Genomic DNA, 57,671 nt, shown 5'->3' on the forward strand with positions numbered 1-57,671 from the left:
CGGCGCCCTCGTCATCATCCGGCCCGGCACCGGCGTCTTCGGCATCGGCTCGGTGATCGCGCTCGCGACGTGCTTTTCCTGGGCGCTCTACAATCTGCTGACGCGTCTCACCATGCGCACCGACGGCATGGAGACGGGGCTGCTCTATACCGGCGTCATCGCGGCGCTCGCCGTCACGCCCTTCGGCATCGGCGACTGGCGGCCCATGACCGGGGACGCCTGGACGCTGCTGATCGCCCTCTCGCTGACGGCGATCGGCGGCCATGGCCTGCTGATGCTGGCCCTGCGCCATGCCGACGCCTCGGTCATCCAGCCACTGCTCTATATGATGCTGGTCTGGGCCACGCTGTTCGGCTTTGTCATCTTCAGCGAATTGCCGGACCTCTGGACCGTGGTCGGCGCGGTCATCGTCGTGGCAAGCGGACTGTTCGTCATCTGGCGTGAGCACCAGCTCGCCCGCCGGCAAGCGCGCCAGCCAACGCCAGCGACGGCGGACTGATCACCCGCCGCCTCGTCTGGTCGGCTCGCCGCCGGATCGGAGCCGGCCCCTCAGAGTTGGCCGTTCGCCTCGATGACGTCCTCGAAAGTCCGCAACCCCGACCGAGGCGCATTGACCAGCACCGCCATGTTGCCCGGCAGATGCTGGTTCTTCCACATCCGGGTGTGCGCCTTCGGGATATCGCCCCAGGGGAACACCTCCGACATGCATGGGTCGATACGCCGTTCGAGGACCAGCTTGTTGGCCGCGGCCGCCTGCTTGAGGTTGGCGAAATGCGAGCCCTGCACGCGCTTCTGGTGCATCCAGAGATAGCGCGCGTCCATGGTCAGGTTGTAGCCGGTCGTGCCGGCGCAAATGACCACCATACCGCCGCGTTTGACGACCTGGACCGAGACCGGGAACGTCGATTCTCCTGGATGTTCGAACACGATGTCCGGGTTCACGCCCTTGCCGGTGATGTCCCAGATGGCCTTGCCGAACTTGCGCATCTCCGCGAGCCAGGATTGATACTCCGGCGTTCCCACCTTCGGCAGCTGGCCCCAGCAATCGAATTTCTTGCGGTTGATGACGCCACGGGCGCCGAGCTGCCTGACGAAATCGAACTTGTCGTCCTCCGAGACGACTCCGATCGCGTTGGCGCCCGAGGTGGCGCAAAGCTGGATCGCGAACGAGCCGAGGCCGCCCGACGCGCCCCACACCAATACGTTGTCGCCCGGTTGCAGCTCGTGCCCCTTGTGTCCGAACAGCATTCGATAGGCGGTTGCGAGTGTGAGGGTGTAGCAGGCCGCCTCCTCCCAGGTGAGGTGCTTGGGCCGTTCCATGAGCTGACGGTCCTGAGCGCGGCAAAACTGGGCGAACGAGCCGTCCGGCGTCTCGTAGCCCCAGATGCGCTGCGAGGGCGAGAACATCGGGTCGCCGCCGTTGCACTCCTCGTCGTCGCCGTCGTCCTGGTTGCAGTGGATGACGACCTCGTCGCCGACCTTCCAGCGCTTCACCTTGGAGCCGACCGCCCAGACGATACCGGAGGCATCGGAACCGGCGATGTGATAGGCGTTCTTGTGCACGTCGAACATCGACACCGGCGTGCCGAGACCGGCCCAGATGCCGTTGTAGTTCACACCACCGGCCATCACGAGAACGAGCACGTCGTGGCTGTCGAGCGCCCAGGTCGGCACGACCTCGACCTGCATGGCCTGCTCGGGCGGCCCCTGTCGTTCCTTGCGGATGGCCCAGGCATACATCCTGGATGGCACGTGCCCGAGCGGCGGGATCTCGCCGAACTCGTAGAGGTCCTTCTGCTCCGAACGGTATGCCAGCCTGCCTGGCGCCGCTTGCCCGGCGTCATCCTTGCTCATCGTGTTCGCCCTTGTCCCATTCCGTCATCCGGCCCGCAATTCACCGGTTGCGGGTCGAATGACAGGTTTTCGCATTGCAATAACGATTTCAAGAGAATTCCGCAGTGCAGCATGCCACCCGAAGGAGGGGGGAGCCCCTTGGATAGGGCCATGTTCGCGGCAGGCACATCCGCGCCCACCCTCGAAACGTGGGACGTCTAGAAACAACCGGCCAGCGTCGCCATGAGCCGCTTGAAGAACAGCACTTCGGCGTAGCGCACCTGCAGGATGGCCGCGACCAGGGCCAGCGCGACCGCACCGACAACAGCAACACCCACAACTAGCTTGTCGCCTCGGCTCATGCTCTCGTTCCATGGCCTGCGGGGCCGCCCACCGGCAGAGCCCTTCGGCAAGGCGCCTGCCCGGTGGATATTGCCCACCCGGCGCCGCACCCGCAATCGTCCCATCGGACCGCCTCACGATCCCCCGTGGAGGAGGCGTCGCAATTTTGCGAGCGCCCCTTCGGCCGACTCGCCGAGCCCGATGATGGCGTGGTATCGGCCCGTCGCATCGAGCAGATAGACTCCGGCGGAATGGTCGATGGTGTAGTCGGCCGCCGAACCTTCCAGAACGACCTTGCGATATGTCACGCGAAAGCTCCGCGCGGCCGCTTCGGTGACCTCGGGGCCGGCGTGGAGTCCGACGATCCGCTCGTCGAAAGCAGCAAGGTAGTCCCGAAAGCCGCTGGCATCGCCCTGCGGCACATCGCGTTGGGGATCGAGCGTCACCGCATACCAATCGATCCGTCCGGCGTCCGAACCGAGTGCCGCCATCCATCCCGCCATGTCGGCGAGCGTCGTCGGGCAGACGTCCGGGCAATGCGTGAAGACGAATGTGACGACCGAAGCCCGCCCACGGAGCGCCGCCTCGTCGACCCGCCTGCCGTCCGTGGTCAGATGGTCGAGTTTGGGCCGGATGGCTGGCTCGCGGGCCGTCAGGTCGGCGATCCGATTGCCGAGAGCAGCAACGAGACCAGGCTGGTGGAACGAGACGAGCGCGAGCCCGACGGCCACCCCGACCGCGCTGCCGACGCCCAAAGCGCGCACGCGCGCCCACCTCGGCACGGCCACCTCCCCTCGCACCTACGTCCGCTGCGACCCCGATATCCGGCGACCCGCATTCGATGGCACGCAAGGCCGCTTTCGGCAACTCGCGACGCACGCGAGCCGCCGGCTCAGGCCTCGACCATCAACGGCTCGGCCGGTGCCCGCGCATCCAGCAACGACATGTCGATGTCCGCCTCGAGCAGGAAGACGCCGACCCGGGCACCCGACTGGTGGCGGATTTCGACCGGACCGCGGAATTCCAGCACTTCGATCTCGAGTTCGAAGAAGTAGGGCAGCCGCACCACGCGATCGAGAACCAGCAAGGCCCCCTTTTGGGAAACGTTGCGCACCATGCAGGCGATTGCCGGAAGCCCCCGCACCCTCACCCAGCCGTGCAGGCTGGTGGTGCGACGGCCGAAGCGGCGGCGGTCCCTGCGCGCGCGAGCTGTGCTCATCGCTTCATCCTCATGACAGATGCAGCTCCGGCACCTCTTCCACCGGACAAGAACCTTACACTACACGGAACAACTGACTGGCCCGTTAACCGGTTCGGTACGATCGTCGCGATCACCCCACCCCGCACGATCACGGCTTTTGCATTGCAGCAAGATCTGGCTAGAGTCGCCCGACGGCCAATCAGCAGAACAGGCAAGACCATGGCGGACGACAGGCGCGCGAACACGAAGGATCGATCCGAGGGCAGCTTGTCATCGCCCCGGCGTGACGAGCCATGGCTCATCCGCACCTACTCCGGCCACTCGACGGCCGCGGCATCCAATGCCCTCTATCGCTCAAATCTGGCCAAGGGCCAGACCGGCCTCTCTGTGGCCTTCGATCTGCCGACCCAGACCGGCTACGACGCCGACCACGCGCTCGCGCGTGGCGAGGTCGGCAAGGTCGGCGTGCCCATCGGCCATCTCGGCGACATGCGCACGCTGTTCGAGGGCATCCCACTCGCGCGCATGAACACCTCGATGACCATCAACGCGACGGCCCCCTGGCTGCTCGCCCTCTACATCGCTGCCGCCGACGACCAGGGCGCCGACCGCAAGGCGCTCTCCGGCACCGTCCAGAACGACATCATCAAGGAATATCTCTCTCGCGGCACCTACGTCTTCCCGCCGGCTCCCTCGCTGCGGCTGATCAAGGACGTGATCTGCTACACCTGCCGGGAGGTGCCGAGCTGGAACCCGACGAACGTCTGCTCCTATCACCTCCAGGAGGCGGGTGCGACGCCGGAGCAGGAATTGGCCTACGCACTCGCCACCGCGATCGCCGTGCTCGACACCGTGCGCGCCTCGGGTGAGGTGACACAGGCGGAATTCCCCGCCGTGGTCGGCCGCATTTCTTTCTTCGTCAACGCGGGCCTGAGATTCGTCACCGAGACCTGCAAGATGCGCGCCTTCACCGAACTCTGGGACGAGATCACCCGTGAGCGCTACGGTGTCGCGGATGAAAAGCATCGTCGCTTCCGCTACGGCGTGCAGGTCAACTCCCTCGGCCTCACCGAGCAGCAGCCGGAGAACAACGTCTACCGCATCCTCCTCGAGATGCTGGCCGTGACGCTCTCCAAGGGCGCCCGCGCCCGCGCCGTCCAGCTCCCCGCCTGGAACGAGGCGCTCGGACTGCCGCGCCCCTGGGACCAGCAGTGGTCCATCCGCATGCAGCAGGTCCTCGCCTACGAGACCGACCTCCTCGAATGCGGCGATATCCTCGAAGGCTCGACCGTCATCGCCGCGCGCGTCGCCGAACTGAAGGCCGAGGCACGGCGCGAACTCGCCGTCATCGAGGAGATGGGCGGCGCGGTCGCCGCCATCGACTATATGAAGCGCCGCCTCGTCGAGTCGAACAGCGCCCGCCTCGCGCGGATCGAAAGCGGCGAGCAGATCGTGGTCGGCGTCAACCGCTGGACCGAGACCGAGCCCTCACCGCTCGCCGGTGGCACCGACGCCGCGATCCTCACCGTCCCGGACCACGTCGAGCCCGGACAGATCGCCCGCCTCGAGGCCTGGCGCGCCGCGCGTGATGCCGCCGCCGTCGCCAGTGCCCTCGCCGACCTCGAGAGCGCCGCGCGCGAGGGGCGAAATATCATGGAGCCCTCGATCGCCGCCGCCAAGGCCGGAGTGACGACCGGCGAGTGGGGCGCCTGCCTCAGGTCCGTCTTCGGCGAATACCGCGCCCCGACCGGCGTCGGCCAGGCCCGATCGGCACCGACGGACGGTCTGGAAGGCGTGCGCACCGCCGTCGAGGCGGCCTCCGCCCGGCTCGGGCGCAGGATCAAATTCTTGGTCGGAAAGCCCGGTCTCGACGGTCACTCCAACGGCGCCGAGCAGATCGCGGTGCGCGCCCGGGACGCCGGCATGGAGGTCGTCTACGAAGGCATCCGCCTGACGCCCGCCCAGATCGTCAACGCCGCCCTCGAAGAGAGCGTCCACGTCGTCGGACTTTCCATCCTCTCCGGCAGCCACGTCGCGCTCGCGAGCGAGGTGGTTGACCTCATGCGCCGGGAGGGCCTCGGCGACGTGCCGGTCATCGTCGGTGGCATCATCCCGCCAGAGGATGCCTCGAGGCTGCGGAGCGCCGGCATCGCGGCGGTCTTCACACCGAAGGACTACCAGCTGAACGAGATCATGGCCGAGATCGTCCGCCTCGTGGATGGAACGGCCGCCGCGGCGTGAGCCGCCATGACGCAACCCCGGCGTTGCCGGCGGGCGATGTCCGTCTGCTTGCCAGGCAAGGAGTTGAAAGCATGTCGAGGTTGCTCGTCGCCGCAGGTGGAAAATGGGATCCGGCCCTGCGTGATCTGGCCCCGGAGATCGAACTGCGGCGCACTGACGACATGGGCGACCCCTCGGCGATCGACTATGCGCTCGTCTGGATGCCGCCGGAGGGGCTCCTCGCCTCGCTGCCCAACCTCAAGGTGATCTTTTCCGCCGCGGCCGGCGTCGACCACATCCTGCGCGATCCGAGCCTGCCGCGCCATCTGCCCATCGTGCGCATGTCGGACCCCTACCAGGGCGCCATGATGGCCGAATACGCGATCTACGCCGTCCTGCATTTTCACCGCTTCTTCGACGTCGTCGCGCGCAGCGAGGCCGAGCACCGCTGGGACGAGCAGCCGGTCATTTATACGCCTTCCAAGACCGTCGGCGTCCTCGGGCTCGGCGCCATCGGCCAGGAGGTTGCGCGCAGGTTCGCCCTGCTCGGATTTTCCGTGCGCGGCTGGGGTCGCACGCCGCGAATGATCGAAGGTCTGGCGACGCACCATGGCCCGGCCGGCCTCGCCGAGATGCTGCCGCTCTGCGACTACGTCGTCTGCGCGCTGCCGCTGACGCCCGAGACGAAAGGTCTGATCGGCGCCGATTTCCTCTCCCGGATGCGGGCGGGCAGCGCGCTCGTCAACATCGGTCGCGGCGGCCACGTTGTCGACGACGACCTCATTGCCGCGATCGACAGCGGCCACCTGCGTGGCGCGTTCCTCGATGTCACTTCGCCCGAACCGCTGCCGGCCGCTCACCCTTTCTGGTCCCATCCGCGAATCCGCATCACGCCCCACATGGCTGGCGAGTTGCATCCGCCGACGGCGGCCCGCTCCGTCATCGCCAATATCCGACGGTTCGAAGCGGGCGAGCCGCTGTCGAATGTCTACGACGGCGATCGCGGCTATTGACGAGGCGCCTTCATTCGCCGAGTTCGGCGCGCACCCAGTCCTGGAAGCGCTTGACGAAGTATTCCTCCGGCATCAGCACGCCCTGCTCGAACGGCGCGGCGTGCAGACCGCGCTGATTGAGTTCGCTCACCGCCGCGTCCTGCTCCATGACGAGCTTTGCGAAATCGACCACGTTCGTCGTGTCATAGTCCGGATCGGCGAGTGTCTCGGGCGGGAAAAGCCATTCGGCGACGAGTTCGGTCTGCTCCGGCCCTTTCGGCAGCATGTGCACGATCCGCATGTGGTCGGGATATCCGGCGATGAACATGGAGGGCCAGATCGTCGCATAATGGTGTCCGCGCGCGAGATCCGCCGCCGAGAGGGATGGAATGACGCGGCCCTGCGCGCGTCCATCCATCGACCAGGTCTCGGCGCCCTCGCGCATCCCGCCCTTGTAGCGTGGGTCCGCGTCGTCCTGATGCTCGACCCAGTCCGGCAGGTCACGTGCGAGCATGATGCGCCGGGAATACATGGGCACGAGATCGACCAACTCGGGATGCACATTCGGGCAGTGCAGGCACTCGTTGAAATTCTCCCAGAACGTCTTCCAGTTGCAGTTCATCACCGTGCGCCAGGTGTGCCCGACCACGAGATCCTCGAGCGGGAAATTGGCGAGGTTTTCGGCATCGCGCTGGAAAACGGTGCGCGCATCGAACGTGGCGTTCGCGTCGAGATTGATGAAGACCGAACCGCGCCACTCCCCGAGCGCCACGGGAAACAGGGAATAATCGCCCTTGGAGAATCCCTCCGGCTCGCTGAACGAGGTCGTGCGCACCAGCCGCCCGTCGTCGGCCGCGAACGACCACTGATGATAAGGGCAGACGAGGAGCTTCGACTTGAGCCGGCCCTCGTGCTGTGTGCAGAGGAGCGAGCCGCGGTGCCGGCAACTGTTGTAGAAGGCCTTGAGCACCCCTTGCCCGTCGCGCAAGACGACGATGTTCTGGTCCCCGACCGTGAGCGTGCGATAGCAGAGCGGCTCGGCGAGCGCGGTGCTCCGGCACACGTACAACCAGCCGCGCCGCCAGATCGTGGCGAGTTCGCGGGCGTGGTGGGCCGGATCATGATACCAGCTCGCCGGCAACGACGGCTCGGCCCGCTTCAGGGCATTGTATTCGACATCCTTTTCCTGGATGCGGCGCTCGGACATCACGGCCCTCCAAAATGCTTGCCCGCCCATTCGTCCCGACGTGCGGCCGGCCGTTCCGGCCGGCCGCGCCTAGCAGCGCGCGAGCACTCCGTTCAGCTGCCTGCCCGAACAGAATATTCCGCCCCAGTGGTATCCAATGCGACCGCCCTGGAAGCGGATCCGGTACCAGTAGTAGCCATTCATCTCCACGCCCGAGTTCAGCAGGACGGTGATCGGCTCGCCTTCGCGCAGCGAGGCAACACGCGGGCGCTCGATATATGGCCCCTCGCGCACGATGCCACCATAGGAGCGGCCCGGCATCGGCATGAGGTTGTTCTCGTCCACCACGACCTGGGCGATGCAGCCGTCTGTTTCGGGCACCTGTACGAAGCCCGGTCCGCAGGGATCCTCGCCATCGACGTTCGCGTTGCGCTGGCAGCGCCCGTTGACCAGTTCGAAGCCGACCGGGCACTGGTCGCCCTGCCCGCCGTTCTGGTTGCCGGCATAGCCGCCACCGCCGCCCGCATAACCGCCGCTGCCTCCGCCGCCGCCGGCGTAGCCTCCTCCGTTGCCCCAACCGCCCGCCGAGCCACCCGACGAACCACCGTTGTCGTATGAACCACCCGCCGACCCGCTGTTGTCGTAAGAACCGCCATCGGCCTGTGTGTCGCCGCTCGAGCCGTCTCCGCCCTCGAGCTGCGCGATGCGCTCGTCATAGGCGTTCGCGATGCAGATCACATCGTTGCGGCAGGCGTTGCGCGAGATCAGCCAGCCACGCTGCTCGTTTCTGAGATTGCGTAGCGCGGCGCCATGGAATTGTGCCCCGAACTGCTCGTAGACCACGTTGAGGATACGATCCAGGCGGATCAGAAATCCATGCCGGCAGATGGTTCGCTCCGCCGCACCCTGCGGATTATCGCAGAAGTCGGCGGCGCGCGCCGGAGCGGGCGCCAATCCGAGCAGCACGAGCACGAAGAACGCACCGGCTGGTGCAGCCCACGGTCTGCGCACAATACCCATTTGCCTTCTCCCTGCGGGGGTGGCGATTGCTTCGGCGCTCCGCCGGTCGCCGTCCCGAGACGACTTCGCCGCCAGTTGACCACCACGCCGCACGGCGCGCAATCCCCCTGCCCGGCCCAGCGCTCGGACCCGGTGCGCAGCGAAAAAAAAGGCACCCCCGGCGGGGGTGCCCCGTCATGCCCGACCTATGCGACCCGCTTCAGCGCTTGTCGCCCTTCTCGGCGTCGTCGTCGTCGTCATCCTCGTCGTCGTACTCGTCGTCGTCGAAGTCGTCGTCGTCGATGTGCTCCGAAGTCATCAATCCGATCGCCGCGCCGGTTGCGTCCGACACGACGGCCATCCGACCGACCCCGTCGACATCGAAAGCCTCCCGAAGCACGGTGCCACCGGCTGCCTTGACGCTCTCGATGCGGCTGTCGACGTCGTCCACCTCGAGGTAGCTGAACCAGTGCGAGGGCGTTCCAGCCGGCAGATTGGCCGGCATCTGCATGATGCCCGCCACGGCCTCGTCGCCCATCACCGCGACCCAATAGCTGCCGCCGTCGGGCATCAGCATGCGATCGTATTCCCAGCCCACGGCCTCGGCGTAAAAGGCCTTGGCCCGCTCGACGTCGTGGGTGATCAGTTCATTCCAGCTGAATGTCGCATGAATCATGGACACGCTCCTCGTTGAAATCGTTAGGCGGCCTCGCCCGTGACGGCGCGCCGCGGCGCGCGCGACCCTACGCCTCCGGGCAGCGACACCCAAGGGAATTCTAGCGATACCCGGCACCGCCGGCGCGCGCGCCCTCTCGCACCTCGGGCAAGGGGTGCGCACCCGGCACGGCTCGGCTATGGAGGGGCGCCGTAGGGAGCACCATGCCCTCCACGCCCCGCGCTTTTGGATCTCTCCGCGATGCTCGCCGAAACGCTGTCCGAGGTTCTTTCGACGGTGACACCGGTCTTCGGTCTCATCGCGCTCGGCTATGCGAGCGCGCGCACCGGTCTCCTCGCGGCCTCCGCCGGCGCCGGCCTTTCCGCCTTCGTCTTCACCATCGCGATGCCGGCCCTGCTGTTCCGCACCCTCGCGACGGTCGAGGCGCCGCCTGCCGATCAGGTCCTTCTGCTCGTCGGCTACATGAGCGCGGTGGCGGCGACCTGGCTCATCGCCAGCCTCGTATCGCTCTTCGTCCTGCGGCGGCCGCCGTCCGACAGCGCCGCCATCTCCATGGCCGCGGCCTTCGGCAACACCGTGATGCTCGGCATTCCGCTGGTTCTCGGCCATTTCGGCGAAGCCGCCCTGGCCCCGCTCGCGGCCATCATCGCCATCCACGCGCCGTTGCTCTGGCTCGCCGCGACGCTGCAGATCACTTGGACGACACCGCGCGCGGCGACCTCGACGATGGAGACGCTGCTCGCGCTCACGCGCGATCTCGCCCGCAACCCGATCATCCTCGGCATTGTCCTCGGCTCGCTCTATGGCCAGACCGGCCTGCCGATCCCCGGCGTCGCCGACAAGCTTCTCGCGCTCCTGGCCGCAGCCGGCGTGCCCGGCGCGCTATTTGCCCTCGGTATGAGTCTGGCGCAGTATTCCCTCACGGCGCAACCGGCGAGCCTACTGGCCACGACCGCGATCAAGCTCGTCATGATGCCCGCCCTCGCCTGGCTGATCGCCGGTCCGCTGCTCGGCCTCGCGCCCCTCTGGATCGGCGTCATCGTGCTGCTCGCGGCGGTCCCGACCGGCGCCAATGCCTACCTATTTGCGAGCAAGCACGAGTGCGCGGTAGGCACCGTCTCGGGTGCCATCGCATTGGGCACTCTGATCTCGTTCGCCACCATCTCGGCACTTCTCGTGCTGCTGTCGCCCTGACGTCGAGGGCCTCAGGCGGCGACGGGCTCTTCCACGTCGCAGCCGGCAGCGAACGGCCCGTCGCGGACCACCGCACGGGCGGAGCCACCCACTCGGATGCGCTCCATCTCCGAGCGGATATCTCCGATGGCGAGTTCGACGTAGTCGAGCTTGGCCGCCGCCTCGATATGGCAGCGACCGGCGGTGCGCGAGCGCTCGGCCGCGCGCGCGACGTGCTGCTCCAGCTTGCCCAGTTGCGCGCGCGGCGTCAGGACCGGCGGCTCGCCATGAGGCACGACCATCGGCACGCTCACGGCCTGGCCGTCCTTGCGGCGCCGCAGCCCGGCGCCCGCCTCCATGATCCGCCGCCGGGCCGCATCCCAGAACGCCGCGATCGCCCGCGATGCCCGAACCAAGCGCACCCGGATGGGATCGCCGACAAGCAGGCCGACCAGCGCCGCCGCGATCAGGAGGGAAAAGCATGACCAGAGCCCGGCCGGAGCGGCGTTCGATCTGAGGCGTTCGGACATGCGATGGTATTCCAGTTCACTCGTCGATCGGGATGGCGCCGGATGGATTCGGCTACCGCTTCGAGAGAACTTCGTCCGGAATTGTTAAAATACTGTTGTTCAATGTTTTTCGTGATAACTCTCCGGCGTCGGCCAACCGACCGCACCGTCACCCGCGCCAGCGGCGAGGTGCATGCCAATCGCGGCCTCACAGAGCGCGCGAATTTCCTCCACCGTGACGCCGGCCCGCCGGAGGCTCGCGAGACTCCGGTCGCCCGCGCTCTTCGATAGTTTTCGTCCACTATCGTCCCTGAGGAGACCATGATGATGATAGATCGGCGGCGTGATCCCGAGCAGCGCCTGCAGCAGTCGGTGGAGATCGGTCGCCCGCTCGAGGTCGGCGCCGCGCGTGACGTGCGTGATCCCTTGCGCCGCATCGTCGACGACCACGGCGAGATGATAGCTCGTTGGAGTGTCACGGCGCACGATGATCGCATCTCCCCAGATGGCGGGATCGGCCGGCCGTTGCCATGACTTTCCTTCCGCATCGAAGCTTTCGATCATCAGCGGCCACGACCCGCGCTGACGCGCCGCCGCGATCGCCTTCCCCATGTCGATACGCCAGGCCGGACGATCACCGCGCGCGAGTCGCTCTTCGATCTCGCCGGGTGTCAGCTGGCGGTCGCCCCCCGGGTAGTGCGGCTGGCCATCGGGGTCCACCGGCCAGCTCTCGGCGCGCAACGAGGCCTGCGCGGTTGCCTCGTCCACCGCGGACCGAACCTCACCGCGGCTCTGGAAGCTCGCATAGAGGAGGCCCGCCCCCTCGAGCCGTCCCGCCGCCTCGCCATAGAGCGCAAAGCGCTCCGACTGGCGCACCACCTCGCCCGACCAGGCGAGCCCGAGCCAGGTGAGGTCATCCATGATGCCGCGAACATAGGCCTCGCGCGTGCGCACAGTATCGATGTCCTCGATCCGCAGCAGAACCTCGCCGCCGAGCCGATCGGCGAAGGTCCAGGTAACGAGCGCGGAAAGAGCATGGCCGGCGTGCAATGGGCCGTTCGGGCTCGGCGCGAACCGGAGGCGAGGGCGCCGCGCTCCATCCGGCGAGCCTTGCGCTGGCCTCGCGTTCTTGGGAACAGTCTCCCGGCCCTTCGTCACGTCACGCCTCCGGATCGCCGTCCGGGCGTTGCATCGATCGAGCCCTCATCGGAACCGGAGCCCATCGCTTGCAGCCGCCCGCAACCATCGAGACCATGGCCGACATCGAGGTCGGCGTGAAGGCGCTGGCGGCGCACTGCCCTGCCATGGCACGCGCGTGGCGCGTCGCCGGACTGCCACCGCTGCGCCGTGACGCCGGCGGTTTCGAGGGGCTCGTTCGGATCGTCATCGGCCAGCAGGTCTCGACCGCGAGCGCGCGGGCGATCCATGCGCGGTTCGCGAATGCCCTCCAACCCCTGACGCCTGGGACGGTACGATCCGCGACCGACGACGAACTGCGCGCCGTCGGACTGAGCCGTCCCAAGATCGCGACCATCCGCGCCGTGGCTGAGGCTTTCGCGACGGGCGCTATTGCGGCGGACGATCTGGCTGGGCTCGGGGAGGACGAATTGCGCCGCCGCCTGCTGGCGATCCATGGCATCGGGCCGTGGAGTTGCGACATCTACCTCCTGTTCGGGCTCGGGCGTGTCGACGCATTCGCGCCGGGCGACCTCGCGCTGCAGGTGGCGGCGGGCGAACTGTTCGATCTCGAAACCCGCCCGGACGCGCGGGCCCTCGCTCTGTTGTCCGAACGCTGGCGCCCGTGGCGCGGAGTCGCCGCGCGGTTGCTCTGGGCTTACTATGGCAAACGGCGAGAGGGTGCGGCCACCGCCACCGAGGCGCAGGAGATCGCCCCGGGCATGCCGATCTAGAACGACCAGCGCGAGGGGAGGCGCGGCGAGCCGATGACCAAGGCAACTCTGGACGGGCCGCGCTTCGGGCCCTCGAACGGCGGCCCGCCGCGCCACCTCGTCGTGCTCCTTCACGGCTACGGCGCGAACGGCGACGATCTGATCGCGCTCGCTCCCCCGCTCGCCGAGGCACTGCCGGACACTGTGTTCGTTGCGCCAGACGCGCCGGAGCGCCTGCCGTTCGAGGTGTTCGGCGGGCGCCAGTGGTTCGCTCTCTCGGACCTTTCGCCGCGTGAGATCGCGGCCGGTTCCGCCGCTGCCACTCCACCGCTCGAGGCGTTCCTTTCTGCCGAGTTGGCCCGCTGGAGCCTGCCGCCCGGAGCGCTCGCCCTCGTCGGATTTTCCCAGGGCACCATCATGGCCCTGCACGCCGGGTTACGCCGCACCGTCGCCCCGGCCGCCATCGTCGGCTTTTCGGGCGCCCTCGCCGCTCCCGACCGGCTTGCCGGCGAAATCCGTGCCCGTCCGCCGGTTCTCCTCGTTCACGGCGCCCTCGACGATGTGATCCCGGCGGCCGCGAGCGGGCTCGCCGCCCGCGTTCTCGAAGGCCTCGGCGTCGCAGTCGAAACGCGCATCCGCCCGTCGCTCGGCCACGGCATCGACCCCGAGGGCCTAGAGCTGGCGCGCGCCTTCCTCGCCCGCGCGCTCGGCAGGGCTCCCGAGGGACCGGAGCAAGCCGAATGACCACACCCACCGGCGCCTCGGTGCTCCCCGACCGTGAGCGGATTTTGCCGGCGGGTCTGCGCCCCGGCGCCGAATTGTTGGCGGAGGGCCGTGAGCAGGCGGGCAGGACGCTCCTCGGCTCCTGCCCATTCCTCACGGCCAACGGGGTCGTATGCGAGCACGACTTCAAACGCCGGATGGCCGCCGATGGCCGCATCATGCAACACGCACAGATCGGTTTTCGCAGCCTCGAGCGCACCGTCACCGCGGCCCGCGAGGTACATGCCCGTGCCGGAGAGAGAGGCGCCCGCGTCGACCGCTACGGCATCTGCCTCGATTGGACGATGGGGCTTCCGGTCGGCGAACGCCGCGCCGTCCCGGCCGGCACCGGCCTCGTCCTCGACGACCTCGATCAGTTCTATGCCATCAGCCATGCCGCCCCGGTCGCCCCGCACTTCGGCGACTTCGTGCTCGGCTTTCCGGCGGCCCTCGAGAACACCCGCGCGGCCCTCGCCGCCGGCTCGACGGCCATCGGCAACCTCGGCCAGTATTTCGCGTTCCGCCTGCCGGGCCGTGACGATGACCGCGCCGCCACCGAGGCGACCGTGATCGCACTCGGCCTCATCGCCGCCACGCCGGCCCCCATCCTCGTGCACTCGAACCTCGACGATGGATTTGCCGCGCTCTTCACCGATCTCGCCTGCAGCCTCGGCGCCGTCCTCCTCGAGCAGCATGCCATCGAGCATTTGATCGGCGCGCGCCTCGCCCACTGCTATGGCCACCATTTTTCCGACCCGGTGCGCCGTGCCGCCTTCCAGATCGCCCTTTCCCGCGTGACCAATGCCCCCGGAACCATGGTCTACGGCAACACCACCGCCTATCGCGGCACCCCATCGGAGAATTTCGCGAGCCTGGCGAGCTATCTCGTCGTCGATCTGGCGGGCCAGCGCCGGTTCGCCACCGGTCACGCCATCAATCCGGTTCCGGTCACCGAGAACGAGCGCATTCCCGAGATCGCCGAGATCGTGGAGGCTCAGTGCTTCGCCCACCGCCTCGCCGAGCGCACCGCCGACCTCGCACCGCTCATCGACCTTTCGGCGGCCGTGCGCCTCGCCGATGGCATCGTGGCGGGCGGCGAACGCTTTCGCGACAACGTGCTCGCCGGCCTTTCGGCGATCGGCATCGACACCACGGACCCTGCCCAATTGCTCGCTGCATTACGCCGTCTCGGGGGACGCCGGCTGGAAGCAGCCTTCGGCCCGGGACCCGCGCCGGACGCGGGTAACCCTCTGCCCCGCCAGCCTCTGGTCCGCTCCAGCATCGTCGACGAGATCGCCGAGATGGCCGCAACGCACCTCGAACGCTGCGATGCGCCGACCCGCGCGGCGATCGCACGAGCCGCGCCACTGGTTCTGTCGGCGACGACCGACATCCACGAGCACGGCAAGATGCTGTTGGACACCGTGCTCGCGCGGCTCGGCGTGCGCGTGCACGACGCCGGCGTCACGGTCACCCCCGACGAACTCGCCGAACTCGCCAGCGCCACCATGCCCGATGCCATCGCGGTCAGCACGTACAACGGCATTGCCCTCGACTTCCTTTCGGCCTTGAATGCGGCCCTCGAAGAACGGGGCCTCTCCATCCCGGTCATGATCGGTGGTCGCCTCAACCAGGTTCCGCCCGGTTCCAACACCAGCCTGCCGGTTGACGTCGGCAGCGAACTCTCGGGCCTCGGAGCCCACGTCTGTCGCTCGATCGAGGACAGCTACAGCGTTCTGGCGGGGCTTGGGCTCGAGAAGCGCTCGGGGTCCATTGCGCGGTCCGGACAGTCGAAGGAGTGAGGTGGTATGCAGTCGCGCGAGCTGACCGTCGGGATCATCGGTGTCGGCCACCTGATGCGCCATCTGGTGCCGGGAATGTTGCGCACGGCCTCGCCGCCCCGCCTGCTGCTTGGACCACGCAGCCGGGCCGATGCCGAAGCACTCGCCAGCGCACACGGCCTCGAGATCGCTGCCGACAACGCCGACGTGGTTTGCCGCTCCGACCTCGTCGTCGTCGCCGTGCGCCCACCCCAGACTGAGGAGGCGATGACCGGACTGCCCTGGCGCGCCGGCCAGACGGTGCTCTCGCTGATGGCGGGTGTCACGCTCGAACGGCTGGCCCGCATCGCCCGGCCGGCAACCGTGGTGCGCGCCATGCCGGTCGTCGCCGGCCTATATGGCGAGAGCGCCACCAGCCTCCACCCCGAGAATGCGGCCGCCCGCACCGTGCTGACGCCCCTCGGCGCCGTGGTCGCGCTCGAGACCGAGGAGCTGTTTGAGAAGGCCTCGATCCTCGGCGCCGGCTATGGCTGGCTGCAGGTCCTCGCGAACGACATGATCGCTTGGCTCGAATCGGAGGGGATCGAACCGGCCGCCGCCCGAACCCTGGTTGCCCAGACCATGCGGGCGAGCGCCACCACGCTGCTCGAGCGCCGCGAAACGACGCCCGGTGAGCTCGTCGCTGAACTGATCTCGCCGGGCAGCCTCACCGGCCAGGGCCGCGACATCCTGATGGACGACGACTACTTTCGAGGCTGGCGCCACGCCCTGGACGCGATCCGCGACCGCCTTCTCGCCACCGGCTGAGGCGCGATTTCCCCGCTTCTTGGCGATCTCCGGGACGTACCGGACCCCCGGCTTCACAGAGTTGACACGCGGCTCTAGTATCCGGCCCGTGAGTAGGCCTCGAATCAGCGACGTGCTCGCATGAGAGAGGGTGACCGATGATCGCAGCGGCGATGCAATCGCCGGAAAGGTTCCCGGCACTGGTGCTGAATGCCGACTATCGGCCTCTCAGCTACTACCCGCTGTCGCTCTGGAGCTGGCAGGACACGGTGAAGGCGGTCTTCCTCGACCGTGTCAACATTGTTTCGGAGTATGAGCGTCGAGTATCGAGCCCGACCTTCGGGATGCGTCTTCCGAGCGTCGTGGCCCTCAAGAGCTACGTGAAACCGGCGCTTTACCCGGCCTTCACCCGCTTCAACGTGTTCCTTCGCGACCGCTTCCAGTGCCAGTATTGCGGCGACCGCGACGAACTGACCTTCGACCACGTCATTCCGCGCTCACGCGGCGGCCTCACTCGTTGGGACAACGTCACGACGGCGTGCGCTCCGTGCAATCTCGCCAAGGGCGGCACCATGCCGCACGTCGGGGGCATGATACCGCGCCAGATGCCCTATCGCCCGACGGTCTATGAACTGCATGCCAACGGCCGTCTCTTCCCGCCGAACTACCTGCACGAAAGCTGGCTCGACTATCTCTACTGGGACAGCGAACTCGAACCGTAGAGCCTTGCGGTGTCGGACGGGCGGGCCGTCGTCGTTCAAGCCGCGCGAGCGGGCCGGCAGAGCGCCGCGGCGATGTCATCGACCGCCGCGCTCCAGTCGGTGCGCGCCTTCTGGCGACCGCGTACGCCGAACGCGGCGAGTGCGTCGGCCGGGCTGCCCCCATCGCGGAAGATGCGCGCGCACATGAGGCGTGCATAGCCGACCGCCTGATTCCACTGTGCGGGATCGTGATTGTCGCGTTCCATGCTCGTGCTCCTTGGCCGGGCCCCGCGCGCGTCGCTCGGGCCGTGTTCGATGGATGGGCGATGGCGGATGCGACCAGGGGAGCCAACCCCACAACGCAAAACCTGTTCAGGCGAGGTTCGCAGCAATCGATAGGACTCGACCGATCCCATCCGCCAACTCGATGGACCAGCGAGCCGCCAGCCCGAATTCTGTGCTGCGACCGAGCAAGGCTCGGCCGCAGCAGCTTCGGCTCCCGTATGAACGCGGAACGACGGGACCGATCGTTGGACGGACCGCGGGATCGGCGTCGAAAGGGTTGGGGGGCAACCGCTCTGGGGACGCCCGATCGGGTGGGGCCCGTCGGAACGCGGTACGCAACGGTTACGCTACTGGAACACGGTTACGCGGTACTGGGTGACGGTCGGGGCATGGAACGCGCCGACGATGACCGGACCCGATCCGCCCGGCTTGCGGCCGGCGGTACGCTTTACGCGGTACTCTCTACGCTCCCCGGGGCACCCCGTTCGGAGCACGCCCTGGAGTTCGCGCGGACCCGGAGCGACCCGCCCCGGCCCGAAACCTTCGCCACGATGCTCAGTGCACCGCGACGGAAACCATTGCGGCATCCGAGTGGAGCAGCGAGACCTGCCCCGGTCCGACCGGCGCGACTTCCACCAGACCGGACCGTGACACCGCCCGCGCACCCGGCACAGCGCCGCGAACGCCACGCAAAACCCGCGCCTCGAGGCCAACCGAGAGCTTTTCGGCCCTCTGCCTCGCCCTCCGGCTCCTGAGTTGCTCGATCGAGCAACTCAGGCGCAGCCGGGGCTTCAAGTCCTGGTTCGACGGCATGGGGGACACCGACGAACCATCCTCCGCTCTTTTCTGCTCCGATCCCGGAACGGTCTTGGGCGAATGACGCGACGCGACGAACTCGACACCACACCGACGAGACAGGAACACCACGGCGGAGCAGCCCTTGGCTTTGCCAACCGGCGACGGGCTCTGGGGGAAAGCCTGGCACCGCAACTCGGCAACGATGGATTGATCTGATGTCGTTCGCATCGGGCCGCTCCTTACCGAACGCGTCGCCAGCGACTTGGGGGGGGTGTCGTCGGCGACGGTTGGAATTAACCGTAGCACTGGGGCCACAATTGGCAGGGAATGCGACCGAGATGGGGTATTTCGCTTGACAAACGTTCATCTTCGCTGGGCTGATTTGCCCGGCGCCCGCGCCAACCTGATGAATCTATTCGAGCTTTAGGAAAGGGCCTCGTAAGGTCCGCGTATCGGGTCCGCCGCGGGCGCGGCACCCTTCGTCAGACGGCTCGGGCCACCCGGGCGGCCGCAACGGCCGCAAGACCCACCGCAACGAGGCTGATCACCGCGTTCCAGCCGGCGAATGAGAGGCCGAATATCCGCAACGGCGCCTCATCGCAGCGCACCACCGATTCGCTGGCCATCCCGTCGAGCAGGCTGCCGACGGATCCCGAGACGGCCGCCTCGCCCCCGCAGGTGGTCGGGCCCGCCCAGAATTTCCACTCGACGCCCGCGTGATAGATGCCGAGCCCCGTGTTGATCGCAAAGCCGATGGCGACCGCCACGAGGAGCCCGATCGCAGCGTGGCGCCAGCCGCGAGACGCCGCCAGGATCGCCACCAGCGTCGCCGGTACCGCGAAATAGTAGGCATAGCGCTCTTGCAGGCAGAGCGGGCAGGGCCGGTAGCCGCCGATGTGCTCGAAGCCCAGCGCCGCGAGAATGGACGCGAGCGCGACGACGAAGAGCACCAGCGCTGGCGCCAATGCGCCCGAATCTGCCCTGCCGACAGCCATCGTCGCCACCCTTCGACGGTGCGGCCCACGCCGCGCCACACCTCTTTCACCTCGTGCGTCAGTGCATATAGCGCAAGACGAGGAAGCCGCCGATCAGGAAGATGAAGAAGATCGCGGTCATGAGCCCGAGCCGCTTTTCGATGAACGCGCGCACGGGCGGCCCGAAGAGGTAGAGGAGCGCGGCAACGAGGAAGAACCGACCGCCCCGCGAGATCAGGCTCGCCGCGACGAACACCGGCAGGCTGAGGCCGACCGCACCGCTCGCGATCGTGAAGACCTTGTAGGGAAGCGGCGTGAATCCGGCGGCAAAGACGATCCAGAACCCCCATTCCGCGTAGAGTTGGCGAAAGCGCCCCCAGGCGCTCTGCGGGTTCGCGGCATCATAGGTCGCCGGATCGAAGGCCGGATGGCCGGGCTCGTCGAGACGCCACTTCGGATCGAAGACGTCGAGCAGCACATCGCCGACGACGTAGAGGAGGCTCGCGCCGATGAGATAGCCGAGCAGCCCGCCGGCCACCGAGGCCACCGTGCAGATCGCCGCGTAGAACCAGGCCTTCGCACGCTGGGCCACCACCATCGGAATGAGCATGACGTCGGGCGGGATGGGAAAGAACGAGCTTTCGGCGAACGAGACCACCGCCAGCCAGAGACCGGCGAGGCGATGGGCGGCAAGGGCCATGCAGCGATCGTAGAGGGCTCTGAGCATGCCGCCCAAGTAGCTGCGCCGGTCGCCCCTGTCCATGCCCGCAGCACCCCACGTCAGCGGCAATGGAACACCGTCCCCATGGCAATCGCGTGTAATGCTCTGTTAACCGAAGCACCGTCACCTGATCGGCACCCGGAAAGACAATGATCGCTCGCGTCGGCGGCAACGGTTGACGACGCGGCCCGCCAAGATATCTTCGCGGCACTGCCCCTGTGGCGGAATTGGTAGACGCGACGGACTCAAAATCCGTTTCCTTCACCGGAGTGCCCGTTCGAGTCGGGCCAGGGGCACCATCCGCAGCCACCGCCGGGAGCCCCGGCCCGTATGGGCCGAGAAATCCGGCTGGCGGCCCGAGGCACCGGGAATGCGACCGTCCGCGGTGGGCGGATGACGACGAGCGTGGGGGCCGCGAAACGATGCAAGATGCGAATTCCCCTCGGACCTGGGCACGGCGGCTCGCTGGGCCCCTCCTGGCACTGGCACTGAGCCAACTCGCCGCAGGCGCCGCCCTCGCCGGGCCGATGCTGCTCTATGAAGTCGGCAGCGATCGCGTTCTCTATGCCGATGAGCCGGACCGGCCGTGGCATCCCGCCTCGCTGACCAAACTGATGACGGCCTACATCGCCTTCGAGGAATTGCGTGCCGGCCGCCTGACGCTCGACACCGCCCTCGTTCAGTCCGCCAACGCCCACAAGGAGCCCCCGAGCAAGATCGGCCTGCCGGTCGGCGCCACCATGTCGCTCGACCTCGGCCTGCGCGCGCTCATCATCAAGTCGGCCAACGACGTCGCGGTGATGATCGGCGAGCGCATTTCCGGCAGCGAGGGCGCCTTCGTTCAGCGCATGAACCAGACCGCCTCACGCCTCGGCATGCTGCGCACGCGGTTTCGCAACCCCAACGGGCTGCCCGACCCGGCTCAGGTGACGACCGCGCGGGACATGGCGCTGCTGACGCGCGCCATCATCCACGACTTCCCAGAGCGTGCCGACCTCTTTGCCCAATCCCGGATGCGGATCGGCGACATTCCGCTACGGTCGCACAATGCGCTGCTGGAACGCTTCGAGGGCGCCGATGGCATGAAGACCGGCTTCATCTGCGCCTCGGGCTTCAACATCGTCGCCAGCGCCTCGCGCAATGGCCGCCGGCTCGTTGCCGTCGTGCTCGGCGCTTTGACGGCACCCGAGCGGACCGAACGCACCGGTAAGCTACTCGAATACGGCTTTCGTGCCGCCGGCTGGCGCGGCGTGTTGGGCGCGAACTCGCTCGACGCCCTGCCCCGTGACCCCGCCCGCGCCGTGGCACCTCGCAACGTACGCGGTGAGGTGCGGGTCGGCACCTGTGGTTACCGCGCCCCGGCAACCGCCGCCGCCACCAAGCCCAAAGCCAAGGCCAGGGCCGCGAGCGCCACCGGCAACGAGAACGCCCCCGCCCGGCGGCGATCCGGCGCAAGCGGCAGTGCCAACCGGCGCTAGCGTGGCGCCCCTTCGAACGAAGGCACGCGCTTGTCCGGCGGACACCCTCAGACGATGAGATCGAGATCCGTGCCCTGGTCCTGGCACCCAGGCCCACTCGGCCCCTGGTGCGGCCGCCTCTGCGACGGCTCGCTGGGCGTCTCCTGTCCCTTGCGCCCCTCGATGGACGGAGTTGGATCGGCTGGCGGCTGCGCCCCCGGGTTGGCCCCGTCAGCGGCCTTCGGCTGCGTGCCCTGAACGGGCAGCATCATCGCGGCTCCCTCGCCGACCGCGAGCACGAGGGCAATGCCCGCCACCACCACGAAACGAGTGAAGATCGAGGCCCTCGGCCTCGCCCTCCCCCCGGAACTGCCAAAGGCACCTTTAGCCTCGGTCATGGCCGCTCGCTCCTTGCCAGGTCGGCTCGACTGTCCAGCAACCTTAGCAGGATTGTCCGCCCGGGTCGAAAGCGCCAGCGCTCGGACTGGCATCGGGCTTGCTCTTGTCCGCTGCAATGATGATCCGGAGCCAGCACATGCCACTCTCGCAGAGCAATATCAGACAGCAAGTCAAGCGCGATGCCTCGTTCGACCACCTGGCACTGGTGCTGGAGGCGCGCCACGGCGTCCATGCCGCCGAGGTCGCGGATTTCTTCGCCTCGGTGCACGGCCAGCTCGGTGACCACACGCGCTCCCTCGCCTGGGACGCGGTCGCCGATACGGTGCGCCAGCGCGAGGCCGAGCGCATGGCCGAGGGCCCCGAGCGCTACTGAAAAGCGGGGTGGGGAGCGGCGCACCCGCCCGACGGCCTGCCCGGCCGGGTCCCGCGTCAAAGCGTTGCGCCGAGCACCAGCGTCCAGAAGGTCTTGAACTCGGTGCGCTCGTCACGAACCAGTGCGATGCCAGCGTGATGGGCATCTTTGAGCAGCAGGTTGCGGTTGTGCGCCTCGCTCTCCTTCCAGCCCTCGAACACCTCCGCGATGGTCGCCTGCCCGGTGCCCACATTCTCGGCCGCAACGCGCGCCGGATAACCCGTCCGCCGGATCCGATCCCACGGATTGGAGCCGTCCGAACCGTAATGCGAGATGCGATCGAAGCGGGCGAGGTCGGCCGAATGGTCCTTGGCCGCGCGCACGAGTTGCGGATGCAGCTTGAGCGGCCCGAGCCCGTGTGCCTTGCGATAGCCGTTGATGAGAGCGAGCGCTTCCTCGGCATCGAGCCTGGTATCGGTATAGCTGCGATCGGCGAGCGCACCACGCGGCGCCCGTTTCCAGGAGCCCTGCGGCGCGGCATCACGCGCTGCGACACGCGTCTCGTCGGCGTCGCGGCTCTTGCCCGATGAAAAGAAACCGAAGAGCCCGCCGCCGCCATCGGACGCATCGTCATCCGAAGCGCTCGACCCACCGCCCCCGGCAAATCCGAGCGAACCGGGGTTGAGACCAGTACTGCACGCAGCGAGCAGGACGGTCAGGAGCAAAGCCACGGCGACGCGAAACATACGAACCTCCGGCAACACATACCGGGCCAATACCGCGGTTAGGGTTAACAGTCCGTTGCAAGCTGGCGGGACTCCGTCGTGCCGCTGGCCGGCTCACCGGCCGCAGGCCCTCGAAGTCCCGATCCCATGCAACACCGGCCCGCCCGAGTGATGCAGCCGTCCGTCTTCTGCCCGGAAACGGTGGTGCGAGTTGGGCGCTTCGGCGGCATTCGCGTGCCGTTCCGGCCACGCCTTGCGGGCTTCGAGGGCTGCCACACCGTCCCCGCCTCCACCATTGGAGACGACCCCTTGGCGATTGCCGCCGCCTCCAGCACAATGACCGGAATGCGCGGGTGATTCGTTTTCATCATGCGCGACAATGACATGTGCCGAAACAGGCACGGTATGGGCACGGCGCTGCGGGTTGGCCCGACCCGACGCGGTGCGGATCGGGGGATGTCGGTGACGGAGCTTCAGGCAGCCGCGCTCATGGAGTGCGTGGCGCTGCGCATCCTCGCGGCGGGCGCCAAGGGGGTCGGGCGGCGCGCCATAATCGGCGACCTGGAACGGGCTTCGGGCGGCGGGCTGCGGCGCGAAGCGTTGGTGAGCGACGTCACCCTCGCGCTCGGTGCGCTCGAGAAGGGGCGAAAGGTGCGCCGCATCGGCCGGGCGCGTTTCGTCGCCGAGCCTGCGCTGGCGCGTTCACTGGGGCTCGGCGCGTTGTCGGCGGACTGGCGCGAGGCGCGTGACGTCCTCATCCCGGCGCGGGCGCTCGGGTTGTCCGTCGAAGAGGCGCGGGCCGCGGCGGCGGGTTTGAAGTCGGTCGCCGGCCTGCAGCGCCGCATCGTGAGTGCCGCATTCGGCCTCGACGCCGAGACGGGAGCGAACATGAGCCTACTGCGCAATGCCCTGGCCAAACGAGCGCTCGCCGCCGCCTTCGGAGAGCGGCTCGACGCCGCCCTGGACAAGGCGCAGCCACTGCCGGCCGACATCGGCCGCGCCCTCGCCAGCGAGTTGGCGCAAACACCCCGCCCACACGCGAGCGACGCCGCCCTGATCGCCCAGCTCGCCAGTGAGCAGGCCGGCGCCGAGGCATCCGATGCGCCCTCGCTGCGCCAGGCGCTCATCGCTCGCCTCCTCAGCGGCCGCCCGCTCGGACGTGCCCGTCGCGCCACCCGCCCGCGTCGCACGGGCGCACCCGGCTCGTCGCGGCGGGCCGACCCTGCCGTCGCCGGCGCGTTGCCGATACCCGAACTGCCGGACAAGGCGACATTCGATGCGGTCGTCCTCGCCCTCGCCCGCGAGCACGGCGAGGGCTGGCGCGGCAACCGAAAGGCCTACGTTTCCCATGTCTGGGAGGGTCTGAAGGAGCGCGAACCGGCCTGGGGCATGGACGAAGCCACGTTCAAGGAAATGCTGGCTGCAGCGCACCGCGAAGGTCGCATCGTCCTGGTCAATGCCGATCTGAGGACGGCCGACGCCATGCCCGAAATCCAGGCCTCGGCGGTGCGCTACCGCAACGCCGAATGGCATTTCATTCGCGTCATCGAGTAATCCGCGCGATCCGACGAACGGATCCCGGGCCGCCGGGCGGCTCATCGGCTCCATATCGACACGAAGGCCCCTTACGGGCGACGATCAGGAACGACATGTTGAAGCAGGCAACAATGCCGATCATCGACGCCGACAGCATCTCGGTGGTGCTCGAGCACTCGATCACGTGGGAGGACGACGTCTGGCGCGCCGACCCGTTCGACGTGGTCGAAGTGCACGCCGAGGCTCGCGCCCGCTATCGTGACCTCATCGGCCAGATCGCCGCGGGGCGTCGCGTGGCCTCGCGCATGCTGCTGTTCCACGGCCAGTCCGGCGCCGGCAAGACACACTTGGTGCGCGCCCTGCGAACCTACACCCACGAGAACGAACTGGGCTATTTCGGCTACGCCCAGATGACGCCGGACGTGGCCAACTATGCCGACTACTTCCTCGGCCGCCTCGTGCGCTCGCTGGAAAAGCCTTACGGCCCCAACCAGCGCAGCGGCGAGAACGGTCTCCAGCGCCTATCGCGCCGCCTTGTCGAGGATGCCGCTACCATCGACGAGGCCTCCTTGGAAATGCTTCGCGAGCACGACCTCTCGGATCGCGACCTCGCCCGCGTCGTCAGCGAGATCGCCAACGAGGTGATCGTCTCCGAGCGCTTCGCCGACCGCGAACTCGACCTCAACGTCGTGCGCGCGCTGCTCTATCTGCAGCGCCAGGACCCGCGCATCGACCAGCGCATCCGCCAATACCTCTTCGGGCGCCAGCTCAACGAATTCTCGCACGGCTGCGTGCGGGCGCTCGACCAGAACGAAGGCGAGGACCGCGCCTTCGAGATCATCGAATCGCTCGGTCTCATCATGGCCGTGGTCGACGATGCGGCGCTCGTCTTCTGCATCGACCAGGTCGAGGACCTGCGCTTTCACGACGACGCCGAGGAACGCTTCAAGCGCGCCGTCCGCGACCTCATCCAGATCGCCAACCGGGTTCCCACCTCGATCATCCTGATCTCGTGCCTCGGCGCCTTCTACGAGCAGGTTCGCGAGCATTTGCCGGCCTCCTACATCGACCGCATCGAAAAGACGACGCCGCTGCTGCTCTCGGAAGCACGCACCGCCGAGGAAGCCCGCCGCATCATCGACGCCCGCCTCGCCGCCGCCGAGATCGACGAGGGCGAGGGCCCGCTGACTGGTTTCGGCCTCTTCGGAGCCGGCTTCTTCGAGGAAATCGCCGGCCTCTCGACGCGCCGTGTGCTCGAGGCGAGCCTCATGAAATGGCGCGAAATGATGGGCGAGCCGGTCGAGCCTTCGAGCTTTCCGGAGCCCGGTGTACAGCCGGCCGCCGGCAGCTTGCAGGAGCGTTGGGAGCGTTTCCTCCTCGATTTCACCCTCGACCCCTCCCTCGAGGACGAGACGATCCGCGACATCGTCGCCAACGCCTGCCGTCTGGCGGCGGTGGAGGACCCGACATTCGTCGTGCAGGTCGAACCGCTCCCGATGATCGAGGGAGTCGGGGCATTGGACCTCGTGGTGGCAACCCCCGGCGCGCCGGGCGCGCGCTCGCGCCTCTACGTCTGCAACCGGACCGCTCAGGGCGGCGCCTTCAAGCGCCAGATCGAAAAGGTCATCGAGACCGCCGATGGTGGCGCGACGCTGGTTCTGCGCACCTCGGGCTTTCCGAGCCAGAGCAAGGGCGCGACCGCCAACATCCTGCGCCAGCTGCAGATGATCGGCGGCCAGCGCCTCCAGCTCCAGATGTTCGAATTGGAGCGCATGGCCGCCATCGTCGCCTTCGAGGCACAGACACGCCGCGAGCCGGGCTTCGAGGCATGGCTGCGCACGACGCACGTGCTGCGCGAGCTGGACGGTCTGGCGAGCATTCTCGACGGCCGCGCCGGTCCAGCCCGGGGGATCGGCTTCGTGCCGCCATCGGTCAAACCGGCCGGCTCCATGCCGCCGCACGCCGACCGTGGCCAGGTCGCCGTCCCTGTCGCCCCGCCCTCCGTTCATGTCAATTCGGTTCAACCGGCGGCCCGGGTGCCCGTCGCCAGCGTTCCGACCATCACCGCGCGCCCCCTCACGACCACGTCGCGAGACAACTGGTCCGGCGACTACGTCGAGGGTCCCTGGAGCCGGGCGGACGGCACGCTGCCACCCCTGCCGCTGCCGGGCGCGCCCGTGCGCCCGCTGATGCCGCTCGCCGGGGGTGCCGGCGGGCCTGTGCCGACCGCTCCGGTGACGCATCCCCCGGTGATCGACGCCACGCCCTCGGCGTTCCTCGACGACGAACCGAGCGAGGCGGAGATGAACCTCGGCATGGAGATGCCGGGAAATTTCACGGATTCGTTCTCGATCGGCCGCTTGCTGACGGACGAAACCCGCCAGGTCCTTTTGTCCAAGAGCATCCTGAAGCGCCACGCGGCGGTGCTCGGCGGCTCCGGCTCCGGTAAGACGACGCTCGCCCTTTCGGTGGTCGAGCAGCTCCTGCTCAGCGGCGTGCCCGTCATCCTGGTCGACCGCAAGGGCGATCTCTGCAGCTACGCCAACCCCGACGTCTGGCGCAGCCACGAGGGTGACGACGATTTGAGCGTCCGTCAGCGCGAAGAACTCGGCTCGATGATCGATGTCGCGGTCTACACGCCCGGCCGCACCTCCGGCCGCCCGATTGGCATCACGCTGCTGCCGAACGGAATCGGCGAGCTGCTCGAGCACGAACAGCAGGAGCTGGCGAACGTCTCGGCTCACGCCCTGAGCGAGATGCTCTACCTCGGCAACTCCCCGACCCATCAGCGCCACCGCGGCGTGCTGGCGGTCGCCCTCAAGGTCCTCGGCTCGCGCGCCACCCGCGAAGTGACCCTGGCCGAGCTGATCGCGATGCTCGAGGACGACGACGAGGAGTTGGTCGAGCAGACCCAGCGCATGGATCCGAGCGGCCGGCTGCGGCGCGACCTGATCGCACAGCTCGATGCCCTGCGCCATCGCAACTGGGCGCTCTTCGAGGGAGGCGGCGAGCCGCTCAGCATGGAATCGATGCTCGGCATCGGCCGCTATGCGCGCCCGGGTCGCACGCGCCTCTCCGTCGTCTACACCGGCTTCCTCGGCGACAACGAGAACATCCTGTTCTGGGTCTCGCAGTTCCTCAGCGAGGCATTGCGCTTCTGCCAGCGAAACCCGAACGAGGAACTCCAGGCCGTCATCATGTTCGACGAGGCCGACCTCTACATTCCGGCCAATGCCCGTCCGGCGACCTCAGAGCCGCTGCAGAGTTTGCTGAAGCGGGCCCGCTCGGCCGGCGTCGGCATCCTTCTGGCCACCCAGAGCCCCGGCGACCTCGACTATCGCTCGCGCGACCAGATCACCTCCTGGTTCATCGGCCGTGTCCGCGAGGAAACCGCCCTGCGCAAATTGCGCGGAGCCTTCGGCGCGGAAAGCGGCATCGACCCGATCCGCGTCCTGCCGAACCAGACCGTCGGCGAGTTCCACTTGATCCAGGAGGCAGCGGTGCGACCGATGAAGTCGCGCATGTCGCTGATCCGCGCCGAGCAGGTACCGTTCGAACGGGTCGAACAGCTTGCCCGCGAGACCAAGGGTCACGATGCCAAGCAGCTGCGGCTGGACATCTGAACGCGTGGCTGCGTCCTGCCGCGCCGCCCGATTCGATGGATCTCCGATCGACCGAACGGGCGCGAGGGGCGCGCCCGTTCGATCCGGTTATTCGGCCGGGCGCTGCGGCCCGAACGGGCGACGCAGAACACTCGCGAAGGCGTCCAACGGTGCGCCCGCGCGGGCTTGTCCATTGACGGGTGGCGTGCCATTGCGGCGCTCCATTGCCAGCCCACCGAGGTCGAGGATCCCGGCATCGTCGCCGCCCTCGTCCACTCGTTCGGGCTCGTCCGCCCGTGCGATGCCGGAGGCATTCGCCGCGCTCGCAGCCAGGCGCGCGGCGCTGTCCTGCGGTCGGGCTTCCACGACCTCGACCCGCCGATCGGACGCCGCCGGTCGCAGCGGCTGGAGCGCGATCACCTCTTCACCATCATCGCCCGACTCGCTCGGGGCGTTCGCCACCTGGTGTGCCGCCGACGGGTCGCTCGGTGTGCTCCGGTGTGGCGCATCGTGCTGACGGTCGGCGACCGGCCACGGCCGCGCTGCCGGGTCCGTACCCCCCTCACGCTCGGCCCGGGCACGCCCGTGCATTGGTGCCTGGTGGCTCTCGTCGCCCCGTTGGTCCCATGAAGGGGCTTTGGGCCTGATGGTTGGCGCCGGACGGGGATCGGGCGCGGCGGCGGCCTGCGGGACATCGCTTGTGCGCGCGGGCTGGGTGCCGTCCGGCGACTGAGGGCGGCCCTCCGGACGAGCCGGCTGCACGGCAGGGACCTCGCGCTGCGCCGCCTTGGCGGGGGGAGGCGGTGCGGCGGTGGGCGACGGCGGGCGCTGCGCCCCGGTTGGCGCGCGCTGGCCTTGCGCGGCGCCCGCCTGCGCGTTCCTGCGTCGCTCGAGCGTATCGCGCATTGCCTCGGCGATCAGCCGGTCGACCTCGGCATCGAGTCCGACGTCATCGCCCACCATGCGGGATCTGAGGATCGTGATCGCCGACATCCGATCGAGCGTCTCGGCCGCGAGCGCGCGGATCGCCGCTCCCGCGTCTCCCGGATACTTGGCGAGGAACGAGCGCGAATGGTCGTGAAAATCGGCCGCGCGCTGGATGAAGGGACGCCTCGGGATCGCCGTCAGGAAGCAGCGGTTGGCCGGGTCCGCGAGAAGCTTCTCGTGCCATTCCGCCTCCGACGCGCTCTCCTCGTCCTTCTGGTTGACCAGCACGCCGATCAGGTCGGCGAATCCGTGCTGCGCCGAGAAGTCACGGAAACGCTTGAGGATATCGAGACCGCGTACCGAGAGATAATCGGCCTTGGTCGGCGGCAGGTAGAAATCGCATTCGCGCAGCCAGCACTCCGTGAGCACGGAAAGGCCCGGTGGGCAATCGACGAGGATCACATCGAAGTACCGCGCCACATCGTCGAGCAGGTTGCGGATCGCCTGCCGCAGCTCACTGTGTCGCCGCCCGGCCGAGACCTCACGCTCGAACAGCGTCAGATTCATGTGGCTCGGCAGCAGGTAGACGGTCTTGGCGTCGTCGACGTCCGACACACCATCGAGCACGTGCGCTTTCCAGTCGGCCTCGCCCTCCACCAGTACGGACGCCGAGAGCAGCTCGACGATCGTGCGCCGCTCCGCCTCCATGCGCTCCCAGCGCGCCATCGGCGACATCATGATGCTGATGGAGGTTTGCGAATCGGAGTCGATGACCAGCACGTTCTTGTTGTGGTAGCTCGACAGCGTCTCGGCCAGGGCCATCGTGACCGTCGACTTTCCGACACCGCCCTTGGTGTTCATCACCGCGATAGACTGGCCCATGCCTCTTCCCCCTGACGCGACCCACCACGCCGGAAAGCACGGTCGTTGGGCGGATTTGAGGCCGCCGCCGAATCGATGGCGCCCAACCGGGACAGCATCCACCAAGTCAACCGCTGTCACGCGCGAAACAACCATACTCTATCACGTTTTCGTGAAAAACACTTTCGTTAACACTCCTTTCGTTCGCGCCATGTGACGGTTTCGTGTATACTGAACGTTGTGCGGTTACGACTTTCGTCTGCGAGTTGAGTGCGGGGTAGTTCTGATGTTGAAGATCGTTGCCTTGGCGACGGCTTCGTCGCTTTTGGCGCCTGCCTTGGGCGCGGTCGTGTACTTTGCCTTCAAGGGCATGTGAAGCGGCTGATTGGGTTGCTCGAGCGCCCGCCGCGCGCTTTCCATTCGAACGCCTGCCATGGCGCATCCACTGCTGATGGCACTCCGGCCAGCGGCGTTTGCCGTAGCTGCGGCCCGCGAGAGCGCACCGGCCCAGCGCCGTGCCCGCCGGTCCTGGCTGACCGCGGTTCCCACCGTGCGAAATCTGCTCATCCCCGCCCGACGGCCGAGAGCGTGTCGACGATTGCCCCAGCGGTCCGGTTCCGACTAAGTGTGGCCGACACCGCCAGAGGCCGAGATGACCCCGAGACGTTTGCGAAACGACTGCTTCCTCACGGACCGTGAGCGCCTCACTCATGCCGCGGCCCTCGAACTCATCGCCTCGCGCGTCTCACCCGTGACCCCGAAGCGAGAGCTGCCACTTGACGCTGCAATCGGCGCGATCCTCGCCGATGACGTCCGAGCCATTCGCCCGATTCCCGCTCACGACAACGCCGCCGTCGACGGCTACGCCTTTGCGAGCGCGGACTACGACCGCGCCGCCGGCAGCAGCTTCGAACTCGCGGGTCGGGCCGCCGCCGGCCACCCGTTTTCCGGCCGCCTGCCCGCCGGGGGCGCCGTCCGCATCCTGACTGGCGCCGTCGTGCCGGAAGGCGCCGATACGATCGCCATGCAAGAGGATGTCGAATTGTCCGGGCCAGCCGATGCGGTCGGCGCCACCGTGCGCGTTCCGGCTGGCCTGAAGCCCGGTGCCAACCGTCGGCGAGCCGGCGAGGACGTCTCCGCCGGCAGTGTCGTGGTGGCGGCCGGCCGCCGGCTGCGCCCGCAGGACATCGCGGCCATCGCCTCGACGGGCGCCGCTCGCGTCGTCTGCCATGCCCCGCTCCGGGTCGCCGTCGTCTCGAGCGGCGACGAGGTTCTCCGCGTCGGCGAGCCGTTCGCTCCCGGCAAGGTCTACGACGCCAACGCGCCCATGCTCGCGGCCCTCGCACGCGGTCTCGGAAACGAGGTGACCGATCTCGGAATTCTGCCGGACGAACCCGAAGCCGTCCGCACCAGTCTCGCGGACGCCGCGTCCAACTTCGACCTCGTTCTGACGAGCGGAGGTGCCAGTCAGGGCGACGAGGACCACCTCGTCACCGCCGTCGGCACTCTCGGCACCCGCCACCTCTGGCAGATCGCCATCAAGCCCGGGCGCCCGATGTCGTTCGGCCAGATCGGCGACTGTGTCGTCCTCGGCCTACCGGGCAATCCGGTTGCCGCTTTCGTTTGCTTCTTGCTCTATGCTCGACCGCTCATCGAACAGCTGTCGGGCGCGGCCTGGTCCACACCACCTGCCTTCCTGGTGCAGGCCGCCTTCGAGATAACGGGCAAGAAGCCCGATCGCCGCGAGTTCCAGCGGGCCCGCCTCGTTGCCGGACCGGACGGCGCCCTCGTTGCCGAGCGTTACGAGAGGGACGGCTCCGGCCTGATCTCCTCCCTCACCCACTCCGACGGGCTCGTCGAGATTCCCGAGCCCGTGACGACGGTGCGCTTGGGTGATCCCGTGCGCTTCCTGCCATACGCGACGCTGGGCATCCTCGGCTGAGGCAAGGGCAGGGGTAAGGACAAGGGCTCTGGCCAGCTCAAAACGGCCATAAAGCACGGTTAGTTGACCAAGCTTCGGCGGACCCAAAGCGAACCTGGCGTACCCATGCTCACCGCGTTTCGATGGCTTGCGATCGCGCTCGAAACGGTGCTCGCGCTGCCGTTCCGCATCGTCAACGTCTTCATCCAGGCGTTCGTGTTCAATCCGCGACTCGGCCCCCTGCGCCACCTCGTGACCCTGGCCGTCGTCTACGTCCTCTTTGCCGTGACACTGGTCTATGTGGTCGCGCCTCTGCGCGGTTTGACCGGACGCTATTGGTATGCCGACAAGCTCCAGTACGACAACAGCCGCTGGCTCGCGACCGCGATCTACGACCGCAACGGCAATTTCGTCGGCACGTTCGATCCGCGCCTCGATTCCAAGCAGGACGTCAATTATTCCGGCGTGCCGATCGAGCTGGCGGCGGCCGGCTATGTCGCCAACCCGGACCACAAGTCCATCCCCGTGCGCCAGGCCCCGGAGTATTTCTGGCGCTGCCTCGTCTATCATGAGGATCGCCACATCGGCACCTGGCTCAATCCCGCCGGCATCGACTTCCTCGGCGTTCTCAAGATCCCGGCTTCGACCATTCGCCGCTCATTCGCATCCGGACGTCCACGCCTCGGCGTCGGCGGCTCGACCATTCCAATGCAGCTCGCCCGGGTCATTTACAAATCGCCGCCGAGTGCGAGCGAGGGCGCCCTCGTCAAGCTCCGCCGCAAGCTCGCCGAATGGTGGATGGCCCCGGTCATCTACGCCGAGTTGACGCGCAACGGCGACGCCGAGCCACTCAAGGAGTGGGCCGCCAACCACCTCTGGCTCGCCCAGCGGGGCGGCGGCGACCTGCACGGCGTCGAACTTACGGCGCGCATCGTCTTTGGCAAGGAAGCGCGCGATCTCACCGTCGCCGAGCAGTTCGTGCTCGCCTCCGCCGTCAACAAGCCCATCATCCTCCTCGATGGTGGTGAGCGCCTCAACGCCGTGCGCGACGACCGCTGGAAGTACGTCGTCGACGTTCGCGCCCGCAAGTGCGCCAGCGAGCTGGTTTCCGACCCCGAGACCCAGAAGGAGGTTTTCTTCGAGCTGACGACCATCGCGCACGGCCCGCCCGACCCGCTGGTGCGCCCGGAACTCGAGGTCGCCCTTTCCGAACTCGGCGAGGGCTCGGCCCGCATCGCCCGCGCCAACCCGGCGCTGCGCGCCAACCTGCTCATTCCCGCCGCCCGCTATGGCGTGCGCGAGGAGATGAAACAGGAGTACGGCTTCGAGTGGCGCGAGTATGTGCGCGGTGTCAATTTGACGTTCTCGGCGGCCGACAATCGGCGTTTCCGCGAGCGCGTGCGCGGCGAGCTTCGTGCACTCCAGCAGCGCCACGGCGCGCGCATCGGCCCCGAGTTCACTCTCGACAGCGACAACGCCGTCACCCCCCTCGGCGTGGCCCGCGAGATGCCAGACGTCGTGATCGCGGCAGCCGACGAGAACGGCCACATCGTTCGCTATTTCGAGGCGCGCGACACGGCCGCCTATTTCGGGTCCGCCCACGCCCACGATCCCGACACCGGCCTCTACGACCCCGAGCGCGAAGTGCGCTCGATCGCCTCGATCGGCAAGATCATCCCGGCGATCGCCATCGCCAACGAGGGAAAGGACACCCTCGCCACCAGCTATCTCGACGACAATGCCCCCGCCAAGGGCCTCGAGACGTGTCAGCGCCGCGGTGGTCAGCGCCACGGCCGCACCGCCGAGGTCACTTTCGCCTGCTCGCTCAACCGCCCGCTCGAGTTGCGCGCCGCGCGCCTCGGCCAGCGCCCGATCCGGCGCCTCATCGACGGCTTCGGCTTCAACATGCCGCCCGCCCCGACGCCCGAAACCGAGACACCGCCATCGACCGCGGCGGTGCACGGCTTCATCACGGGCAGCCCACGCCGCGTCCACCAGATGGCCGGCGTCGTGCTCGCCGCATTGACCGGACGCGGCGATCGCCTGGTCGGCCAGCCGACCCTGGTGCGTGGCTGGGACCGGCACCACGGCGCCCTCGACGATGGCGAGGCGACCCCTTTCGACATCCGCCCCGATGACCTCATCAAGCGCGGCTCGGCCGCGCGCCTCGCCCAATTCCTTTCCGCTCCTCTCTGCTACGAATTCCGAGGCAAGAGGCACGGCACGATGAAGGAACTCGCCGACTGGTGCGCCAGCCGTCGCAGCGACGTCACCCTCCATTTCGCCAAGACCGGTACCTCCGTCACGGAGGACCCGGACGCCACGGTCGACGTCTGGGCGGCCGGCGGCATCAAGTTCTCGAGCGGTCGCCAGTTTTCCTATGTCGTACTGGTCGGTACCGGCAGCACCAGCCGGCCCTGGGCGCGCAGCCTCCACGCCAGCCAGGTCGCGGCGCCCCTGGTGCGTATTCTGCTCGAGGACCTCAAGGCCGACGTGTCACGAGGTCCGGCGGTCGCCACCGCTCCCCGCCAGGGCACCTGAAGGCGGCCTCGCCCGGTCACTCGCCCTGCTCCGACCTGTCACCGGCCGCCACGCACACGCCCACCGCGTACCCCGCAACCTTCACGCCAGTTTTCACGCTCGACGGCATCCGGCCCCGACGATTCCGCGGCATTGCTGCAAATGGGTCACATTGAAGCCAAGTTGGAGACCGACAACTCCGGTGATCACGCAGGGGAGGGATTGAAAGCAGGCTGGGCGCCTTTCGGGCGGCGCGTCGGAGTGGGGGATGATCCCGCTGCCACGACGCGAACGTCTTCGGTTGCCTCCGGCGGGGCCTTGTCGGTCGGGCGTCAGCGCTCCGGCTGCTCGGCGAGGGGAGAAGGGCGGCTTCGGGCCGACGGGTGGTGAAGTGATGTCGATCTCGACCGATGACGGCTTTGCGCCGGCGCGCAAGCGCCCGTTCGACTGGAAGAAGGCTCTGCTCCTCCTCGGTCTCGGCATCCTCTCGTGGATATCGACCTACACCGGGATGCTCGAACTGATCCGCGCAAACATGGGGCAGGTCGGCTTCAGCGTCGAGGTGGCGATCGGCTTTGCCGTCGCCATGCTGATGCTGATGATCATTTGGCTCCTCGATCGGCTGTTCGACCGGATTTCCATCTCCGTTCGCCTGCTCTACGTCTTCGGCTATCTCTTCCTGACGCTCATTTCCGTCGGCTTCGGCTTCGGATTCTACTGGAAGTACCTGGAATCGCGAACTGAGGCCTCGCGTTCGGCGGAATCGGCGGTCACACAGGTGCAGACCGCGCTGCAGGGATCCCAGACCCGTCTGGAGCAGCTCCAGGCAACCCTGACGACGCTCACCAGCCTCTCGGCCACCAAGGCGATCGCCGAGCGCGACAAGGGCAATTCCTGTCCCAACAGCCGGCCGGGTGATGGTCCGCGGCGGCGGTTGCGCGACGCCGATGCCGCCCGCTTCGGTTTTGCCGGAACCTTCGTCAGTCAGCGCGTGGACACCGTCAAGGGTGACATCGCGACCCTCAACGCCGACCTCGCGCGCGTGATCGCCCAGGACCCGACGACATTCGATCCGCTGGATGGCACGCGCAATGCCTTCCTGCGCGAACTCGGCCGCAAGCTCGAGATGGCCTCGGCCCGCTTCAATGCGTTCCGTTCCGATCCCCAGCTCCTGCAGTTCCGCGCCGACTTCAACGAGCGCGCCGGCAAAACGGTCTTCGACGACGAGAAGGGCGGCACCTTCGCCTGCCCCGATCCCGAATTGCAGGCCGCGCTGCGCGGCGTCGTCCGCGCCATCGACCAGCTCCCGGAGCTGGAAAAGCCGAAGGTTTCCGCCGTGGAGGGCTCGGAAGCCATCGTCGAGGCGTTCCGTCGCCTCACCGTGACGCTCTACGGCGCCTTCCAGCTGAAGCTCCCGCCGACGCCCGACGAGTTGCGCGAGCTTCAGCAGAAGGCCGTCGCCACGCTCCAGGACAACGTCGCCCAGCGCCGCGTGCTGGCCATGGAGCCTGGTCTCGGCGAGCGCGATTACATTCCCCTCTTCATCGCGATCTTCGTCGATTTCTGTCTCCTCCTGGTCTCCGTCGGCCGCCCCATGAACGGCTTCCACTGGCTCGACGAGCGCATGGGCCAGGCCCAGGAATGGCCGGTGATGAAAATTCTCTCGCGCTTTCGGGACATTCACCACGACGACGAGATCCGCGAGGTCTTCGACGTCTTCCGTCACGTCGTGTTCGACTGGCGGGGCACCTATTATGCCGCCGTCCCGACCAATGGTACCGACCCCAACGTCGACAGCCGCGTCGGCCGCGATGCCGCCATCCAGGCCCAGCTGCTCGCCAACCTCTTCACGAGCTTCGAGAACGAAAAGGTCTTCGTCCGCACGCCGGTCTCGTTCTTCACCACCGGCTTCGTGCAGCGCAAGTTGCGCGAGCAGGGCTCGCGGTTCGCCGACGCCGAGGCCTTCCGCATCTACCGTTTCCGCCACCGCATGTGGCAGGACTGGATGCTCAGCGCCATGATGGGCGCGGCAAGGCGCGTCGAGGCGAGGAAACGCCGCGAGGAACTCGAAGCCGAGCGTCTGGGCGTCGCCGACCCGCGGGATTTCGCGACCGCGCGCAGCGGCACGTCGGAGGCAGCGCCGGCCGAGGGCGCCCTCAAGACCGCGATGCGGGCCGTCGAGTCGGTCGAGAGCCGCGACGGCGACAAGACCGCCCAGGAGGCGGTGAGCACGGCCGCCGCGACCCCCGCCGCCAATGCCCAGGACGAAGCCCTGGCGAGCGCCATCGAGGAGGCAGTGCGCGAAACGCTCGATGCCCAGTCACTGGCCGCCCGCGAGCGCGCCGAGGCCGACGCTGCCCGCCAGCTGACACGTCGCCTCCGCGCCGAGCGCGAGGCAGCGCGCCGGGTGCGTCTGGCGGCATCCAACGTCGAGGCGGTTCCGCGTGCTGCCGAGGTCCATCACCTCCCGCACGCCGCGCCCGATGCCGTCCGCGCGGGCGCCGTCCAGAACCAACCGCCGGTCGCTCAGGTCGCCGCATCGCGCGCCGAAGCGGAGCGTGCCCCGATCGAGGCCGCGGCACAGGCTCCGGCAACCGCCATGGCCAGCGAGGCCGGCTGGTCCAACGGCGACGATCCGATGGGCCGCGCCATGACCATGGGCGCGGTCGCCCTGCAACTGGTCGAGGCCCCGGCCACCTCCCCCGATGAGCAAACGCGCGCAAGCGCGACACCTCTCGACCGTGTGGTCGACTTGGCACCAGCATACACCGCGACACACGACGTGATCGCTCTGCCCGGTGTGGCGGATGCATCGGGTCGTCTCGCCAACGCCGCCGTGCCGCCGGCCGGCAGCCCCTCCGGCCCCACCCCAGCCGCGACACTGGTCGATGCACCGACCGATGCGCCCGTCACCCCGACCTTCCGCACCGCCGTGCGCGAGGCCTTGCCCGGCCATGTCGCGCCGATCGCCCGTGATCTCGCCCAGCGTCATGCCTCGGCCGGTCCCGGGCTCGCAACCGGCCCCGACGGCGGCGATCCGCGTGCCCACCTCTCGAGTCGGCTCGAGGCCATCGAGCGCTCACGTCCACTGGTTCCCGCGCCCCGCGCGAGCGGCCTCGAGCACTATGTCGCCCTTCCTCCACTCACGGACGGTCGGCGCGCCGCGCAACCGCGACCGGTGCCGCCGGCTCCCGCCGCAAAGGCCGTGCCGGCCGTCGACACCATCACCAACTCCGGCAAGGCGCCGGCGGCCGGAACGAACCGCCCGTCGAGCCTCATCGGCCGGCTGGGACGTGCCATCCTTGGCCAGAAGGCGATCGAGGCGCGGGCGCCCACCACCGAGCCCGTCGCCGTCGACACCGACACGGACCAGCCCGTGATCGAGGCGACCTGGAGCGTCACGGAACCGAAAGCCGTCGCTGGCGATCGCACGCCAGTTCGTGGCGCCGAGCGGCCGGCCGAAAAGGCGCTGTTCGAGGACGAACTCCTCGACGACGGCGACGGAGCCGAGATGCGCACCGAGGCCGTACATCTCGACATCGAGAACCTCTCGAGCTGGTTCGCCAAGCGCGGCGAGAAGCGCTGAAACCGAGGACCTCCGACAGCGGGCGGCACATCCTGCCGCCTGCCGGCACCCGTGCTCGATCGATCGTCCCAATTCCGGCCAGTCTGGCAAAGCTTCCTTAACCTGAGCGGGGCTAAATCGAGACGTGACGAGGCAACCTGGCCCGGCGGCAGTCACCGCTCGCCGCACCTTGGAAAAGAAGAGGTCCAAAACCCATGGGAGCAGACTTGAAGTCGCGGCGGCAGGAGATCGTGAGGCATGGCGAGAAACAAGGCCGCCTCGACCAGTTCGTAGGGTTCTATCTGGATCGCATCTTCGCCGATTGGGCCCATCGCCCGGAAATGCACGTCGTCAGCGTCATTGCGCGCTCCCCGGCCTCGCCCGTCGCCCGCGCGGTGGCGAGCAACGCTCCCGACCTCTTGTCCGCCGGCATCGTCATTCGCGTCGTCTTCGCCCAACTCGAGCCCACCGACTTGATGGGTGAATGGACGGACATCGCGCTCGTCGCCGCCGAGAGCGATGCCGGCTCGTCCGTCGAATTCGCGCTCATCGGCAATCAGGCGCTCGTCGACGCCCATGAGGTCATCGTGCTTGGCGCCGACATGAGCTGGTGCGGTGACGCCATGCGGCGCGATCCGCTGTTGCGCGACACCGTCGAGGTCTACGATCCGTGCTGCCCGCGCTCGGCAACGCTCAATCGCCGGAGCTTCGAAGCGCTCTGGACCCGCAGCGAAATCATCCGCGTTGCGACCCCGGTGCGCCGCGCCGAGCCGCAGCCAGCCCCCGTCGAGGCCACGGAAACGCCAGCGCTGCAACCCGGCGAACTGCCTTCGACGACGCTCGCCTCCACCCGCCACTGAAACGGTCAGCGCGGCTTCCTCGCGCCGCCCCTCGGTCACCGATTCCGAGGTGAATGCCCGGTCGCGCCATGTGCGCCGCCGGGCATTTTCGTATGCGAACTCGCCCTCGCACTGCGGCCGAGACGCTCCTCCAGAGCCCGTCAGTTGCCGTCAAAGCGCCCCGCCCGACCACCAATGCGGCACCATTATTTCCATTGCGCCGATTGACTTATCTCGCGGCCTTGCTTTCGCCAAGGACCTGTGGCGCGATCGCCTCGATTGCCGCGGACCGCACTCGACGACACGCTGCCGGTCCGCTTCCAATGCAAGGACCAGCTCATGCCCCCCCTCTCGCGCACGCTGCTATCCGCCATCCTCGCCCTCCTGTTGGGCTTCCTCGCCCCGCTCGCGGCCCGCGCCGAATTCTCGCACGGCCCGACCGTCTATGAAGCCGGCGAACTCGCCCGAAAGCTCGCCGGTCTGCGCGGCGCCGACGGTCGCGGCGCGCGATGGTACTTGCGGCAAGGCCAGCGGCTTTCGCGCGGCGGCGAGGCGTCACGTGACGCCTACCTCGCGTTCTTGACCGCGGCAGCCATCGACCCGAGCCTTCAGGAGGCCTATCGCGGCGTCGCGGAAATGGCCCTCGCGATCTCGGCGACGAGCCCGAGCGAGCAATTCGAGTTGCAGCGCCAGGCCACCGCCGCCGCGTTCCAGAGCTATCGTCTGGCCAAGACCCCGGCCGAGAAGTCATCGGCGCTCGCGCTGCTGGCCACCGCCTATGAGCAGCGCTCGCTCTGGCGCCCGGCGATCGATGCCCTGAAGGAGGCGACGAGCCTCGAGGCGACGCCCGAACTCGTTGCGCGCTACGAGGAACTGCGTGCCGAGCAGGGCTTTCGCATCGCCGACTATTCGGTCGAGTCCGATGCGGCCTCACCGCGCGTCTGCGTGCAGTTCACCGAGCCGCTCGCCCGCGGCAAGCAGGACTTCGCGAAGTTCTTCTCCGTCGACGGCCGCGATCCGGCAGCCGTACGCACCGACACTCAGCAGGCCTGCCTCGAGGGCCTCGAGCACGGCAAGCGCTATGAGATCACCGTGCGTGCGGGCTTGCCCTCGTCGGTCGGCGAGGATCTGCTGAAGACTGCGACGCTCGCCGTCTACGTGCGCGACCGCTCGCCCGGCGTTCGCTTCGGCGCCAATGCCTATGTGCTCGCCAACCGTGGCCAGCAGGGCATTCCGGTGATTTCGGTGAACACGGATGCCATCGAGGTCGAAGTGTTTCGAATCGGCGATCGCGGTCTGGCCCGCGCGGTCATCGATGGTGACTTCCAGCGCGCCCTGAGCGGCTGGCAGTCCGATGAATTGGCCGACCGCCACGCCGCCCGGGTCTGGCAGGGCAGCCTCGAGGTACGCTCCGAACTCAACGAGGACGTGACGACGGCGTTTCCGCTGAACGAAACCGTCGGCCAGCTGCAACCGGGCGTCTATGTCATGGTCGCACGTGCCGCCGGCAAGACGGAGGACACCTGGAGTGAGCGCGCCACGCAGTGGTTCGTCGTCTCCGACCTCGGCCTGATGGCCCTTCAAGGCGGAAAGGGCGTGCATGCGTTCGTGCGCTCTCTGGCAACCGCCGAGCCCGTCGCAGGCGCCACGGTTCGCCTCGTCGCCCGCAACAACGAGGTGCTCGGCGAAGCTTCGAGCGACGCATCGGGCCACGTTCATTTCGCCGGCGGCCTCGCGACCGGAAAGGGCGGCATGGCGCCGGCCGTGCTGATCGCCGAGAACGGCCCCGGCGACTTCGCGTTCCTCGACCTCACGGCAAACGCCTTCGATCTCACCGACAGAGGCGTCGCCGGTCGCGCGCAGCCGGGCCCGCTCGACGGCTTCCTCTTTGCCGAGCGCGGTGTCTATCGCCCGGGTGAGACGGTGCATTTGACGGCGCTGCTGCGCCGCGACGACACCACCGCCGCGCCCTCCATGCCCGTGACCCTGGTCGTCACCCGCCCCGATGGCGTCGAACACGCCCGCGAGGCCGTTGCCGACATGGGAGCGGGCGGTCGCACGCTCGATCTCGCACTGCCCGCCGCCGCCATGACCGGCACGTGGTCCGTTGCCGCACTCGCCGATCCCAAGGCACCGGCGCTCGCAACGACCGCATTCCTCGTCGAGGATTTCGTTCCCGAGCGCCTCGGTCTCGAACTGGATGCGACCGATCCGACCGTCGCCGCCTCGCGCGCCGCACGCCTCGCCGTGGCCGGCCGCTACCTCTATGGCGCCCCTGCCGCCGGCCTGCGTCTTTCGGGAGATATTCTCGTGCGCACGCGCTCCGGCGGCCTGCCGGGCTACGAGGGCTTCGCCTTCGGCCTCGACGACGAGGAGTTCTCGGCCCAGCGCGCCGAACTCCCCGCCAATCTTGCGACCGACGTCGGCGGCACCGCCGAGATTACCGTCGCCCTGCCCGACCTCGCCCAGTCCTCGCGCCTGCTCGAGGCCCGTGTCGCCGTGACGATGACCGAGCCCGGCGGCCGCGCCATCACGCGCGACATCGTGCTCCCCATCGAGCCCGAGCGTGCCTTGGTCGGCGTCCGCAGCAATTTCGCGAGCGGTGAAATCGGCGCCGGCCGCAACGCGTCGTTCGATGTCGTCACGCTCGATGCCGCCGGCCGGCGAAGCGCCGAAACCGGTCTCGTCTGGACGCTCTTTCGCCTCGAAAGACATTACCAGTGGTACAATCGCGACGGCTCGTGGGGTTACGAATCGGTGACCTTCCCGACCCAGGTCGCCTCCGGCACACTCGCCACCTCCCCCGATGCGCCCGCGCGCTTCGAGGCGCCGGTCGAATACGGCCGCTACCGCCTCGAGGTGGTCTCGGCGACGCCCGGCGGGCCCGCCACCGGTGTGACCTTCACCGCCGGGTGGTGGAGTGCCGACGCCGACACTCCCGAGGTACTCGACGTTGCCCTCGACAAGCCCCGCTACGCAGCCGGTGAGACGGCAACCCTCACCGTTGCCTCCCCGAGCGCCGGAAAGCTCGTCGTCGCCGTGCTCGGTGACGACGTCCTCGCCACGTCCACCCACGACGTGACGGCCGGCTCGCAGACGGTATCCGTCCCCGTCGGGCAGGATTGGGGGGCAGGAGTCTATGTCGCCGCGATGCACTACCGCCCGATGGACGAAGCGGCAAAGCGCATGCCGAGCCGCGCAATCGGCATTCGCTGGCTCGCACTCGACCAGGCGCCGCTGACCCTCGAGCCCGTCGTCACCCTGGAAAACCAGGTCCGCGGCAACCGGACGCTCACCGTTCCGGTTTCCGTCGGCCAGCCGCGCCCCGGCGAAACGGTACGCGCGGTGGTTGCCGCCGTCGACGTCGGGATCCTCAGCCTGACGCGCTACGAGACGCCGGACCCGGCCGGCTGGTTCTACGGCCAGCGCCGCCTCGCCATGGACATCCGAGACCTCTACGGCCGGCTGATCGACGGTATGCGTGCCTCGCGCGGCGCCGTTCGCTCGGGCGGTGACGGCGGTGAGGGTGCGCTTTCCATGCAGGGTTCACCCCCGGTCGAAAAGCCGCTCGCACTCTTTTCGGGCATCGTCGAGGTGGATGCGGACGGCAATGCCAACGTCGACCTCGACCTGCCGCCCTTCAACGGCACGGTGCGGATCATGGTCGTCGCCTGGAGCGAGACGCGCGTCGGCAGTTCCTCCCGCGATCTCATCGTGCGCGATCCGGTCACCCTGACGCTGACAACGCCGCGCTTCCTGACGCTTGGCGACCAGGCCCGCCTCTCGCTCGACCTGCACAATGTGGATGCTCCCTCCGGTGCGTTCGCGGTGCGCGTGTCCGCCGAGGATGCCGACAACACCAGCCGCGCCGTCGGGGATCAGACCGCGACTCTCGAGACCGGCGCACGCCAGCTCGTTCCCGTACTCGTCGATGCACGCAAGGTCGGGCCGATGTTCCTCGAGGTGCGAGTCAGCGGCCCGGGCGACGTCGACATCGCCCGTCGTGTGGCCATCGACGTCAAAGCGCCGGCGCCGAGCGTGCGCCGCCAGAGCCGCCAGCAGATCGCGGCCAATGGTGGTCGCCTGACCATCGATGCCGCGCTCTTCGGTGACCTCATCGCCGAACGCTCACGCGTCACGATCGCGACCGGCCCGGCCGCATTGCTGGACGTGCCGAGCATTCTCGTTTCGCTCGACCGCTACCCCTACGGTTGCGCCGAGCAGACGACGAGCCGTGCCCTGCCGCTGCTTTATCTCTCCAGCGTCTCGGCTCGCATCGGCCTTGCCGGCGACGATGCCGTTCGCGCCCGCGTCGCCGATGCCATCACGAACCTCGCCGGCATGCAGTCGAGTTCGGGCGAATTCGGCCTCTGGGCTCCGGTCGGTGGCGACCTCTGGCTGACGTCCTACGTCACCGACTTCCTCACCCGTGCGAAGGAGGAAGGGTATGCCGTCCAGGACCGCGTGCTCTCGAACGCCCTCGACCGGCTGCAGAACTTCGTCACCTACACCAACGAGGTGAGCGGTGGCGGTGGCTCGCTGGCCTATGCCCTCTACACGCTCGCGCGCAACGGGCGGGCACCGATCGGCGATCTGCGCTATTACGCGGACACCAAGCTCGACGAGTTCAGCTCCCCCCTCGCCAAGACCCACCTCGGCGCCGCGCTCGCCATGATGAACGACCGCGAGCGGGCGGGTACCGTCTTTGCGAGCGCGCTCGAGAGCCTCCAGGCCGAGGAGCTCAAGCCTTCGCTGACACGGACCGACTATGGTTCGCTGTTGCGCGATGGTGCGCAGATGCTGACCCTGGCGGGAGAGCGCTTCGATGCCGGGCTCGGCACTGGCGGTGACATCGTCCGCCTCTCCCAGCTCGTGCGCCGTGCCCTCGACCGCACGACGCACACCTCGACCCAGGAGAACGCGTGGCTGCTCATGGCCGCCCGCTCGCTGCTCGAAGCGGCGGACGGCACGCGCCTCCTGGTCAACGGTGAGCCCTCGACCGGTGCCTATATCCAGGGCGTCACGGTGGATCGGCTGACCAGCGAGCCGATCCGCATCGAGAACCGGGCCGAAACACCGGCCGACGCCGTTGTGACGGTCGCGGGCGAGGCCGCGACGCCGGAGCCCGCAATCGAGCGGGGCCTCAGGGTCTCGCGCGCCTATTACGGGCTCGACGGCAAGCCCATCGACCTCGCCTCGGCGACCGGCGGGCGGGCGACGCTCGCCCAGAACACGCGCATCGTCACCGTTCTGACCGTCGATGTGGCCGACGGCGCCGGTGGCCGCCTCTTGCTCGAGGACCGCTTGCCGGCCGGCCTCGAAATCGAGAACCCGAAGCTCGTCGACAGCGCCTCGCTCTCCTCGTTCCCGTGGCTGAAGTCGGCTGTCTATCCCGAGCACACGGGCTTTCGTGACGACCGCTTCGTGGCCTCCTTCAATCTCTGGCCCGGCAGCGGCAGTGAAACCAAGCGCACGATGACCCTTGCCTACGTCGCGCGCGCGGTCAGCCCCGGCACGTTCCTGCATCCGCCGGCGACCGTGGAAGACATGTACCGGCCGGCCCGCTATGCCCGCACCGCCTCGGGCACCCTCGAGGTCACCGCGGAGCGTCGCTGAGCCATGACCACCTCCCTCGAGGAGAAGCGCCCCGCCCCGCCCTCAGGGCGGACGGGGTGGCGGCGCTGGTGCGCGGTGCCCGGCGCGACGACGCCACTCCTCCTGGTGCTCGTCGCGTTCGTCCTCCTCGGGCACGCGATCGTCGACCGCCAGATCGAGGGGCTCTCGCCCCTCGACGTCGCCTCGCGCAGCCGACCCGGTCCAGTGGTGGTGGACCGCGAAGGCCAGTTGCTCCGCGCCTACACGGCACCGGATGGGCGCTGGCGGCTTCCACTCGCCGCCGACGAGGCGGATGAGCGATATCTCGCGATGCTGCTCGCCTACGAGGATGTCCGCTTCCACGAGCACCACGGCGCGGACGTGCCGGGCATCGTGCGCGCCGGCCTCCTCGCACTGCGCCACGGCCGCTTCGTCTCCGGCGCCTCGACACTCACCATGCAGGTCGCCCGCCTGCTCGAGCGCCGCCACGAGCGCACACTCGCCGGCAAGTGGCGCCAGATGCTGCGCGCCTTCTGGCTGGAGCGCCGCTTCACCAAGCGCGAGATCCTCGATCTCTATCTTCGGCTGGCACCCTTCGGGAGCAATCTCGAAGGCGCCCGCGCCGGCGCCCTCGCCTACTTCGGCAAGGAGGTCCGCCGCCTCTCGGCCGGCGAGGCGGCGCTGCTCGTCGCGATCCCGCAATCGCCGGAGGCACGTCGACCGGATCGCGACCCCGCCGCCGCCCGCCGGGCCCGCGACAAGGTGCTGGCACGCATGGTGCGCGACGGCGTCCTCGATGCCGTGGAGGCCGGGCGCGCGATCGCCGAGGCTGCACCCCGTCGCCGCATTCCGTTTCCCTTCCATGCTCCGCACCTGGCGGATCGCCTGGTCTCCGGCAACCCGGACCGGACCGTAATTGCGACCACGATCTCGCGTGATCTCCAGGCCCGCCTCGAGCCGCTCGTTTCCGCCCATGCCCACGCGGCGGGCCGCCGCGCCTCGGCCGCCCTCATCGTGCTCGACAACACGACCGGCGACGTCCTCGCGCAGATCGGATCGCCCGGAATTTTCGACGCCGAACGCGAGGGCGCCATCGACATGACGAGCGCGGTGCGTTCGCCCGGTTCGGCCCTGAAGCCGTTCATCTACGGCCTCGCCTTCGAGATCGGCATGGCCCATCCCGAGACGCTCATCGAAGACCGGCCCGTGCGCTTCGGCACCTGGCGCCCGCGCAACTTCGACAACACCTGGAACGGTACGGTGAGCGTGCGCGAAGCGCTCCAGTCGTCGCTGAACATCCCCGCCGTGCGGGTTCTGGCCGGCATCGGTCCAGCCCGATTCAACGCCCGTTTGACGGCGGCGGGCGTCCGCCTCGCGCGCCCCGGCAACAGCACCCCTTCGCTGGCGCTCGCCCTCGGTGGCGCCGGCCTCACGCTCGAGCAGCTCGCCCAGCTCTACTTGGCGCTGGCCAATGGCGGGCTGGTGCAGCCGACCCGCCACCTGATCGCGGAGCCACCGGCGGCGGACGCGGAGCCCGCGCCGTCTCACCGCCTCCTCTCCGGCGAGGCCGCCTGGTACGTCGCCGACGTGCTGCGCGATGCCCCGCCCCCGCGTGGCGCCATCGGTGGTGAGATCGCCTTCAAGACCGGAACCTCCTACGGCTATCGCGACGCCTGGGCAGCCGGTTTCGACGGCCGCCATACCGTGGTCACCTGGCTCGGCCGTCCCGACAGCGAACCGGTCCCCGGCTTGACCGGCCTCGGGTCCGCCGCGCCGCTGCTCTTCGAGGCCTTCCAGCGCGCCTCCCCGCTGCGCCATCCCTTCAAGGCACCGTCCGGAACGACCCTGGTCACGGACTCGAGCGCCGATCTGCCCCCACCGCTCCGGCGTTTTCGCTCGATCGGCGTGAGCGAGGTCGAGCCCGAGGGTCCCGAAGCGCCCCTCTCGATCACATTTCCCCCGAACGCCTCGCAGATCGCGCTGGAGAGTTCACGCCGCCTCCAGCTCATCGCGAGCGGCGGCCGGCTGCCGCTCACCTGGCTGGTCGATGGTGCACCGCTGGCCAGCCCGCCACACCGCCGCGAAGCCCTATGGACACCTGCCACCGGTGGCTTTGCCCGCTTGACGGTGATCGACGCCGATGGCCGCAGCGACTCGGTCGCGGTCCGGATCATCGACTGACCGGCGAGCCGGCCCGAGCCCCGTCGCCGCTTCCGCCACCCACGCGGCCCCGACCAGCCGGTTGGGGGCGTGCAATAGAGCCACGCTGCAACGACGAAATCGCCAACCGCGGGCGCATATGCTTGCCGACACCCCAGGCGCGGCGCTGACATTTCCGCAACGCGTGGGATGGTCGGGTGATTCGGTGCACGCTGCGCGGTGGAGTGCGCCGAGGCAACTGCCCGGCCCCGTACGAAGCGAGGTCCGATGACGGCGAAACACGAAAAGCGCAAGGCGCACGCCGCACTTTTCGGCATTTTGGCGGCCGTGCTGCTGGCCGCCTGCCGCCCGGAGCCCGACGGCCAGCTTCCCGCCATTTCGGCCGAGCCTGGTCAGATCACCGTTTCGGGCGTGTCGTCCGGGGCTTACATGGCCGGGCAATATCAATTCGCCCACGCACGCACCGTCACTGGCGCCGCGATCGTCGCTGGCGGTCCCTATGGCTGTGCCGAGAGCCTGATCGCCCCGACGCTGCCGGCTGGCAGCGCCGCTTTCCTCAACATGACCAAGGCGGCCAACGTCTGCATGCTCGATGGCCTTCGGCTGATCGGTGAACCCGACCCGAACCGCCTCGCCGACGCCGCACGCAAGCGCGCCGCGGCCGGGGAGATCGATCCCGTTTCACATGTCCGCAACGACCGCGTTTATCTTTTTGCCGGCTCGGGCGACCACACGGTCGTGCCCGAGATCGTCGCCGCGGCGGCGCGCTTCTACGAGACCGTGGGCGTCGCCGCCGACCGCATGACATTCGTTCGCCACCCCTTGGCCGGCCACGGTATCCTGACCGAGACGATCGGTGTCGCTTGCGGTTCGACCGGCCGGCCATATCTCAACGACTGCGACCACGATCAGGCTGGCGCCATTCTCGACGCCCTGCTCGGCGACCTCGCGCCCCCATCACCTAATCCCGAGATCGCCGGCGACCTCATCGCCTTCGACCAGCGCCCATTCCTCGATCCCAGCACGTCGCATGGCATGGCTCTCGCCGGCTACGCCTATGTCCCGCACGTCTGCCGCGGCGAGGAAGGTTGCCGCATCCACATCGCCTTCCACGGTTGCAACCAGAACGCCGAGAAAGTTGGCGAGGTGTTCGTGCGCGATGCCGGATTCAATCGCTGGGCCGCCAGCAACCGCATCGTCGTGCTCTATCCGCAGACCACCACGACCGCCCTCAACGCCAACGCCTGCTGGGACTGGTGGGGCTACACGGGGGCCGATTTCCTGACCCGCTCGGCACCGCAGATTCGCGCCGTGAACGCCATGGTCCGCATGCTGGCATCCGATCCGTCGTCCGGACGGCGCCCGCCTCAAGTCGTCGCCGTTGCGCGATAGCGCTTGACCCGGCGAGCCGGCTGCGCCACCGGAAGATCGGATCAGCTCATTGAGTTGCCGAGCTTTGCGCCGATCGCGGATCGAACCTTCCGGCTGCGGCATCGAGCTCTCGAATGTCCCGGGTTCGGCCGCCGGAAGCGAACCCGGGCGATCAGGGAACGCCACGAGGACGGATCATGGCCTCCGCAGAAGGACTGTCGCGAGCCTCGCTCGCTCCCCAAGACGTTGGTGCGGGGCTCGGCGTCGGCGCACTCCGGCGGCTTTCGGCGCTGTTCGCCCTGCCCGTGATCATCGGGCTGCTCGCGCTCCAAGCGCTCGATGCCGTGCCATCGCCGGCGGGTCTTGCGGCCGCGATGCCCGAGCCCGATCGCGATCGGCTCTCGCCCGCCACCGCTGAGGCCGGAGCGGCCGCGCCCCTCGATCGCCTGCTGGCGCGCGAACTGGTCCTCTCGGCCTATTCCGGCGTCAGCTACACGCACGATAGTGTCGTCAGCATCGAGAGCCCCGACGGCACATTCACCGAGCTCGACGACGTCTCATGGAACGGCGAGCCGTTCCGCAATCCGATCTACTACGGCATGCGGGCGGGCGGCTGGCTCGGCGGCCTGCCATTCGGCGGCGTGATCGACTTCACGCACGCCAAGGCGCTCGCCCAACTCGACAACATGGTCACGGTGCGGCGCTACGCGAAAGGCTCCCTTGCGCTGCCGAACGAAACGCGCGAACGCCTGCGCGACGTCTATTCCAAGCTGGAATTCTCCCACGGCCACAACATCCTGATGGCGACCGGCCTCTATCGCCTGCCGCTCGCCAGTGCGCGACTTTCTCCATACGTCGGACTCGGCCTCGGCACGTCGGTGCCGCACGTCGAGATCCAGCGCGCCGGCAGCGAGACGCGCACCTATGGCTATCAGACCGTCGGCCCGGCCGGCCAGGTGCTGCTCGGCCTCGAGGTCCGCCTCGCCACCACTTCGGTTTTCGTCGAGTACAAGTTCTCGGCCTCGCACTACGCCCCTTCGCTGGCCGAACCGGCCGGTGGGCGCCTCGTGGCGCAGCTGCTGACGCACCACCTGATCGGCGGTTTCTCGATCAGAACGGGCGGCCCGGCACGTCTCGCGCGCTGAGCGTAACCCCATTCATCGCGCCCCCCCATCCGTGGTCGGCCCGCCGCCACGCTGACGCTCGCGGGCGAACGTGTAGAGGCCCGCGGCGACGACGACGGCGATCCCGACGCTGGCGAGCACGTTGGGCAGCTGACCCCAGACCAGCCAACCCGACAGCAGCGCCCAGACGACCAGGGAGTAGCGATAGGGCGCGACCAGCGCAGCCGGCGCGCTGCGCGTCGCCTGAATGATGGTCGCATAGGCCACCATGAGCAGACCGGCCGCCGCCGTCAGAATGGCCATCTCGCGCCACGTCGGCATCGGCCAGGTTTCGAGCGGCTTGAAGGTGATCCCGACCACCATCACCGCCGCCGCGGCCGCCAGCGTCATCACCGTCGTCGGCACACCGGGCGCGACGAGACGCGTCGCGAGATCTCGCACCGCCACACAGAGCACCGCCCCGAGCACATAAATCGCCCCCCAGTCGAACGCCTCCAGCCCCGGCTGCACGATCATCAGCGCGCCGAGGAAGCCGATCAACGCCGCGAGCCAACGCCGCCAACCGACCGGCTCGGCGAGCACGAGCGCCGCCCCGGCCGTCACCGCCAACGGCACCACCTGCATGATGCCGATCACGTTGGCGATCGGCATGCGGAACAGCGCCGTGAGAAAGAGCGCGGCTCCGATCGCTTCACTGATGGTTCGCAGCGCCGCCATGGGGTCCAGCATCCCGCCGAGCCGACCGAACAACCCGCTGCGCCAGGCGACGATGAGCATGACCGTGGTCGCGATCAGACCGCGTATCGTCATGATCTGACCGGTCGCCAACCGCTCGGAGGCGAGCTTGGTCAGGGTGTCGTTGACGATCATGAGCGCCATGCCGACGAGCATCAGCAGCACGGATCGTGCCGCCGAGCCGCCAGACGGGGCAGCACGCGCCCCGGCATCGACGATGGTCATTGAGCGCCCCCGACCGATCCACCGGGCGGAACCGTTCCACCGGCACCACCAGCCTCCGCCACCGGCCCCGCCACATGCCCCCGTTGCCGTTCGCGGGCAAGCGCAAAAAGCCCCGCACCGACCACGATCGCCATGCCGGCGAGCCCCGTGGCATCGGGCAGGGTTCCGAACACCAACCAGCCGAGCAGCACCGCCCAGGCCACCTTGCTATAGCGGATGACGGCAACGAGCGATATCTCGCCGGTCCGGCAGGCATAGATGATAAGGAAATAAAAGACGATCTGCGCCAGCGCTGAGGCCACGAGCAGCAGCCACTCTCGCCCCTCGGGCATAACCCAGGCCTCCCCCACCCCGAACACCGCCCCGACGAGCCCCACGAAGACGATGGTCACCACGCTGACGACCAGCGTCGGCAGGGCCAGTGGCAACCGGCGCGTGGCGAGATCGCGCATCGTGAAGAATGCGATCGCCACGAGCACGAGCAGGCTCGCGGGCTCGAATGTCGGAGCGAGAGGGCGGATGATGAGGAGGACGCCGAAGAACCCTGCGCCAGCGGCCAGCCAGCGCCGCCAGCCGACCCGCTCGCCGAGCAGCAGTGCCGCCGCTCCCATGAGGACGAGCGGCAGCACTTGGGAGATGCTCGCGACATCGGCGAGCGGGAGCACCGCGAGCGCGCCGATATAGGCGATCGCCCCGCCCGCCTCACCGGCGACCCTGAGGCCGAGCGGCCAGCCCAAGACATCGCCGCGCACGAGCTTGGCGATCGCCGACCGGCAGAAAATGGCGACAACGGGCGCGAGCAGCACGAAGGCAAAGAGGCTTCTGAGCGCGACCAGTTCGCCGATCGGCAAGGTCTCTGCGGCGAGCTTGATTATTGCCTCGTTGAGCGCGAGCACGACCATCGCGGCCGCCGCCACCGCTCCGCCCCGAAGGTTGTCACGCAACCGCGCCGCTTCGGCAGCGGCATCGGCCTGCTCGCTCATCCCCCGGTGACGGACATGTGCCGCGCCACCGCCGGCTGGCGGGTCGTGCGATCGATGACGAAGTCGTGCCCCTTGGGCTTGCGTGAGATGGCCTCGTCGATCGCGGCATAAAGGAGGGTATTGTCCGCGCCGGCCCTGAGCGGCGCCCTGAGGTCCGCATCGTCGTCCTGACCGAGGCACATGTAGAGCTGACCGGTGCAGGTGATGCGAACCCGGTTGCAGCTTTCGCAGAAATTGTGGGTGAGCGGCGTGATGAAGCCGAGGCGACCGCCGGTTTCCCGGATACGCACATAGCGGGCTGGACCGCCGGTGCGATAGTCGATCTCCTCCAGCGTCCAGCGTTCGGCGAGCCTGCTGCGCACGAGCGTCAAGGGAAGGTATTGGTCGGTCCGGTCGCCGTCGATGTCGCCGAGCGGCATGGTCTCGATCAGCGTGAAATCCATGCCGCGACCGTGCGCCCAGGCGACCATGTCGGCGATCTCGTGCTCGTTGACGCCTTTGAGCGCCACTGCGTTGATCTTGACGCCGAGACCCGCCGCCTGCGCGGCATCGATGCCATCGATCACCCGGCCGATTTCACCCCAGCGCGTGATCGACTTGAACTTGGCGGGATCGAGCGTGTCGAGCGAGACGTTGATGCGCCGCACCCCGGCGTCCCGCAGCTCGCGCGCGTATTTCTCCAGCTGGGTGCCGTTGGTCGTCAGCGTCAGCTCTTCGAGTGCACCGCTTTCGAGATGGCGCCCGAGCGAGCGAAAGAGCGAAAGGATGTTTTTTCGCACGAGCGGCTCACCGCCCGTGATCCGAAGCTTACGAACCCCCTTGGTGATGAAGGCCGAACAGAGCCTGTCCAGTTCCTCGAGCGTCAGCAGATCCTTCTTCGGCAGGAACGTCATGTTCTCCGACATGCAGTAGACGCACCTGAGGTCGCACCGGTCCGTAACGGAGACCCGCAGATAAGTGATCGCCCTGGCGAACGGATCGATCATCGGTCCCAAGTGCGCTCGCTCCATGCTCTGGGCAGCCATCTCTCACCTCGCCTTCGACCAAGCTGGTGCTGCCGCGCTCGGCGGCGCGGAACGGCGCTCGGTCATCGATATCAATTCGGCCTCGTGGCGCGCACTGTAGGTCGGATCTGTTGTCCGCCGACATCGCCCCGGGCAACGCCGTGAGCCTAGCGCTTCCACCGGCGCGATCAAGCCCGACGACGGACGATTTACGCCCTGGTCGCTGGAGTGACCGCGCCCCCTGCCCCCGCCGGATCGAAGTCCATGACGGAGCGGAACCGGGCATGATGCGGCATGAACGCCCGCAGACCCGCCGTCACCTCCACCACGTTTCCCGTGGTCAGCAGTACCGGCTCGAACAAGTGATCGCGAGGTTGGGCGTAGTGCGGATGGCGGGCGAGATAGTCGTCGAGGCTGTGCGCGACCGCTTCCGGCTGGGCGAGGATGCGCGTCGCGGGCGGCAGGAAGCGCCTGAAATGTTCTTGCACGAGAGGATAGTGCGTACACCCGAGGATCGCGCGATCCGGCGCTTGGCCGGCGCACTCGGCCAGCAAGGCGGCGACGTACCCCTCCACCAGCTGCGCCAGTTCCCCGTCCGGTCGCGCCCGCTCGATCGCGGTGGCAAGGTCCGGGCAAGCCTGCTGGATCACCGTCACCTGTGGGCAGCGTTTGCGGATTTCCTCCGGGTAAACCCCCGAGGCGATCGTGCGCTGCGTCCCGAACACCGCGATACGGTCACGGTTGAACTTCTGGGGGTATTGCGGTGTCTGCACGGCCCATGGCGTTTGCGTCGCCGCTTCGACGGTCGGGGCAACGATGCCGATGACGTTGTGTCCGACCCACCCGGAATCCGGCAGCCAAGAGCGCTGCAACGTCCGGCAGGCGACCGCCGTCGCCGTGTTGCAGGCGAGGATGACGAGCCGGCAACCGAGACCGAACAGCCGCTCGACGCCGGCCTGCGTCAGCGCCACGACGTCCTCGGCGGGGCGGTTGCCATAGGGCGCGTTCGCGTGGTCGCCGAGATAGAGGAAACGGATGTCGGGAAAGCGCGCGACGAGCGCGGCGAACACCGTCAGCCCACCATGGCCGGAATCGAAGAGACCGATCATCGCCGAAGCCTCCGCCTGCCGAGCCGCCGGTCACGCATGGCCGCCGATGGCAGCCCTCAACCCTCGCCGCTGTCCTGCGCCTTGAGAGCCTCGAGCCCGGGCATGAAGATCGAATTGAAACCGCAATCGACGTAGTGCACCTCGCCGGTGACGGCCCCCGAGAGATCGCTGAGAAGGTAGAGGGCCGACCCGCCCACTTCGTCCAGCTCGGGCGTACGCCGCAGGGGAGCGTGGTCGCGCTGATAGTTGAAAATGACGCGCGCATCCGAAATGCCGGCGCCCGCGAGCGTTCGCATCGGCCCGGCCGAGAGCGCGTTCACCCGGATCTGACGCGGACCGAAATCGCTGGCGAGGTAGCGCACGCTCGCCTCGAGCGCCGCCTTGGCCACGCCCATCACGTTGTAGGACGGCACGACACGCTCCGAGCCGCCATAGGTGAGGGTCAGCATGCTGCCGCCTCGATCCATGAGTTCGGCGGCCCGCTTGGCGACCTCGGTGAACGAGAAGCAGGAGATCACCATGGTCTGCTGGAAATTCTCACGCGAGGTGTCGGCATAGCGCCCACGCAGCTCGCTGCGGTCGGAGAACGCGAGCGCATGCACCACGAAGTCGATCCGCCCCCATTCCCGGCGGATCGCCTCGAACACTGCATCGACGCTCGCCAGATCCATGACGTCGCACGGCACGATGATGCGCGCACCGGCCGACTGGGCGAGCGGCACCGCGCGCCGCCCGAAGGCCTCTCCCTGGTAAGTGAAGGCGAGTTCGGCGCCATGGCCGGCCAGCATCCGTGCGATGCCCCAGGCGATCGAGCGGTCGTTGGCCACCCCCATCACCAGGCCACGCTTGCCCGCCATCAGCGGGCCGGGAACGGCGAGATCTGCAGCGTTCATCGCTTATTGTCCAATCTCTCGAGCCAGGATGCCGTTATGCGAACTCGACTTGGTTCTCTGGATCGAACGCCTGGTTCCCGGCGGACGTCGTCAAGCGTTCGAGATGTCAGAGCACAACCGGAAACTCACCTGGTGGTTCGCCAGAGGCACCCGCGCACCGGGCATCGGTTTCCAACACCAGACATGCGGAGCGTTGGCGAGGCTCCGCGCAGCACAGCTCACCCATCGACACGCTGGAAAACCAGCGTTGCATTGGTTCCACCGAAACCGAAGCTGTTCGACATCGCCCGTTCGATACTGGCCCCGTCGCGCCTCTCCATGACGATCGGCACGTCCTCGAAGGCCGGATCGAGCGTCTCGATGTTCGCCGACTTGCAGATGAAGTTCTCGCGCATCATCAGGATCGAGTAGATCGATTCCTGGACCCCGACGGCGCCGAGCGAATGCCCGGTCAGCGACTTCGTCGCGCTGATCGCCGGCACGTTCCGCCCGAACACGTCCCTGATCGCCTCGATCTCCTTGATGTCGCCGATCGGCGTCGAGGTGGCGTGCGGATTGATGTAGTCGATCGGCCCCTTCACGGTCGCGAGCGCCTGGCGCATGCAGCGTGCGGCGCCCTCGCCCGAGGGCTGCACCATGTCGTGGCCGTCGGACGTCGCGCCGTAGCCGACGATCTCGGCATAGATCCTGGCGCCCCGCGCCTTGGCCCGTTCGAACTCCTCGAGCACGACGACGCCCGCCCCACCGGCGATGACGAACCCGTCACGATTGGCATCGTAGGCCCGGCTGGCGATGGCCGGCGTGTCGTTGTAGGCCGACGACATTGCGTTCATCGCATCGAACAGCACCGAGAGCGTCCAATCGAGCTCTTCCGAGCCACCGGCAAAGACGATGTCCTGCTTGCCCCAGGCGATGAGTTCCGATCCGTTCCCGATGCAATGCGAGGAGGTCGAGCACGCCGAGGAAATCGAATAGTTCACGCCACGGATGCGAAACGGAACCGCAAGGCAGGCCGAGGCCGTGGAACTCATGCCCTTCGGCACCTCGAACGGCCCGACCTTCTTGGGCCCTTTGCTGCGTGTCGTATCGGCGGCCCCGACGATTGCGCGTGTCGAAGGCCCACCGGATCCCATGATGATACCAGTGCGCTCGTTCGAGACCTCGCCCGGCTCGAGGCCCGCGTCGGCGATGGCCTTCTCCATGGCGATGTAGTTCCAGCCCGAGCCCGCCTCCATGAAGCGGCGGGGCTTACGGTCGACATGCTCCGTCCAGTCGATGCGCGGCGCCCCGTGCACTTGGCTGCGAAAGCCGAGCTCGGCATAGGTCGGCGCATGCACGATACCCGAGCGCGCCTCGCGCAGGGACGTCACCACCTCGGCCGCGCTGCTGCCGATGCTCGAGACGATCCCCAGCCCGGTGACCACGACGCGTCTCATCACGATACCTCTTGCAATGGGCCCGGGCCCCGCCGCTTCGACGCCGGCCGCCCGGGTCGGCGGCGCACCATATCCGGATCAGGCCGCTGCGCCAGCCTCGAACAGTCCGACGCGCAGATCCTGCGCGACATAGATGGTCTCGCCATCGGCAATGACCTTGCCGTCCGCGATCCCGAGCACGAGGCGACGCCGGATGACCCGGCGCAGTTCCACCTCGTAGCGCACCAGCTTGACCGACGGCAGCACCATGCCCGAGAACTTGACCTCCCCGACCGAAATGGCGCGACCGCGCCCCGGCTCACCCAGCCAGCCGAGGAAGAACCCCGTCAGTTGCCAGAGCGCGTCGAGACCGAGGCAGCCCGGCATCACTGGATCGCCCTTGAAGTGGCAATCGAAGAACCAGAGGTCGGGCCGCACGTCGAGTTCGGCCACCACCTGGCCCTTGCCATGCTCGCCGCCGTCTTCGCTGATCCGCACGATTCGATCGAACATGAGCATCGGCGGCAGGGGCAATTGTGCGTTGCCCGGCCCGAATAGCTCCCCACGTCCGCACTGGAGCAACTCCTCGTAGGAGTATTGCGCTTGCCGATCGACCATATCGTGTCCGCCTGCCGTGTTGGGTGACGTTCCAGGCGCGCCATGGACACCCCGGGAATTGCGGTTCGTAGCACACGCTCGCGCACCGGACCAACATGCTTGGTGAGCCTCGTGACACCACTGCGGCGGCCGTGCCTGACGAGCCCGGGCGGCGCGTGTGTCCATATTGAACACGGGCGCTTGGATCACAATGTTGCCTCGGGTGACAGTGTTTCGGTAGGATCGCCTGCCGGACCAGATTTTCCGGCCCGAATTGGAGCGCGGACGGTGTCCTCACCGATTTCAGGGTGGGGCGTTCTCGCGACCGGACGCGATGCAGCAGGTGCCACATGCACGACTGGACCAATGCCCGCACCGCCGACCGCTTGCGTTCGGTCGGATTGCGTCCGACGCGCCAGAGGATCGCGTTGGCGCGCCTGCTTTTCTCGGGCGGCCACCGTCACGTGACGGCCGAGCGCCTGCATGAAGAGGCAGCGAGCGCGCGCATGCCGGTTTCCCTCGCGACGGTCTACAACACACTCAATCAGTTCACCGATGCGGGGCTCCTGCGTGCGATCCCGGTCGACGGGTCCCTGACTTATTTCGACACCAATACGCTGGATCATCACCACTTCTACATCGAGGGCGAGGGTAGCCTCTTCGACGTTCCGTGCGGCAGCCTCGAGGTGGTCGGAACCCCCGCGACGCCTGCCGGCATGGAGGTGGCGAGCATCGACGTCGTCGTCCGCTTGCGTCGCACCACGCCGCGTTGACCCGCCGCCGCCGAACCGCCAAGTCCGATCGTTCCTGGCGCTCGCGACCGGGCCAGGCCCGCCACGAGGATGCTATGATTGCCCTCTAGGGATGGGCCGTTCGTGCTGCGCGTCGGGACGGATCGGCGGGGGAGGAAGAAGCACCGGCGTGGCGCTTGGCGGCCACGTCGAACGGCCTTGATCGGCCACGAGGGGCAAGGGGAGACGATCATGACGCGAGCAGGCGATGCCATCATCCAGGATGACACGCGCATCGAGGGCAGCATCAGCAATGGCGGCCGCATCGAGGTCTTCGGGATGATCCAGGGGGACGTCTCGACCCGTGATCTCGTTGTGCACGAGGGCGGCAAGGTGATCGGCGAGATCCGTACCGAGCAGCTCGAGGTGCGCGGGATGGTGCAAGGCGAGATCGCCGTCAAACACCTGCTCGATCTCGGGGAAACGGGCGAGGTGATCGGGGATCTGCGCTACAGCCAGTTGAAGGTGGCGCCGGGCGGCCACCTCAGTGCCGAGCTTCGCAACGTTCCCCCGCAGCTCTTCGGCGACCTGCGCCTCGAGACGGGGCGCGGCGAGGCGGTGGCACTGACCCGGATGGACCTCTGCGCGGTCGATGTCGAGGACGGCCCTGACAAGATCGTTTTCACGGTTTCCAATGCCCGCAACGGCTGGCTCGCCTACCGCGACGCCACCGGCGAGCCGGTCTCGAGCTTCACCCAGGCCGACATCGACGAGGGCCGCATCGTTTTCGTTCACGACGCCACCCACGACGGACCCGAGGCGGGCTTCGAGGTGATCGCCCGCGACAGCGCCGGCGCCACCACCGGGCGCGCCCGCACGGTCACCGTCGCCGTCGGCTGACGGGCGGCGGGGCGGATGGGCGGTCGGCAAGTCATCAGCGTGCAGGCCCGCGGAATTGCGCGAGCACCCGCCCGCTGGACCCGGCCGGACGCCTCAGGGTGTCTCGCATGGCGGCTTCGAGGCTGCCGCCGACGTCGCGCGCGGCGTGTGCTAGGAGAATGACCCGAAGCGGAATTGGCAGTTCCAATGCTTGGACAGTGCCGCCGCGTCCGCTTACCATCCCGCCGCGATTTCGATCTTGTCCGGCCTGACTACGACTTTCGTCGCTTGGAGACCATCGCGGGATGTCCGACTTGC

Annotated in this window: 44 protein-coding genes, 1 tRNA gene and 1 pseudogene (2 of these 46 only partly in view); 25 read left to right on the forward strand and 21 right to left on the reverse strand. The window is 68.2% G+C overall.

Annotated elements, in window-relative coordinates; genetic code table 11:
* Positions 1-499: the final stretch of an EamA family transporter gene (locus GC150_16440; GenBank protein MBI1386498.1), read on the forward strand. It extends 596 nt beyond the left edge of the window; only the last 499 of its 1,095 coding nucleotides appear in the window; the start codon falls outside the window, past its left edge; the stop codon is at positions 497-499.
* 50 nt (positions 500-549) lie between these two features.
* Here the strand turns inward: GC150_16440 and ccrA are convergent, their stop codons facing one another.
* From ccrA to GC150_16455, 3 genes are all read right to left on the reverse strand, one after another.
* Positions 550-1,854, reverse strand: a complete 1,305-nt coding sequence (gene ccrA, locus GC150_16445) for a crotonyl-CoA carboxylase/reductase (protein MBI1386499.1) — start codon at positions 1,852-1,854, stop codon at positions 550-552.
* A gap of 455 nt (positions 1,855-2,309) precedes the next feature.
* On the reverse strand, positions 2,310-2,975 hold the full coding sequence (locus GC150_16450; GenBank protein ID MBI1386500.1) for an SCO family protein: 666 nt from the start codon (positions 2,973-2,975) through the stop codon (positions 2,310-2,312).
* Positions 2,976-3,067: 92 nt separating this feature from the next.
* Positions 3,068-3,394 carry a hypothetical protein gene (locus tag GC150_16455; GenBank protein ID MBI1386501.1) on the reverse strand — a complete coding sequence of 109 codons (327 nt, stop codon included), beginning with the start codon at positions 3,392-3,394 and terminating at the stop codon, positions 3,068-3,070.
* A 201-nt stretch (positions 3,395-3,595) separates the two neighbouring features.
* On the opposite strand from GC150_16455, the gene GC150_16460 reads away from it, so the two are divergent.
* Together GC150_16460 and GC150_16465 are read left to right on the forward strand one after the other, a co-directional pair.
* On the forward strand, positions 3,596-5,617 hold the full coding sequence (locus GC150_16460) for a protein meaA (protein MBI1386502.1): 2,022 nt from the start codon (positions 3,596-3,598) through the stop codon (positions 5,615-5,617).
* Between the two features lie 71 nt (positions 5,618-5,688).
* Complete coding sequence (locus GC150_16465) at positions 5,689-6,609, forward strand: glyoxylate/hydroxypyruvate reductase A (protein MBI1386503.1); 921 nt, start codon at positions 5,689-5,691, stop codon at positions 6,607-6,609.
* Positions 6,610-6,619: 10 nt separating this feature from the next.
* Here GC150_16465 and GC150_16470 read toward each other — a convergent pair whose 3' ends face one another.
* The 3 genes and pseudogenes from GC150_16470 to GC150_16480 form a co-directional block, all read right to left on the reverse strand.
* A complete protein-coding gene (locus GC150_16470) occupies positions 6,620-7,795 on the reverse strand; it encodes a Rieske 2Fe-2S domain-containing protein (GenBank protein ID MBI1386504.1) in 1,176 nt (391 codons plus the stop codon).
* A gap of 69 nt (positions 7,796-7,864) precedes the next feature.
* Positions 7,865-8,794, reverse strand: a complete 930-nt coding sequence (locus tag GC150_16475; protein ID MBI1386505.1) for a hypothetical protein — start codon at positions 8,792-8,794, stop codon at positions 7,865-7,867.
* 292 nt (positions 8,795-9,086) lie between these two features.
* A pseudogene (locus GC150_16480) lies at positions 9,087-9,449 on the reverse strand (VOC family protein).
* Positions 9,450-9,689: 240 nt separating this feature from the next.
* On the opposite strand from GC150_16480, the gene GC150_16485 reads away from it, so the two are divergent.
* Positions 9,690-10,643, forward strand: coding sequence for an AEC family transporter (locus GC150_16485; protein MBI1386506.1), 954 nt, complete (start codon positions 9,690-9,692; stop codon positions 10,641-10,643).
* 11 nt (positions 10,644-10,654) lie between these two features.
* Here the strand turns inward: GC150_16485 and GC150_16490 are convergent, their stop codons facing one another.
* The gene (locus GC150_16490) at positions 10,655-11,152 is read right to left on the reverse strand and encodes a hypothetical protein (protein MBI1386507.1); all 498 of its coding nucleotides are present in this window, start codon (positions 11,150-11,152) and stop codon (positions 10,655-10,657) included.
* 99 nt (positions 11,153-11,251) lie between these two features.
* The gene (locus tag GC150_16495; GenBank protein ID MBI1386508.1) at positions 11,252-12,289 is read right to left on the reverse strand and encodes a tRNA glutamyl-Q(34) synthetase GluQRS; all 1,038 of its coding nucleotides are present in this window, start codon (positions 12,287-12,289) and stop codon (positions 11,252-11,254) included.
* 95 nt (positions 12,290-12,384) lie between these two features.
* On the opposite strand from GC150_16495, the gene GC150_16500 reads away from it, so the two are divergent.
* From GC150_16500 to GC150_16520, 5 genes are all read left to right on the forward strand, one after another.
* Positions 12,385-13,041: a DNA-3-methyladenine glycosylase 2 family protein gene (locus GC150_16500; protein ID MBI1386509.1), complete on the forward strand. Its 657-nt coding sequence runs from the start codon at positions 12,385-12,387 to the stop codon at positions 13,039-13,041.
* Between the two features lie 33 nt (positions 13,042-13,074).
* A complete protein-coding gene (locus GC150_16505) occupies positions 13,075-13,764 on the forward strand; it encodes a hypothetical protein (protein ID MBI1386510.1) in 690 nt (229 codons plus the stop codon).
* Complete coding sequence (locus GC150_16510; protein ID MBI1386511.1) at positions 13,761-15,584, forward strand: hypothetical protein; 1,824 nt, start codon at positions 13,761-13,763, stop codon at positions 15,582-15,584. The genes GC150_16505 and GC150_16510 overlap by 4 nt, the downstream gene beginning before the upstream one ends.
* A 6-nt stretch (positions 15,585-15,590) precedes the next feature.
* Positions 15,591-16,370 carry a hypothetical protein gene (locus GC150_16515; GenBank protein ID MBI1386512.1) on the forward strand — a complete coding sequence of 260 codons (780 nt, stop codon included), beginning with the start codon at positions 15,591-15,593 and terminating at the stop codon, positions 16,368-16,370.
* A 137-nt stretch (positions 16,371-16,507) separates the two neighbouring features.
* Positions 16,508-17,071 (forward strand): HNH endonuclease, encoded by a 564-nt coding sequence (locus tag GC150_16520; protein ID MBI1386513.1) that lies wholly within the window; start codon positions 16,508-16,510, stop codon positions 17,069-17,071.
* A 35-nt stretch (positions 17,072-17,106) separates the two neighbouring features.
* Here the strand turns inward: GC150_16520 and GC150_16525 are convergent, their stop codons facing one another.
* From GC150_16525 to GC150_16535, 3 genes are all read right to left on the reverse strand, one after another.
* Positions 17,107-17,316: a hypothetical protein gene (locus GC150_16525; protein ID MBI1386514.1), complete on the reverse strand. Its 210-nt coding sequence runs from the start codon at positions 17,314-17,316 to the stop codon at positions 17,107-17,109.
* A 1,299-nt stretch (positions 17,317-18,615) separates the two neighbouring features.
* Complete coding sequence (locus tag GC150_16530; GenBank protein MBI1386515.1) at positions 18,616-19,128, reverse strand: disulfide bond formation protein B; 513 nt, start codon at positions 19,126-19,128, stop codon at positions 18,616-18,618.
* A gap of 58 nt (positions 19,129-19,186) precedes the next feature.
* Positions 19,187-19,834, reverse strand: a complete 648-nt coding sequence (locus GC150_16535) for a DedA family protein (protein MBI1386516.1) — start codon at positions 19,832-19,834, stop codon at positions 19,187-19,189.
* Between the two features lie 206 nt (positions 19,835-20,040).
* Here GC150_16535 and GC150_16540 point away from each other — a divergent pair.
* Positions 20,041-20,127, forward strand: a tRNA-Leu gene (locus GC150_16540).
* Between the two features lie 123 nt (positions 20,128-20,250).
* Positions 20,251-21,306 carry a D-alanyl-D-alanine carboxypeptidase gene (locus tag GC150_16545; GenBank protein MBI1386517.1) on the forward strand — a complete coding sequence of 352 codons (1,056 nt, stop codon included), beginning with the start codon at positions 20,251-20,253 and terminating at the stop codon, positions 21,304-21,306.
* Positions 21,307-21,353: 47 nt separating this feature from the next.
* Here the strand turns inward: GC150_16545 and GC150_16550 are convergent, their stop codons facing one another.
* Positions 21,354-21,683 carry a hypothetical protein gene (locus GC150_16550; GenBank protein ID MBI1386518.1) on the reverse strand — a complete coding sequence of 110 codons (330 nt, stop codon included), beginning with the start codon at positions 21,681-21,683 and terminating at the stop codon, positions 21,354-21,356.
* Positions 21,684-21,820: 137 nt separating this feature from the next.
* Between GC150_16550 and GC150_16555 the strand changes: the two genes are divergently transcribed.
* Positions 21,821-22,057, forward strand: coding sequence for a hypothetical protein (locus GC150_16555; protein ID MBI1386519.1), 237 nt, complete (start codon positions 21,821-21,823; stop codon positions 22,055-22,057).
* A gap of 56 nt (positions 22,058-22,113) precedes the next feature.
* Here GC150_16555 and GC150_16560 read toward each other — a convergent pair whose 3' ends face one another.
* Positions 22,114-22,782 (reverse strand): CAP domain-containing protein, encoded by a 669-nt coding sequence (locus GC150_16560; protein ID MBI1386520.1) that lies wholly within the window; start codon positions 22,780-22,782, stop codon positions 22,114-22,116.
* Positions 22,783-23,217: 435 nt separating this feature from the next.
* Between GC150_16560 and GC150_16565 the strand changes: the two genes are divergently transcribed.
* Both GC150_16565 and GC150_16570 read left to right on the forward strand, forming a co-directional pair.
* Positions 23,218-24,315, forward strand: coding sequence for a hypothetical protein (locus GC150_16565; protein MBI1386521.1), 1,098 nt, complete (start codon positions 23,218-23,220; stop codon positions 24,313-24,315).
* On the forward strand, positions 24,288-27,920 hold the full coding sequence (locus GC150_16570; protein ID MBI1386522.1) for a DUF853 family protein: 3,633 nt from the start codon (positions 24,288-24,290) through the stop codon (positions 27,918-27,920). The genes GC150_16565 and GC150_16570 overlap by 28 nt, the downstream gene beginning before the upstream one ends.
* 87 nt (positions 27,921-28,007) lie before the next feature.
* On the opposite strand, the gene GC150_16575 is transcribed toward GC150_16570, so the two are convergent.
* Complete coding sequence (locus GC150_16575; GenBank protein ID MBI1386523.1) at positions 28,008-29,843, reverse strand: AAA family ATPase; 1,836 nt, start codon at positions 29,841-29,843, stop codon at positions 28,008-28,010.
* A gap of 496 nt (positions 29,844-30,339) precedes the next feature.
* On the opposite strand from GC150_16575, the gene GC150_16580 reads away from it, so the two are divergent.
* From GC150_16580 to GC150_16615, 8 genes are all read left to right on the forward strand, one after another.
* Positions 30,340-31,629: a molybdopterin molybdenumtransferase MoeA gene (locus GC150_16580; protein MBI1386524.1), complete on the forward strand. Its 1,290-nt coding sequence runs from the start codon at positions 30,340-30,342 to the stop codon at positions 31,627-31,629.
* Positions 31,630-31,734: 105 nt separating this feature from the next.
* Positions 31,735-34,149 (forward strand): glycosyl transferase family 51, encoded by a 2,415-nt coding sequence (locus GC150_16585; protein ID MBI1386525.1) that lies wholly within the window; start codon positions 31,735-31,737, stop codon positions 34,147-34,149.
* 373 nt (positions 34,150-34,522) lie between these two features.
* Positions 34,523-37,714, forward strand: coding sequence for a hypothetical protein (locus GC150_16590; protein ID MBI1386526.1), 3,192 nt, complete (start codon positions 34,523-34,525; stop codon positions 37,712-37,714).
* A 194-nt stretch (positions 37,715-37,908) separates the two neighbouring features.
* Complete coding sequence (locus tag GC150_16595; GenBank protein MBI1386527.1) at positions 37,909-38,553, forward strand: hypothetical protein; 645 nt, start codon at positions 37,909-37,911, stop codon at positions 38,551-38,553.
* 318 nt (positions 38,554-38,871) lie between these two features.
* A complete protein-coding gene (locus tag GC150_16600) occupies positions 38,872-44,148 on the forward strand; it encodes an alpha-2-macroglobulin family protein (protein ID MBI1386528.1) in 5,277 nt (1,758 codons plus the stop codon).
* Between the two features lie 3 nt (positions 44,149-44,151).
* On the forward strand, positions 44,152-46,308 hold the full coding sequence (gene pbpC, locus GC150_16605) for a penicillin-binding protein 1C (GenBank protein ID MBI1386529.1): 2,157 nt from the start codon (positions 44,152-44,154) through the stop codon (positions 46,306-46,308).
* Between the two features lie 246 nt (positions 46,309-46,554).
* Positions 46,555-47,679 carry a poly(3-hydroxybutyrate) depolymerase gene (locus tag GC150_16610; protein ID MBI1386530.1) on the forward strand — a complete coding sequence of 375 codons (1,125 nt, stop codon included), beginning with the start codon at positions 46,555-46,557 and terminating at the stop codon, positions 47,677-47,679.
* A gap of 176 nt (positions 47,680-47,855) precedes the next feature.
* Complete coding sequence (locus GC150_16615; protein ID MBI1386531.1) at positions 47,856-48,803, forward strand: hypothetical protein; 948 nt, start codon at positions 47,856-47,858, stop codon at positions 48,801-48,803.
* 12 nt (positions 48,804-48,815) lie between these two features.
* Here GC150_16615 and GC150_16620 read toward each other — a convergent pair whose 3' ends face one another.
* The 7 genes from GC150_16620 to fabA all read right to left on the reverse strand — a co-directional run bounded on the left by GC150_16620 (position 48,816) and on the right by fabA (position 55,764).
* Positions 48,816-49,742 (reverse strand): EamA family transporter, encoded by a 927-nt coding sequence (locus GC150_16620; GenBank protein ID MBI1386532.1) that lies wholly within the window; start codon positions 49,740-49,742, stop codon positions 48,816-48,818.
* On the reverse strand, positions 49,739-50,725 hold the full coding sequence (locus tag GC150_16625; GenBank protein MBI1386533.1) for an EamA family transporter: 987 nt from the start codon (positions 50,723-50,725) through the stop codon (positions 49,739-49,741). Before GC150_16625 ends, GC150_16620 begins: the two co-directional genes overlap by 4 nt.
* Positions 50,722-51,750, reverse strand: a complete 1,029-nt coding sequence (moaA, locus tag GC150_16630) for a GTP 3',8-cyclase MoaA (protein MBI1386534.1) — start codon at positions 51,748-51,750, stop codon at positions 50,722-50,724. Before moaA ends, GC150_16625 begins: the two co-directional genes overlap by 4 nt.
* 188 nt (positions 51,751-51,938) lie before the next feature.
* Entirely contained in the window at positions 51,939-52,838 is a 900-nt protein-coding gene (locus GC150_16635) for a glutamate racemase (GenBank protein MBI1386535.1), read from the reverse strand.
* 56 nt (positions 52,839-52,894) lie between these two features.
* Positions 52,895-53,731: an enoyl-ACP reductase FabI gene (gene fabI / locus GC150_16640; protein ID MBI1386536.1), complete on the reverse strand. Its 837-nt coding sequence runs from the start codon at positions 53,729-53,731 to the stop codon at positions 52,895-52,897.
* Between the two features lie 218 nt (positions 53,732-53,949).
* Positions 53,950-55,167, reverse strand: coding sequence for a beta-ketoacyl-ACP synthase I (gene fabB, locus GC150_16645; protein MBI1386537.1), 1,218 nt, complete (start codon positions 55,165-55,167; stop codon positions 53,950-53,952).
* Positions 55,168-55,245: 78 nt separating this feature from the next.
* The gene (gene fabA / locus GC150_16650) at positions 55,246-55,764 is read right to left on the reverse strand and encodes a 3-hydroxyacyl-[acyl-carrier-protein] dehydratase FabA (protein ID MBI1386538.1); all 519 of its coding nucleotides are present in this window, start codon (positions 55,762-55,764) and stop codon (positions 55,246-55,248) included.
* Positions 55,765-56,093: 329 nt separating this feature from the next.
* Here fabA and GC150_16655 point away from each other — a divergent pair, with 329 nt between their 5' ends.
* The 3 genes from GC150_16655 to GC150_16665 all read left to right on the forward strand — a co-directional run.
* On the forward strand, positions 56,094-56,516 hold the full coding sequence (locus tag GC150_16655) for a transcriptional repressor (GenBank protein ID MBI1386539.1): 423 nt from the start codon (positions 56,094-56,096) through the stop codon (positions 56,514-56,516).
* A 210-nt stretch (positions 56,517-56,726) separates the two neighbouring features.
* The gene (locus GC150_16660) at positions 56,727-57,374 is read left to right on the forward strand and encodes a hypothetical protein (GenBank protein ID MBI1386540.1); all 648 of its coding nucleotides are present in this window, start codon (positions 56,727-56,729) and stop codon (positions 57,372-57,374) included.
* A 284-nt stretch (positions 57,375-57,658) separates the two neighbouring features.
* Positions 57,659-57,671: the 5' portion of a TIR domain-containing protein gene (locus GC150_16665; GenBank protein ID MBI1386541.1), read on the forward strand. Its footprint extends 1,658 nt past the window's final position; the window shows 13 of its 1,671 coding nt (coding positions 1-13); the start codon lies at positions 57,659-57,661; the stop codon falls past the right edge of the window.

Source organism: Hyphomicrobiales bacterium, from assembly GCA_016125495.1.
GTDB lineage: Bacteria > Pseudomonadota > Alphaproteobacteria > Rhizobiales > RI-29 > RI-29.

Bases quoted from the DNA above. Each gene is read 5' to 3' on its own strand.
- moaA (MBI1386534.1), bottom strand. From the start codon at position 51,750: ATGGCTGCCCAGAGCATGGAGCGAGCGCACTTGGGACCGATGATCGAT.
- GC150_16485 (MBI1386506.1), top strand. From the start codon at position 9,690: ATGCTCGCCGAAACGCTGTCCGAGGTTCTTTCGACGGTGACACCGGTC.
- GC150_16625 (MBI1386533.1), bottom strand. From the start codon at position 50,725: ATGAGCGAGCAGGCCGATGCCGCTGCCGAAGCGGCGCGGTTGCGTGAC.
- fabB (MBI1386537.1), bottom strand. From the start codon at position 55,167: ATGAGACGCGTCGTGGTCACCGGGCTGGGGATCGTCTCGAGCATCGGC.
- GC150_16525 (MBI1386514.1), bottom strand. From the start codon at position 17,316: ATGGAACGCGACAATCACGATCCCGCACAGTGGAATCAGGCGGTCGGC.
- GC150_16465 (MBI1386503.1), top strand. From the start codon at position 5,689: ATGTCGAGGTTGCTCGTCGCCGCAGGTGGAAAATGGGATCCGGCCCTG.
- GC150_16585 (MBI1386525.1), top strand. From the start codon at position 31,735: ATGCTCACCGCGTTTCGATGGCTTGCGATCGCGCTCGAAACGGTGCTC.
- GC150_16500 (MBI1386509.1), top strand. From the start codon at position 12,385: ATGGCCGACATCGAGGTCGGCGTGAAGGCGCTGGCGGCGCACTGCCCT.
- GC150_16545 (MBI1386517.1), top strand. From the start codon at position 20,251: ATGCAAGATGCGAATTCCCCTCGGACCTGGGCACGGCGGCTCGCTGGG.
- GC150_16570 (MBI1386522.1), top strand. From the start codon at position 24,288: ATGGCATTTCATTCGCGTCATCGAGTAATCCGCGCGATCCGACGAACG.
- pbpC (MBI1386529.1), top strand. From the start codon at position 44,152: ATGACCACCTCCCTCGAGGAGAAGCGCCCCGCCCCGCCCTCAGGGCGG.
- GC150_16590 (MBI1386526.1), top strand. From the start codon at position 34,523: ATGTCGATCTCGACCGATGACGGCTTTGCGCCGGCGCGCAAGCGCCCG.
- GC150_16520 (MBI1386513.1), top strand. From the start codon at position 16,508: ATGATCGCAGCGGCGATGCAATCGCCGGAAAGGTTCCCGGCACTGGTG.
- GC150_16560 (MBI1386520.1), bottom strand. From the start codon at position 22,782: ATGTTTCGCGTCGCCGTGGCTTTGCTCCTGACCGTCCTGCTCGCTGCG.
- GC150_16515 (MBI1386512.1), top strand. From the start codon at position 15,591: ATGCAGTCGCGCGAGCTGACCGTCGGGATCATCGGTGTCGGCCACCTG.
- GC150_16615 (MBI1386531.1), top strand. From the start codon at position 47,856: ATGGCCTCCGCAGAAGGACTGTCGCGAGCCTCGCTCGCTCCCCAAGAC.
- GC150_16655 (MBI1386539.1), top strand. From the start codon at position 56,094: ATGCACGACTGGACCAATGCCCGCACCGCCGACCGCTTGCGTTCGGTC.
- GC150_16565 (MBI1386521.1), top strand. From the start codon at position 23,218: ATGTCGGTGACGGAGCTTCAGGCAGCCGCGCTCATGGAGTGCGTGGCG.
- ccrA (MBI1386499.1), bottom strand. From the start codon at position 1,854: ATGAGCAAGGATGACGCCGGGCAAGCGGCGCCAGGCAGGCTGGCATAC.
- GC150_16490 (MBI1386507.1), bottom strand. From the start codon at position 11,152: ATGTCCGAACGCCTCAGATCGAACGCCGCTCCGGCCGGGCTCTGGTCA.
- GC150_16610 (MBI1386530.1), top strand. From the start codon at position 46,555: ATGACGGCGAAACACGAAAAGCGCAAGGCGCACGCCGCACTTTTCGGC.
- GC150_16530 (MBI1386515.1), bottom strand. From the start codon at position 19,128: ATGGCTGTCGGCAGGGCAGATTCGGGCGCATTGGCGCCAGCGCTGGTG.
- GC150_16550 (MBI1386518.1), bottom strand. From the start codon at position 21,683: ATGACCGAGGCTAAAGGTGCCTTTGGCAGTTCCGGGGGGAGGGCGAGG.
- GC150_16595 (MBI1386527.1), top strand. From the start codon at position 37,909: ATGGGAGCAGACTTGAAGTCGCGGCGGCAGGAGATCGTGAGGCATGGC.
- fabI (MBI1386536.1), bottom strand. From the start codon at position 53,731: ATGAACGCTGCAGATCTCGCCGTTCCCGGCCCGCTGATGGCGGGCAAG.
- GC150_16510 (MBI1386511.1), top strand. From the start codon at position 13,761: ATGACCACACCCACCGGCGCCTCGGTGCTCCCCGACCGTGAGCGGATT.
- GC150_16535 (MBI1386516.1), bottom strand. From the start codon at position 19,834: ATGCTCAGAGCCCTCTACGATCGCTGCATGGCCCTTGCCGCCCATCGC.
- GC150_16505 (MBI1386510.1), top strand. From the start codon at position 13,075: ATGACCAAGGCAACTCTGGACGGGCCGCGCTTCGGGCCCTCGAACGGC.
- GC150_16470 (MBI1386504.1), bottom strand. From the start codon at position 7,795: ATGTCCGAGCGCCGCATCCAGGAAAAGGATGTCGAATACAATGCCCTG.
- GC150_16660 (MBI1386540.1), top strand. From the start codon at position 56,727: ATGACGCGAGCAGGCGATGCCATCATCCAGGATGACACGCGCATCGAG.
- GC150_16475 (MBI1386505.1), bottom strand. From the start codon at position 8,794: ATGGGTATTGTGCGCAGACCGTGGGCTGCACCAGCCGGTGCGTTCTTC.
- GC150_16460 (MBI1386502.1), top strand. From the start codon at position 3,596: ATGGCGGACGACAGGCGCGCGAACACGAAGGATCGATCCGAGGGCAGC.
- GC150_16580 (MBI1386524.1), top strand. From the start codon at position 30,340: ATGACCCCGAGACGTTTGCGAAACGACTGCTTCCTCACGGACCGTGAG.
- GC150_16600 (MBI1386528.1), top strand. From the start codon at position 38,872: ATGCCCCCCCTCTCGCGCACGCTGCTATCCGCCATCCTCGCCCTCCTG.
- GC150_16635 (MBI1386535.1), bottom strand. From the start codon at position 52,838: ATGATCGGTCTCTTCGATTCCGGCCATGGTGGGCTGACGGTGTTCGCC.
- GC150_16555 (MBI1386519.1), top strand. From the start codon at position 21,821: ATGCCACTCTCGCAGAGCAATATCAGACAGCAAGTCAAGCGCGATGCC.
- GC150_16575 (MBI1386523.1), bottom strand. From the start codon at position 29,843: ATGGTTGTTTCGCGCGTGACAGCGGTTGACTTGGTGGATGCTGTCCCG.
- GC150_16455 (MBI1386501.1), bottom strand. From the start codon at position 3,394: ATGAGCACAGCTCGCGCGCGCAGGGACCGCCGCCGCTTCGGCCGTCGC.
- fabA (MBI1386538.1), bottom strand. From the start codon at position 55,764: ATGGTCGATCGGCAAGCGCAATACTCCTACGAGGAGTTGCTCCAGTGC.
- GC150_16620 (MBI1386532.1), bottom strand. From the start codon at position 49,742: ATGACCATCGTCGATGCCGGGGCGCGTGCTGCCCCGTCTGGCGGCTCG.